Origin of the sequence: Paenibacillus terreus (genome assembly GCF_042138595.1) — a bacterium.
Lineage (GTDB): Bacteria > Bacillota > Bacilli > Paenibacillales > Paenibacillaceae > Paenibacillus > Paenibacillus terreus.
Map to the genome: position 1 here is coordinate 1 of NZ_JBHIRX010000015.1, position 57671 is coordinate 57671.

At 48.1% G+C, this 57671-nt stretch carries 46 protein-coding genes, 7 tRNA genes and 1 pseudogene (1 of these 54 running past the window's edge); 39 read left to right on the forward strand and 15 right to left on the reverse strand.

Annotated elements, in window-relative coordinates:
• Positions 1-123 precede the first annotated feature (123 nt).
• The 15 genes from ACE5KN_RS22380 (at position 124) to glmS (ending at position 11657) form a co-directional block, all read left to right on the forward strand.
• Positions 124-198 (forward strand) — tRNA-Gln (locus tag ACE5KN_RS22380).
• Between the two features lie 5 nt (positions 199-203).
• Positions 204-279, forward strand: a tRNA-Lys gene (locus ACE5KN_RS22385).
• Between the two features lie 12 nt (positions 280-291).
• A tRNA-Leu gene (locus ACE5KN_RS22390) sits at positions 292-372 on the forward strand.
• 6 nt (positions 373-378) lie between these two features.
• Positions 379-453, forward strand: a tRNA-Gly gene (locus ACE5KN_RS22395).
• Between the two features lie 6 nt (positions 454-459).
• Positions 460-536 (forward strand) — tRNA-Arg (locus ACE5KN_RS22400).
• A 35-nt stretch (positions 537-571) separates the two neighbouring features.
• Positions 572-645, forward strand: a tRNA-Pro gene (locus tag ACE5KN_RS22405).
• Between the two features lie 10 nt (positions 646-655).
• Positions 656-729, forward strand: a tRNA-Gly gene (locus tag ACE5KN_RS22410).
• A 387-nt stretch (positions 730-1116) separates the two neighbouring features.
• A complete protein-coding gene (gene ppc, locus ACE5KN_RS22415) occupies positions 1117-3909 on the forward strand; it encodes a phosphoenolpyruvate carboxylase (RefSeq protein WP_375527894.1) in 2793 nt (930 codons plus the stop codon).
• A gap of 130 nt (positions 3910-4039) precedes the next feature.
• Positions 4040-4606 carry an RNA polymerase sigma factor SigW gene (gene sigW / locus ACE5KN_RS22420; RefSeq protein WP_375527895.1) on the forward strand — a complete coding sequence of 189 codons (567 nt, stop codon included), beginning with the start codon at positions 4040-4042 and terminating at the stop codon, positions 4604-4606.
• A 142-nt stretch (positions 4607-4748) separates the two neighbouring features.
• A complete protein-coding gene (locus tag ACE5KN_RS22425; protein WP_375527943.1) occupies positions 4749-5363 on the forward strand; it encodes a zf-HC2 domain-containing protein in 615 nt (204 codons plus the stop codon).
• A gap of 226 nt (positions 5364-5589) precedes the next feature.
• A complete protein-coding gene (cdaA, locus tag ACE5KN_RS22430; RefSeq protein ID WP_375527896.1) occupies positions 5590-6423 on the forward strand; it encodes a diadenylate cyclase CdaA in 834 nt (277 codons plus the stop codon).
• The gene (locus ACE5KN_RS22435) at positions 6420-7868 is read left to right on the forward strand and encodes a CdaR family protein (RefSeq protein ID WP_375527897.1); all 1449 of its coding nucleotides are present in this window, start codon (positions 6420-6422) and stop codon (positions 7866-7868) included. Before cdaA ends, ACE5KN_RS22435 begins: the two co-directional genes overlap by 4 nt.
• A 39-nt stretch (positions 7869-7907) precedes the next feature.
• Positions 7908-9248, forward strand: coding sequence for a phosphoglucosamine mutase (gene glmM / locus ACE5KN_RS22440; protein WP_375527898.1), 1341 nt, complete (start codon positions 7908-7910; stop codon positions 9246-9248).
• A 263-nt stretch (positions 9249-9511) separates the two neighbouring features.
• On the forward strand, positions 9512-9724 hold the full coding sequence (locus tag ACE5KN_RS22445) for a hypothetical protein (RefSeq protein ID WP_375533156.1): 213 nt from the start codon (positions 9512-9514) through the stop codon (positions 9722-9724).
• 100 nt (positions 9725-9824) lie between these two features.
• Complete coding sequence (glmS, locus tag ACE5KN_RS22450; RefSeq protein WP_375527900.1) at positions 9825-11657, forward strand: glutamine--fructose-6-phosphate transaminase (isomerizing); 1833 nt, start codon at positions 9825-9827, stop codon at positions 11655-11657.
• 182 nt (positions 11658-11839) lie between these two features.
• Here the strand turns inward: glmS and ACE5KN_RS22455 are convergent.
• Together ACE5KN_RS22455 and ACE5KN_RS22460 are read right to left on the reverse strand one after the other, a co-directional pair.
• Positions 11840-12229 (reverse strand): annotated as a pseudogene (locus ACE5KN_RS22455) (IS110 family transposase); the annotation flags it as partial.
• A gap of 472 nt (positions 12230-12701) precedes the next feature.
• Positions 12702-14189: a carboxylesterase family protein gene (locus ACE5KN_RS22460; protein WP_375527901.1), complete on the reverse strand. Its 1488-nt coding sequence runs from the start codon at positions 14187-14189 to the stop codon at positions 12702-12704.
• 228 nt (positions 14190-14417) lie between these two features.
• On the opposite strand from ACE5KN_RS22460, the gene ACE5KN_RS22465 reads away from it, so the two are divergent.
• The gene (locus tag ACE5KN_RS22465; RefSeq protein WP_375527944.1) at positions 14418-14564 is read left to right on the forward strand and encodes an SIR2 family protein; all 147 of its coding nucleotides are present in this window, start codon (positions 14418-14420) and stop codon (positions 14562-14564) included.
• A 470-nt stretch (positions 14565-15034) separates the two neighbouring features.
• Here the strand turns inward: ACE5KN_RS22465 and ACE5KN_RS22470 are convergent, their stop codons facing one another.
• Together ACE5KN_RS22470 and ACE5KN_RS22475 are read right to left on the reverse strand one after the other, a co-directional pair.
• A complete protein-coding gene (locus ACE5KN_RS22470) occupies positions 15035-15631 on the reverse strand; it encodes a 3'-5' exonuclease (protein WP_375527902.1) in 597 nt (198 codons plus the stop codon).
• A gap of 51 nt (positions 15632-15682) precedes the next feature.
• A complete protein-coding gene (locus ACE5KN_RS22475; RefSeq protein ID WP_375527903.1) occupies positions 15683-16528 on the reverse strand; it encodes an SPL family radical SAM protein in 846 nt (281 codons plus the stop codon).
• Between the two features lie 293 nt (positions 16529-16821).
• Between ACE5KN_RS22475 and ACE5KN_RS22480 the strand changes: the two genes are divergently transcribed.
• The 6 genes from ACE5KN_RS22480 to ACE5KN_RS22505 all read left to right on the forward strand — a co-directional run bounded on the left by ACE5KN_RS22480 (position 16822) and on the right by ACE5KN_RS22505 (position 21810).
• Positions 16822-17583, forward strand: a complete 762-nt coding sequence (locus ACE5KN_RS22480; RefSeq protein WP_375527904.1) for an AraC family transcriptional regulator — start codon at positions 16822-16824, stop codon at positions 17581-17583.
• 43 nt (positions 17584-17626) lie between these two features.
• Positions 17627-18949, forward strand: a complete 1323-nt coding sequence (locus ACE5KN_RS22485) for a replication-associated recombination protein A (protein ID WP_375527905.1) — start codon at positions 17627-17629, stop codon at positions 18947-18949.
• Positions 18950-18976: 27 nt separating this feature from the next.
• Entirely contained in the window at positions 18977-19318 is a 342-nt protein-coding gene (locus ACE5KN_RS22490; RefSeq protein WP_375527906.1) for an MmcQ/YjbR family DNA-binding protein, read from the forward strand.
• 889 nt (positions 19319-20207) lie between these two features.
• Positions 20208-20963, forward strand: coding sequence for a carboxymuconolactone decarboxylase family protein (locus ACE5KN_RS22495; protein WP_375527907.1), 756 nt, complete (start codon positions 20208-20210; stop codon positions 20961-20963).
• 94 nt (positions 20964-21057) lie between these two features.
• Positions 21058-21369 carry an aldo/keto reductase gene (locus ACE5KN_RS22500; protein ID WP_375527945.1) on the forward strand — a complete coding sequence of 104 codons (312 nt, stop codon included), beginning with the start codon at positions 21058-21060 and terminating at the stop codon, positions 21367-21369.
• 33 nt (positions 21370-21402) lie between these two features.
• A complete protein-coding gene (locus ACE5KN_RS22505) occupies positions 21403-21810 on the forward strand; it encodes a cupin domain-containing protein (protein WP_375527908.1) in 408 nt (135 codons plus the stop codon).
• Between the two features lie 95 nt (positions 21811-21905).
• Here the strand turns inward: ACE5KN_RS22505 and ACE5KN_RS22510 are convergent, their stop codons facing one another.
• Positions 21906-24200, reverse strand: a complete 2295-nt coding sequence (locus ACE5KN_RS22510) for a glycosyl hydrolase (protein WP_375527909.1) — start codon at positions 24198-24200, stop codon at positions 21906-21908.
• Positions 24201-24569: 369 nt separating this feature from the next.
• Here ACE5KN_RS22510 and ACE5KN_RS22515 point away from each other — a divergent pair, with 369 nt between their 5' ends.
• Both ACE5KN_RS22515 and ACE5KN_RS22520 read left to right on the forward strand, forming a co-directional pair.
• Positions 24570-25559, forward strand: a complete 990-nt coding sequence (locus ACE5KN_RS22515) for a quinone oxidoreductase family protein (RefSeq protein WP_375527910.1) — start codon at positions 24570-24572, stop codon at positions 25557-25559.
• A gap of 175 nt (positions 25560-25734) precedes the next feature.
• Positions 25735-26568 carry a helix-turn-helix transcriptional regulator gene (locus ACE5KN_RS22520; protein ID WP_375527911.1) on the forward strand — a complete coding sequence of 278 codons (834 nt, stop codon included), beginning with the start codon at positions 25735-25737 and terminating at the stop codon, positions 26566-26568.
• Positions 26569-26598: 30 nt separating this feature from the next.
• Here ACE5KN_RS22520 and ACE5KN_RS22525 read toward each other — a convergent pair whose 3' ends face one another.
• The gene (locus ACE5KN_RS22525; RefSeq protein WP_375527912.1) at positions 26599-27363 is read right to left on the reverse strand and encodes a 3-hydroxybutyrate dehydrogenase; all 765 of its coding nucleotides are present in this window, start codon (positions 27361-27363) and stop codon (positions 26599-26601) included.
• A 489-nt stretch (positions 27364-27852) separates the two neighbouring features.
• On the opposite strand from ACE5KN_RS22525, the gene ACE5KN_RS22530 reads away from it, so the two are divergent.
• From ACE5KN_RS22530 to ACE5KN_RS22560, 7 genes are all read left to right on the forward strand, one after another.
• A complete protein-coding gene (locus ACE5KN_RS22530; protein WP_375527913.1) occupies positions 27853-28788 on the forward strand; it encodes a class I SAM-dependent methyltransferase in 936 nt (311 codons plus the stop codon).
• A 2-nt stretch (positions 28789-28790) separates the two neighbouring features.
• Positions 28791-31643: a type I polyketide synthase gene (locus ACE5KN_RS22535; protein WP_375527914.1), complete on the forward strand. Its 2853-nt coding sequence runs from the start codon at positions 28791-28793 to the stop codon at positions 31641-31643.
• Positions 31644-31733: 90 nt separating this feature from the next.
• Complete coding sequence (locus tag ACE5KN_RS22540) at positions 31734-32486, forward strand: phosphopantetheine-binding protein (RefSeq protein ID WP_375527915.1); 753 nt, start codon at positions 31734-31736, stop codon at positions 32484-32486.
• Between the two features lie 125 nt (positions 32487-32611).
• Positions 32612-34012, forward strand: a complete 1401-nt coding sequence (locus ACE5KN_RS22545) for an SDR family NAD(P)-dependent oxidoreductase (protein WP_375527916.1) — start codon at positions 32612-32614, stop codon at positions 34010-34012.
• Positions 34009-35394, forward strand: coding sequence for a hotdog family protein (locus ACE5KN_RS22550; RefSeq protein ID WP_375527917.1), 1386 nt, complete (start codon positions 34009-34011; stop codon positions 35392-35394). The genes ACE5KN_RS22545 and ACE5KN_RS22550 overlap by 4 nt, the downstream gene beginning before the upstream one ends.
• A 5-nt stretch (positions 35395-35399) precedes the next feature.
• A complete protein-coding gene (locus tag ACE5KN_RS22555; RefSeq protein WP_375527918.1) occupies positions 35400-37049 on the forward strand; it encodes a PfaD family polyunsaturated fatty acid/polyketide biosynthesis protein in 1650 nt (549 codons plus the stop codon).
• Positions 37050-37290: 241 nt separating this feature from the next.
• Positions 37291-38433, forward strand: coding sequence for a response regulator (locus ACE5KN_RS22560; RefSeq protein WP_375527919.1), 1143 nt, complete (start codon positions 37291-37293; stop codon positions 38431-38433).
• 124 nt (positions 38434-38557) lie between these two features.
• Here the strand turns inward: ACE5KN_RS22560 and ACE5KN_RS22565 are convergent, their stop codons facing one another.
• Positions 38558-39103, reverse strand: a complete 546-nt coding sequence (locus ACE5KN_RS22565) for a TetR/AcrR family transcriptional regulator C-terminal domain-containing protein (protein ID WP_375527920.1) — start codon at positions 39101-39103, stop codon at positions 38558-38560.
• Positions 39104-39289: 186 nt separating this feature from the next.
• Here ACE5KN_RS22565 and ACE5KN_RS22570 point away from each other — a divergent pair, with 186 nt between their 5' ends.
• Positions 39290-40330, forward strand: a complete 1041-nt coding sequence (locus ACE5KN_RS22570; protein WP_375527921.1) for an NAD(P)-dependent alcohol dehydrogenase — start codon at positions 39290-39292, stop codon at positions 40328-40330.
• Between the two features lie 33 nt (positions 40331-40363).
• Here the strand turns inward: ACE5KN_RS22570 and ACE5KN_RS22575 are convergent, their stop codons facing one another.
• The gene (locus tag ACE5KN_RS22575; RefSeq protein ID WP_375527922.1) at positions 40364-40561 is read right to left on the reverse strand and encodes a hypothetical protein; all 198 of its coding nucleotides are present in this window, start codon (positions 40559-40561) and stop codon (positions 40364-40366) included.
• Between the two features lie 147 nt (positions 40562-40708).
• Here ACE5KN_RS22575 and ACE5KN_RS22580 point away from each other — a divergent pair, with 147 nt between their 5' ends.
• Positions 40709-42322, forward strand: a complete 1614-nt coding sequence (locus ACE5KN_RS22580; protein ID WP_375527923.1) for an ABC transporter substrate-binding protein — start codon at positions 40709-40711, stop codon at positions 42320-42322.
• Between the two features lie 321 nt (positions 42323-42643).
• Here the strand turns inward: ACE5KN_RS22580 and ACE5KN_RS22585 are convergent, their stop codons facing one another.
• The 5 genes from ACE5KN_RS22585 to ACE5KN_RS22605 form a co-directional block, all read right to left on the reverse strand.
• Entirely contained in the window at positions 42644-44380 is a 1737-nt protein-coding gene (locus ACE5KN_RS22585; RefSeq protein ID WP_375533157.1) for a methyl-accepting chemotaxis protein, read from the reverse strand.
• Between the two features lie 288 nt (positions 44381-44668).
• Positions 44669-45586: a glycine betaine ABC transporter substrate-binding protein gene (locus tag ACE5KN_RS22590; protein ID WP_375527925.1), complete on the reverse strand. Its 918-nt coding sequence runs from the start codon at positions 45584-45586 to the stop codon at positions 44669-44671.
• A 32-nt stretch (positions 45587-45618) separates the two neighbouring features.
• Positions 45619-46275, reverse strand: a complete 657-nt coding sequence (locus ACE5KN_RS22595; RefSeq protein ID WP_375527926.1) for an ABC transporter permease — start codon at positions 46273-46275, stop codon at positions 45619-45621.
• Positions 46272-47405 (reverse strand): ABC transporter ATP-binding protein, encoded by a 1134-nt coding sequence (locus ACE5KN_RS22600; protein WP_375527927.1) that lies wholly within the window; start codon positions 47403-47405, stop codon positions 46272-46274. Before ACE5KN_RS22600 ends, ACE5KN_RS22595 begins: the two co-directional genes overlap by 4 nt.
• A 207-nt stretch (positions 47406-47612) precedes the next feature.
• Positions 47613-48230, reverse strand: a complete 618-nt coding sequence (locus ACE5KN_RS22605) for a GntR family transcriptional regulator (RefSeq protein ID WP_375533158.1) — start codon at positions 48228-48230, stop codon at positions 47613-47615.
• Positions 48231-48459: 229 nt separating this feature from the next.
• Between ACE5KN_RS22605 and ACE5KN_RS22610 the strand changes: the two genes are divergently transcribed.
• A complete protein-coding gene (locus tag ACE5KN_RS22610) occupies positions 48460-49440 on the forward strand; it encodes an aldo/keto reductase (protein ID WP_375527929.1) in 981 nt (326 codons plus the stop codon).
• Between the two features lie 59 nt (positions 49441-49499).
• Here the strand turns inward: ACE5KN_RS22610 and ACE5KN_RS22615 are convergent, their stop codons facing one another.
• Positions 49500-49832, reverse strand: a complete 333-nt coding sequence (locus ACE5KN_RS22615) for a winged helix-turn-helix transcriptional regulator (protein WP_375527930.1) — start codon at positions 49830-49832, stop codon at positions 49500-49502.
• Between the two features lie 151 nt (positions 49833-49983).
• Between ACE5KN_RS22615 and ACE5KN_RS22620 the strand changes: the two genes are divergently transcribed.
• Both ACE5KN_RS22620 and ACE5KN_RS22625 read left to right on the forward strand, forming a co-directional pair.
• Positions 49984-50868 carry an MBL fold metallo-hydrolase gene (locus tag ACE5KN_RS22620; protein WP_375527931.1) on the forward strand — a complete coding sequence of 295 codons (885 nt, stop codon included), beginning with the start codon at positions 49984-49986 and terminating at the stop codon, positions 50866-50868.
• A 41-nt stretch (positions 50869-50909) separates the two neighbouring features.
• Complete coding sequence (locus ACE5KN_RS22625) at positions 50910-52088, forward strand: MFS transporter (RefSeq protein ID WP_375527946.1); 1179 nt, start codon at positions 50910-50912, stop codon at positions 52086-52088.
• Positions 52089-52172: 84 nt separating this feature from the next.
• On the opposite strand, the gene ACE5KN_RS22630 is transcribed toward ACE5KN_RS22625, so the two are convergent.
• Positions 52173-53036 (reverse strand): helix-turn-helix domain-containing protein, encoded by an 864-nt coding sequence (locus ACE5KN_RS22630; protein WP_375527932.1) that lies wholly within the window; start codon positions 53034-53036, stop codon positions 52173-52175.
• 124 nt (positions 53037-53160) lie between these two features.
• On the opposite strand from ACE5KN_RS22630, the gene ACE5KN_RS22635 reads away from it, so the two are divergent.
• The 3 genes from ACE5KN_RS22635 to ACE5KN_RS22645 form a co-directional block, all read left to right on the forward strand.
• Positions 53161-55107 (forward strand): glycoside hydrolase family 127 protein, encoded by a 1947-nt coding sequence (locus ACE5KN_RS22635; protein WP_375527933.1) that lies wholly within the window; start codon positions 53161-53163, stop codon positions 55105-55107.
• A gap of 117 nt (positions 55108-55224) precedes the next feature.
• A complete protein-coding gene (locus ACE5KN_RS22640; RefSeq protein WP_375527934.1) occupies positions 55225-56964 on the forward strand; it encodes a sensor histidine kinase in 1740 nt (579 codons plus the stop codon).
• A 6-nt stretch (positions 56965-56970) separates the two neighbouring features.
• A protein-coding gene (locus tag ACE5KN_RS22645; RefSeq protein WP_375527935.1) for a response regulator transcription factor crosses the window boundary here: on the forward strand, positions 56971-57671 show its start. The gene runs 721 nt beyond the window's last position; 701 of the gene's 1422 nt are visible here — the first part of the coding sequence; it begins with the start codon at positions 56971-56973; the stop codon falls past the right edge of the window.

Below are 57671 nucleotides of genomic sequence, written 5' to 3' on the forward strand. Positions count from 1 at the left end.
AGGCTTAGCTCAGCTGGGAGAGCATCTGCCTTACAAGCAGAGGGTCGGGGGTTCGATCCCCTCAGCCTCCACCATATTTCTAATAAAATGACTGGTAATGGGGAATTTTATTCATATGCATAATGGGGATTAGCCAAGCGGTAAGGCAACGGACTTTGACTCCGTCATGCATAGGTTCGAATCCTATATCCCCAGCCATTTACGAGCCATTAGCTCAGTCGGTAGAGCACCTGACTTTTAATCAGGGTGTCGAAGGTTCGAGTCCTTCATGGCTCACCAGTTTTACAATATGCGCGTGTGGCGGAATTGGCAGACGCACTAGACTTAGGATCTAGCGTCTTTGACGTGGGGGTTCAAGTCCCTCCACGCGCATCACTTGCGGACGTGGCTCAGCGGTAGAGCATCGCCTTGCCAAGGCGAGGGTCGCGGGTTCGATTCCCGTCGTCCGCTCCATGATTTGTCCCCTTAGCTCAGCTGGATAGAGCGTTTGACTACGAATCAAAAGGTCGGGAGTTCGAATCTCTCAGGGGACGCCATAATGCTTTATGTAAATTGCATTATTTCGAATTATCGGGACGTAGCTCAGCTTGGTAGAGCACCTGGTTTGGGACCAGGGGGTCGCATGTTCAAATCGTGTCGTCCCGATACTTCATATGCGGGTGTAGTTCAATGGTAGAACTCCAGCCTTCCAAGCTGGTAGCGTGGGTTCGATTCCCATCACCCGCTCCATTGTGTACATACAAAGCCGCAAGGCTTTTTTTGCATTTTAATAAGATTATAGGCTGGAGAAAGCACTCGGTATGGTTTGGCTTTCTCCATTTTTCTATATACATTTATGCAGCCCCCAAACCCTAAAAAAGCAGAAGTATGAAGAATTCAAAAGTGCAAACTAAAGCGCTGATCTCAAGGTAAATCGTCCATATATATACGAAAGTCACCTGGAGTATAATAATTTACCTTTATGAATAAAAAAACATGCCTATTGGAAATAATAAAGTTCTTTTTCCTCGAATTTTTCCGTTTAAAATTAAAGCTTTTCACCGATTTTTATTGTATGATGTTAAGAAAGTGTCAATTTTTCGTGGTGTGAATATCGGATAAGATGGGAGGAAAAGCATGACTGAGCTTACGTTGACCGCAAATAAAAGCCAATCGAACAATCTACTGCGGCGTGACGTTCGTTTTTTGGGTACGATTCTCGGAGAGGTTCTTGTACACCAGGGAGGTAATGAGCTTCTTGACATCGTAGAGAGAATAAGAGAAACGAGCAAATCCTTACGGGCTGAATTTTTGCCTGAGCTTTTCGATGATTTCAAATCCATGATCGGGGGTCTGGAGCCGGAAATCCGGCATCAGGTTATCCGAGCCTTCGCCATATATTTTCAACTGGTGAACATTGCAGAGCAAAATCACCGTATTCGCAGAAAGCGTGATTACGAACGCTCTGCTGGTGAGGAAATCCAGCCTGGCTCTATCGAAAAATCCGTTCAGGAGCTGAAGGAGCAGGGATTCACAGCAGAGGATGTACACTCCATACTGGAGGAGCTCTCCCTGGAGCTCGTAATGACCGCTCACCCGACAGAAGCCGTGCGGCGTGCTATTCTGGATATTCATAAGCGCATATCCGATTATGTTATGCAATTGGATAATCCGACGCTGACCAACCGTGAGCGCGAACAGCTTCGTCAGAACCTGTTGAATGAGATCATTACGCTGTGGCAAACCGATGAGCTGCGGGACCGCAAGCCGACGGTACTGGACGAAGTCCGCAACGGCATGTATTTTTTCCATGAGACGCTGTTCCATGTACTCCCTGATGTGTATCAGGAGCTTGAACGGTGCCTGAATAAATATTATCCGGATACAAGATGGCATATCCCGACTTATCTCCGCTTCGGTTCCTGGATTGGCGGGGACAGAGACGGAAATCCTTCTGTAACCTCTGATATTACATTGGATACGCTGCGGATGCAGCGCAAGCTGGCTGTGCGGGAGTATCAGCGCATTCTGCATGACCTGATGGGTTCGTTGAGCTTCAGCACAAGCATCGTGAGCGTATCCGAGGAGCTATTGGCTTCCATAGAGCAGGACAAACTAAATGTTCCTCTGAAGAAGATGGAAATCTGGCATAATGAAAAAGAGCCGTACCGCATTAAATTGGCCTACATGATCGCCAAAGTGAACAACGTGCTTGATGATGCCAAAAGGGGCACCAAAGAGCAGTACACAAGCGCTGAAGAGCTTATTGCAGACCTTAATATCATCGACAGCAGCCTGCGTACTCACTTTGCTGATTATGTGGCGGACACTTACATTCAAAAGGTAATACGTCAGGTCGAGCTGTTTGGTTTCCATACGGCAACTCTGGATATCCGCCAGCACAGCCAGGAGCATGAAAATGCCATGGCGGAGATTTTGGCAAAAATGAACATTACGCCTGATTACAAAGCTCTGTCCGAGGAAGAGAAGATTGAGCTTCTGGAAACCTTGATGAATGATCCGCGTCCGATCACTTCGCGTTACCTGGATTACAGTGAAAGCACACGAGAGTGCCTGAACGTTTACCAGACCATTTACAAGGCTCAGCAGGAATATGGTAAACAATGCATCACAAGCTACCTGATCAGTATGACACAGGGTGCAAGCGATATGCTGGAAGTGATGGTTCTGGCCAAAGAATCCGGCTTGTTCCGCAAGGAAGTGGACGGCACAGTCGTCTGCAGCATTCAATCCGTTCCGCTCTTCGAGACAATCGATGACCTGCATGCCGCTCCGGAAATCATGAGAAGACTGCTGAAGCTTCCGGTTTACCGCCAGTCGGTAGCAGCGATGAATCAAATGCAGGAAATTATGCTCGGTTATTCGGACAGCAACAAGGATGGCGGGGTCGTAACGGCGAATTATGAGCTTCGTGTAGCCATGTACGAGTTGACCAAGGTGGCGGGCGAGTTCGATATCAAGCTGAAATTCTTCCATGGGCGTGGAGGAGCGCTTGGACGGGGAGGCATGCCGCTGAACCGCAGCATTCTGGCTCAGCCGCCGGGAACGGTAGGTGGAGGGATCAAGATTACAGAGCAGGGAGAAGTGCTTTCGTCCCGTTATTCTTTAAAAGGAATCGCTTATCGCAGTCTTGAACAGGCGACATCTGCTCTGCTGACCTCGGCCATGTATCGCCGATCCGGCAAGGAAGAAAAGCTGAATGAACAGTGGGAAACTATTATCTCACAGATTTCCGCAGTCTCGCTGGAAAAATATCAGGACCTGATTTTCCGTGATCCGGACTTTTTTTCCTTCTTTAAAGAATCTACGCCGCTTCCGGAAATTGGAGAGCTTAACATCGGCTCCAGGCCGTCGAAGCGCAAAAACAGCGACCGCTTCGAGGATTTGCGTGCTATTCCTTGGGTGTTTGCTTGGACACAGAGCCGTTACTTGCTGCCAGCCTGGTATGCAGCCGGCTCAGGACTGCAAAGCTTCTATCAGGACAAGGAAGAGAATTTGCAGGTGCTGCAGACGATGTACCGGGAGTTCCCGTTCTTCCGTTCCTTGATCGATACGCTGCAAATGGCCATTGCCAAAGCGGATCTGCTGATTGCCAAGGAATACTCGGGCATGACGGGGAATGATGAAGCACGCCAGCGTATACTCGGACTAATCACGCAGGAATATGAGCTGACTTCCAGCCTAATACTGAAAATTACAGGGCAGAATGAAATTCTGGATAATGTCCCTGTTATTCAGGAGTCCATCCGGTTGCGGAACCCTTATGTCGATCCGCTAAGCTACCTGCAGGTGCAGCTGTTAAGCGAGCTGCGTGCAACGAGAGAGCAAAGCGGCGAAGACGCAGAGCTGCTGCGGGAAGTATTGCTTACCATCAACGGTATTGCGGCAGGGCTAAGGAATACCGGCTGATGCGTTTGCAGAGAGTGCAGAGGATGTTTTAAAATATGCAGTCGGGTGCTCTAATGAGGACCCGGCTGCTCTGTTATTGTTAGCAGGAACAAAATCATTTCAGCCCATCAGCAAGTCTGGGGGAATAACGGTGGAAAACATGGACAGCCGCTTGGTCAGGCTGATTCTAAAAGGGGATCAGCGGGCCTTTGCGGAGCTAGTGGAGCTTTACAAAGATAAAATATTTCATCTGACGTACCGCATGCTGGGGAACCGGCATGAAGCTGAAGATATGGTACAGGAGACGTTTTTACGCGTTTACCGCAACCTGGATAAGTACGATCCCAATCAAAAGTTCTCCACATGGATATACCGGATTGCTACCAATTTATGCATTGACCGGTTGCGAAGAAGAAAGCCTACATATTCTCTGGATGCGGAAATCAATGAGCAGGAGGGCAGCGATGGGTACGCCATGCTTCCAAGTGATGAACGTACACCTGAAGGTGAGACCCTGCTGCTGGAGACGCAGACTCAAATCCGGGAAGCTATAGACAGCTTGCCGGCTAAGTACAAGTCCATTATGGTGCTCCGCTATTTACAGGATATGTCCCTCCAGGAGATCAGCGATGTGCTTAATTTGCCGGTCACGACAATTAAGACGCGGGTACACCGGGGGCGTGAGTTTTTGCGGAAAAAGCTTGAACACAAATTGTAGCTTATATTTTTGTGAAACATATCTGCTGCGGCAGCGTATGTAATGTTGTATGAACGGATCTTGCGCCAACGGGATGCGCCGACCCTGTGTGTCCGCGTCTGCTGGCTGCAAGTCGGAAGACTACAAGAAAGGATTGGCTCATATGGAATGCAAAGAGGCCGTCTCTTTGATGCACCTATACCTGGATGGCGATCTGTCCATGCTGGAAAAGGAAGAGCTGCAGGATCATCTGCTGGAATGCCAGGATTGCCGGATGCGGTTTAAAGAGCTGGAGCGGACCGAAATGATGCTGTTCGGAATCCAGCACCCCCTGCCTTCTGTAACGGATGAGTTGACCGATCGGATTTTGGGTGTTATGCCAACACCGAAACGGCAACAGCCATGGGTCAAATGGATCAGAAGACATCCGGCTGCAACGGCTGCGGCTTTCTTCCTTGTTGTTATCCTATCCAGCCTTTTGAGCAATTGGGGCCAAAACAGCCAGCTTGTGGTCCGTGGGGACAATCTGGATCAGGTGGTCATCCATGGCAACACGGTAATTGTGCCTGAAGGCAAGGCCATCAATGGAGATTTGACGGTGGAAAATGGAACTGCTCAAGTCTACGGGGATGTAGAAGGAAATTTGACGGTGATTGACGGATCCTATTATCAGGCGTCAACCGCACATATATCGGGACAGGTAAAGAGCATTGACCGGGCACTGGATTGGGTATGGTATAAAATTTCGGATTTATTCACAGAAGTGGCATACCGCTAGGGCTTGGCTGGCAGTACCTATGAAAAGCGCCTTTTTCCAAGAAAAGGGCGCTTTTTCGAGTTAGAATGTTCCAGAATTTTGTGAAAATAACCGGAATGCACCATTAAATTCGGAGTTCGGCTTGCAACCTGACGGCGATCGTTATAACCTAGATAAAGAGACCATACTATATACATACTGATGCTTTAAACGACCCACTTATTACTGACATTGCGGGGGCATGCGCATGCTGGAGTACTTTACGGATATGACCTGGAAAGAGTCCATTAAGGACTTGATCGATATTTTAATTGTAACGTACATTATATATCAGATTATATTGCTGGTACGGGGGACCCGGGCAGTTCAGCTGCTCAAAGGAATCCTCGTGCTGGTTGTGATATGGGCTCTAAGCACCTGGTTTGATTTGTATACGCTGAAGTGGTTGATGAACCAGATGTTCACCTTTGGGGTGCTGGCGGTCTTTATTATCTTTCAGCCTGAGCTCAGACGGGGGCTTGAGCAGCTCGGAAGGGGGAAGCTGTTTGGCCGTTCGTCTGCCGAGGATGAAGAACTGAATAAGCTGATCGGCGAGATTATCAAAGCGCTGAACTATCTTTCCCGAAGGAAGATCGGTGCCCTGATTGTCTTTGAGCGCGAGACCGGTTTGAACGAATATACGGAGTCCGGGATAAGAACCCAGGCCGTAGTGAGTTCGGAGCTGCTTATCAATATCTTTATTCCGAATACGCCTCTGCATGATGGGGCGGTTATTATTCAGAACAACCAGATTGCAGCCGCAGCATGTTATCTACCTCTATCGGAGAATCCCTTTATCAGCAAGGAGCTTGGTACAAGACACCGGGCTGCGATCGGCGTTAGTGAGATGGCTGATGCGGTTTCCATTGTCGTGTCTGAGGAGACAGGCCAAATTTCGCTTGCTATTAACGGGCAGGTAGTCAGGGACATTAAAGAAGAATCGCTGATCTCCAAATTATATGAGGAACTGCGCCCGGCCACATCGACTAAGGAAAAGCGCAAGCCGTTCTGGAAGCGGGGGGGAGGCGCCACCAATTCATGATGGACAGATGGTTTAATAATGCAACTTTTTCCAAAATACTGGCTTTGTTGATCAGCATCCTGCTTTGGGCTATGGTCCATCTGGACAGCGGCACGACTTCGCCGGGAATTACAACGGCTTATGACAATAAAACAATAAAAGATGTAGCTGTTCAGGCGGTGGGACTGAATGACAATTATGTGCTTTCTGCCATGAGTACGGACAGGGTGAATCTTGAGGTTAGGGGACAGCGTTCCCTGTTGACTTCTTTTTTTACGGACGACTATAAAGTAACTGTGGATTTATCCAATGTGAAGGCCGGGACGGAAACGCTGCCGCTGAGAGCTGATCTGCCTTCCGGAGTTGAGGTTATCTCCATTAATCCGTCCATGGTTACGGTAACGGTGGAAGAGAAGAAAACAAAGTCATTCAATGTAACGATTTCGACGGCTGGTGAGCCGGCGGCTGGTATGAGGCTTGGCACTCCTTCCTCGGACCCTGCCGCCGTGAATGTCACTTTGGCGGAGAGCCGGCTTGAAGCGGTGGCTTCTGTGCGCGGTATCGTGGACGTAAGCGGAGCAAAGGAAAATGTGTCCGAACGCAAAGTACGTCTAAAAGCATACGATAAAAACGGCCAGGAAATTGAGGAGGCTGTGATTGAGCCTGCTACGGTGTCCGCTGAAGTGCCGATTGTTCAGGGCTACAAAACAATGCCCATACGGGTGAGCTACACAGGCGACCTGCCGGACGGCCTGGTTGTGGCCAGTGTGAAGTCCAGCGTAACAGAGGCGAGTGTATATGCTCCAACCTCCGTATTGTCGGGATTAACGGGAAATGTTACTGCGACTCTGGATCTTAGCACGTTGACGGAGGCAGGGACCAAGCAGGTTGAGGCCAAGCTGACCGTGCCTGCCGGGGCGGAAAGAGTAGATCCGTCAGCAATTACGCTGGATGTTACGGTAGCTCCGGGTGGAGCGGTGCCCACAACACAGAGGACGATAGAGAACGTTCCGATCCAAATCAGCGGAGCCGGCGATTCCGGAAGTGTTACGATAGTGACCCCGGAAAGCCAGACCATGAATGTCAGTATCAATGGACCGGAAGATCTAGTGAAGGAGCTGACGGATAACGATATTATATTGGTGGCGGATGTTGCGGGCCTGGAGCCCGGGCAGCATGATGTGCCCCTCAAGGTAACGCTGCCGAAGTATATTTCACTTGCAGATGAAGGAGCTTCGTTATCGATTACCGTACAAGTGCAAGGTGGTTCGGAGCCAACTGTCACGGGTTCGGAGGGGGATACGGGAGCGAATTCGTCGGGACAGAGCGGCGACGCCGCGAATGTCGGAGGTGCTCCCGACGCTCAGCCTGCGGATGGCGCTGCGGCAGGGGGAACGGCGGAGGGCGGACAGGATGCCCCCCAGCAGGGCAGTCAGGACAACACAGGGGATACAGGTCAGCCTTAAGATAAACCAAACATATATATTAAAGAGGGAGTCATTATAATGGGAAAATATTTTGGCACAGACGGCGTAAGAGGCGTAGCAAATAAAGAGCTGACGGCGGAATTGGCCTACAGCATCGGACGTTGCGGCGGTTACGTGCTGGCTGGAAATGTGGAGAAACCGACGGTTGTGATTGGCATGGATACCCGGATTTCGGGGGTTATGCTGGAATCGGCCCTGGTGGCCGGATTACTGTCCATTGGAGCGAATGTCATTCGTCTGGGAGTGGTCTCCACACCAGGTGTTGCATATATAACACGCATGCTCAAAGCGGATGCGGGGGTCATGATTTCCGCTTCTCATAATCCGGTTGAGGATAACGGGATCAAGTTTTTTGGAGGGGACGGATTCAAGCTGTCGGATGAGACGGAGCTGAAGATCGAAGCATTAATGGATGCGGAGGAGGATCAGCTGCCTCGCCCTGTGGGAAGCGGGCTGGGTGCAGTAACCGTGGATGACAAATCCCGTTACCTGTACCTGGATTACTTGAAGACGACGGTTTCCAACTCTTTTAAAGGGCTTAAAATTGTTCTGGACTGCGCCAACGGTGCGGCTTACGAGCTGGCTCCCAAGCTTTTCGCAGAGCTGGGCGCGGAAGTGATCGCAATCGGGGCGGATCCAAACGGCTTGAATATTAACGATCATTGCGGGTCTACGCATCCGGAGAAGCTGAAGGAGGAGGTTCTCCGTCTGAAAGCGGATATCGGTCTTGCTTTTGACGGGGATGCGGACCGTCTGATCGCCATTGATGAAAATGGGGAAGAGGTAGACGGGGATTTCATTCTCTGCATTTGCGGGGATGCCATGAACCGTGCCGGCAAGCTGAAAGACAGCACAATTGTGTCTACGGTTATGAGCAATATCGGTTTCTATAAAGCGGCTGAGAAACTTTCCCTGAAAACAGCGAAAACGGCTGTTGGCGATCGTTATGTCATGGAGGAAATGCGCCGTGGCGGCTACAATCTGGGCGGGGAGCAGTCAGGGCACGTAATTTTCCTGGATTATAATACAACTGGCGACGGTATGCTGACTGCCATTCAGTTGGTCGATACCCTTGTGGCGTCCGGCAAGAAGTTCAGTGAACTGAAGTCCTTAATGAAGCAGTATCCTCAGGTGCTGGTGAACGTTCGTGTACAGGATAAGACCAATTATCCTGGCAATGCGGCCATTGCTGAAGCCATTCAAAAGGTCGAGCAGAAGCTCGGCGACAACGGACGTGTGCTTGTTCGCCCTTCCGGTACGGAATCGTTGATCCGGGTAATGGCGGAGGGCCCTGACAAGGCTGAGCTTGAGCGTTATGTCGAAGAAATTGTCGAAGTTGTGAAAAAAGAGCTCGTGTAAAGGTACGGTTGAGCCTGTGCCCGAGCGCTGCAGGACATCCTTTGGATTCAGACGGTATCGGGCACGGGAAACTATATGAAAGAAAAATTGGTACAAGCATGGAACAAAAACCATTGCCAAATCGACATAGACATGCATATAATGTATGAAGTATTTTGATTCAGGAATAGAAAGTGAGGACAGTGAGGTTTACAACCACTAAGCGCCAGAGCTTGTATATATGCGCGGGGGAACTGAGGTTCACGGCATATCAAGCTGACGAGGTGGAGGTGTTCGAAATGTTCGGCGGGGACCTCCCGGTGATGCATCTCAACCGTAAACCGGTTTTCGGAAAAGAAATGGGTGACCATTTTCACAACGACCCGGTAGATGCCACTAAATATAAAATTGTGAATTCATTTCATGAATGTGCGGCCATCAGCAGCTGTGCGGTACGGGAAAACGTGACATTCGTGAAGTTTTTAATTGTCGATTAGGTTATCTTTGACAACTTCATAATGAACTCTTTCCCGCATATACCGCATGCTTTTTTTCTTGGTCCCATTCTGTTGAAATGATGATCGGAGGAAATCGAACATGTGTGGTATTGTAGGGTATATTGGGGATAAGAATACACAGGAAATTTTGCTGGATGGCTTGAGCAAGTTGGAATACCGCGGGTACGATTCGGCGGGAATCGCCGTATTTACGAACGATGGTCTTAAAGTTGCAAAGTCCAAAGGCCGCCTTGCCAACCTGGAAGCGAAGCTGGAAGGAGCTCCACTGATCGGCAGCGCCGGTATCGGACATACGCGCTGGGCTACACACGGTAAGCCATCTGACGTAAACTCTCATCCGCATATGGATGAAAGCCGGAAATTCTCAGTTGTTCATAACGGCATTATCGAGAATTACCTGGAGCTGAAAGAGGAGCTGTTGAAGGAAGGGCATACGTTCCTGTCCGAAACGGATACGGAAATCGTGTCCCACTTGATCGCGCGTGAGTACGAGGGTGACATCGTCAAAGCGGTGCAAAAAGCTATTACCCATATCCGCGGAGCGTTTGCGCTGGGGGTATTGACCGAATATGAGCCAGACAGATTGGTTGCTGTTCGTCAGGCAAGCCCGCTGGTCATCGGTGTAGGGGAAGGCGAAAATTTCATTGGTTCTGATATTCCTGCTATCTTAAAATATACACGTAAAGTATACATTCTCGAAGACGGTGAGATGGCAGTGCTGACGAAGGACGCTGTCGAACTGTTGACGATTGAAGGGAACTTTATTGCTCGGGAAATGATCCATGTCGATTGGGATGCCGTGACTGCTGAAAAAGGCGGTTATGAGCATTTCATGCTGAAAGAAATTCATGAGCAGCCACGAGCTTACCGGGATACGATGCTTGGACGTATCGATCATGACAATCATCAGGTCGTTCTGCCGGAGCTGAAGCTGTCTGTCGAGCAGATTAAAAATATCCGCAATGTCCAGATTGTTGCCTGCGGTACGGCATATAATGCCGGTCTGATCGGTCGCACGGTAATTGAGCAGTTTGCCCGCATTCCGGTTGAGAATGATGTGGCATCCGAATACCGTTACCGTTCGCCAATCATCACTCCGGAGACGCTCGTGATCGTAGTCAGTCAATCCGGCGAAACGGCCGATACGTTGGCGGCGCTGCGTGAAGCGAAAGCTAACGGCGCACATGTGCTGGCAATTACCAACGTAGTTGGCAGCTCCATCGCCCGCGATGCGGACGATGTGCTCGTCACGCTGGCCGGTCCTGAGATTGCCGTAGCTTCGACTAAAGCATACACTTCGCAGCTGATTGCTTTTTATCTGTTCGGTCTGTATCTTGCACAAGTGCGCGGTACGATGACCAAGGACGAAATTGCCCATGTATTGGCGGCAATGGAATCACTGCCTGAGCAAGTGGAAGCGATGCTAAACAATGCGGATACGATCAAATCTTACGCCGAGCATATTGCGAAGCACAAGCATCTGTTCTTCATTGGCCGCGGCCAGGACTACGCTGTAGTGCAAGAGGGCTCTCTGAAGCTGAAGGAGATCTCCTACATTCATTCCGAAGCTTATGCTGCGGGCGAGCTGAAGCATGGCACGCTGGCTCTGATTGAAGATGGCGTTCCTGTCATCTCCTTAATCACCCAAGAATCCGTGATGGAGAAAACATTGAGCAATATCAAGGAAGTGAAAGCACGCGGCGCCGAGGTTCTCGCGATCTCCTATGAAGAGCACGCTGCCGAGCTGCTGAAATCCGTAGACCATGTGATTACGATTCCGAAAACTCTGCCGGTTCTGACAGCTGCGCTTTCGGTCGTAACGCTTCAACTGCTGGCATACTACGCTTCTCTCGCGTTGGGTCATGATGTCGATAAGCCCCGTAACCTGGCGAAGAGCGTGACGGTGGAGTAATTATTTTTAAAACGTAATCTTTTTTGTGTTCAGTTACATTAAAGTTGGTGTACGAGTATTAAAACCGGTTGTCCATATTTAGGATGACCGGTTTTTTAAGTTGCTGGAAACAGACTAAATTTACAATAAAAAGTTATTAATTTGATTTTCATATCTTTATAATAAAAATAGGAATTAATGCTCATATTTCCACGCAAAGCAAGCTCAAGTTCATTTTTCTTTTTCTTCATGGTTCTATGTGCGAAACCAGCAAGTTTCTCGGGATCCGTTTCGCCATTGACCATGGCCTCAAGCATATCGCGGCTAGAAACGCCCATAATGTCAGAGACAACGGAAGCCAGCTTGATGTTGGCACCTTCAAGAACTTTCTGTATACGGTTATGTTCACGATCTCGTTCCTGAATGAAGCTGCGGCGGTAACGGACTAATTCCCGCAACTCACGCTGATTCCGGTCCGAAATGTAACTTGCCTTTGATAGTCCGTGACGCAGCAAGTCTACAATCCATTCGGCGTCTTTCACATCTGTCTTGCGTCCAGGAACAGCCTTCATGTGCTGAGCATTGACTACAAGAAATTTCTATAACGATCACCTTTCTGACGGCAAACTCAATTGAGGACTGTTGAAACAACCAGAAAAGGGTTAACCTACTCTGCGTGCTTCCCGAAGGAGCGACAATTCGTGGTGCACCGAGGTCGTTGAAGTCAGACTAACGGTAGGGCTCGTGGCACCATAGTTCACCGACCTTCCTCGCCAGCCGTAAGGTTGCCTACGTGTTATCCACCCGTTCACCACTATCCCTCCAAAGGGACCGCTCGACTTGCATGTATTAGGCACGCCGCCAGCGTTCGTCCTGAGCCTCTAGGCGACAGTAGACTTCTTCAATTCCTTGCTGCCTCAACTGGCCAACTTTTTCCTTATCTCGGTGCTGGGGGTCATAGTCAATTTCCTGGTCATGAAGCTGTTCTCACGTGCTGCCGGCGGGGCCGCCGACGCTGCTAAGTGAGTTGGATCGGTGCGCGACCCCGTGCGCGTTGGGGGCAGTTCAGGGCCGTTCAATGCCCGCGAAGATGCGCAGGACTTCGGCCGCATGGGCGGTGGGGTCGAACGGTGGGTTGCCAATCCCATGTGTGATAGGTTCCGTGGTCACGGAGTTCCAAAGCCGATCGTGCTTGCCTGCGGCAAAGTCGAGGAGGGCGTCGCGAACGAAGGTGTCCCTGATGGCTTGCTCGTCGCTATGTTGGGGGCGTTGCTGGCCGACGATGCCGTACATCTCTGTGCCGTGTACGGCTGGCGCACCCTCGACAGGGCCAACGGCGAGCAGGTGGGCGTTGCCGCCTGCAGCGGCGTGGGCGAGTGCCGCACGGGCGGCGGGTAGGGTATAGAGGTAGTCGGTCAAGAGCGCCCCGCGTACTTCGACCGGAGTGCGTCCGTTGACGTCGTAGGCGGCGACGATGCGCCGAGCACGGCTTCGAGGGATCCGAGACTTCGTTACCAATTCGTCAACGAGGTTGTCGATGCTGCCCGGGTCGAACTGCTCGGTCGCGTTGATAACCCACCAGTCCCCCTCGTTCGTCGCCGTGCTAAAGAGAATGTCGACGTCGCGGTGACGCCCGGATTCGAGGACACGCAGCGGTGTGTCGGCGAGAACGCCACCGGTCTGAGAGTGATCGTTCACGATGCCAATAGTCGTGTTGTCGATGCCGTTTCGGTCGCCGATGTCACGTGGGTTAACCTTAACGAGCGTCTCGGCGAGGAGCTTCCCATCCAGGGTGAGCAGTTGTTCGGGATCGTCCGTGATGCCGAGTTCGGTGAGAAACGTGTTCGCTAGTTCTTCGGCCCACCAGGCGGGAACGATCCGGGATGCACCACCGGAGAATGCAGCGAGGCGCTGGTAGAGGCCGTCAGCCGCCGGTGCTGCGAGGAGCGCTATCGAGGAGAACGCGCCGGCGCTGTGGCCGGTGACGGTGACGTTCTGAGGGTCGCCACCGAAGCGAGCGATGTTCTCCTGCACCCATCTGAGCGCGGTGATGATGTCCTGCAGGCCGAGGTTAGTGGCGTCCGTGAACGCGCCACCGTATTGGGAGAGCGAGAGCCAACCGAACGGGCCGAGCCGGTAGTTCAGGGACACCCCAATGGCGCGGCCGGTCGCGGCGAGACCTGAGGCGTTTGAGGTGGTCTGGGTGTTCGCGCCGCGTTCGAAGCCGCCACCGTAGATGTAGACGATCACGGGGAGCGGTTCGTCGCCAGCGTCTTCGGGTGCCCAGACGTTGAGGTTCAGGCAGTCCTCGCTGAATCCGTTGTCGGCCTCCAACCAGCTATTATCGCCGGGTTGCAGCGGTGCGGGTCCCTTCTGGTCGTATGGCAGGACCGGGTTGAACGGCAGCAAAATAGGGCGGCGAAAGCGTTCTGCACTGGCGTAGGGGATGCCCAGCCAGGAGCGGATCGCTCGGGCAGCGGTATCGGTATTGTTCATGTGTTCGGTCCTTCCGTTGAGGGTGTGGTCAGGTTTCATTTGTATTGGTCCTTTCATAAGTAAGATGATATGATCATTTTAGGTCATTATTTATAATAACAAAAGGTAAAATCAAGACTATGACTGACATATTTCGGACATTTCAGTCAACCCCATCGGCCTTGGATTGATTGAGGATGCCGTGATGGTGTGCACGTCCAACAAGAGGGAAGATACGGAATGCCGTAGCTACCGACCGTTGAACAGCAAGATTACGAAAATTTTTTTGAGAAGCAAATCTATTTAATTGCTAAACTATTTGCCTATTTCATGGAACATCCAATTATTTTCATAGGTTACAGTTTAAGTGATAAAAATATAAAATCCATTCTATACAATGTTAAACAGAGTATTGATACAAAATCAGAGCCAATGATTGATAAGGTCCGTTGACTGGAGCTTGGAGGTAATAAACCCAGAGACTACACCACCTAGGGAAAACTCGTAATGGGGAATCAATAAGAGTCTACAAGAAACTGCAAACATACGATAAGCTATACGAGGCTTTGTATCAAGATTCAGTTGATATAGAGTTCCTAAAGCAAATTGAAGAAACAGTTTATAACGTACTAAAAAGCGACACTATTACCAATATTGAAGTTGATAGAGTGGACGCCAATACTGGTCTTATGCTTACGATCTAATTAATTGTGTCTCTAGACAAATGGGGATTAATTTGAGAGGTGTATAATGAAAAAAATAGTAATTCATGGGGCGGAGAAATGCAAAAGATTTGTTGTGTTCGATAAAATGAATTACTGAACAATAAAAAAACTAGACCGAAATAATGAAGTTGTAGAATAAACGCTAGCGTGAACCTAACGGGAAACGTTCATTTAAATCTATTCCGCTTTGTTTTTTACCTATTTTTGATTGATTTTATGTTTCCTGAAGGGCGTATACCCACCTGAATACAGGGATCCCGCCTGAAATCCCAGGGATTTCGCAAAAAGCAGCGGATCACATTCCTTTTGCTGTTCCATTAAATTTAACATAATTTGGGCACATGCCCGGGCGTCATCGAGCGCATTATGGTGATTTAAACGAATTCCGAAATGGTTAGAGATGATGTTTAATTTATGGGAGGATAGCTCTTGTAGCAGCTTTTTCCCAATTCTGTACGTACATAAATATTGTATCTCTGGATAGCTTTTTTCAGCGGCATCTAAACAACACCTTAGCACGCTTATATCAAAAACAGCATTATGTGCAATAATAATTTCTCCGGATACTAGTGGTTCAATGGTTGTCCATAGTTCTCCAAATATTGGTTGCTCGTCAACCATGAAAGGTGTAATACCATGGATGGCAATATTCATTCGATTAAAAGGCTGTTGTGGATCAATTAGCCATTCATATTCACCTGTTACAATCCCATCTCTAACTTGAACTAAACCCAGGGAGCACGCACTCGATCGGTTTAAGTTTGCGGTTTCAAAATCAATTGCTGTAAAATTCAAAAGTTCATTCTCCTTTATCTTCCTATACCTTAAAAGAAGGATAGGCCCCGCCTATTCAAGCACTTTTCCTTTTAAGGGATAAACCTTATCGGAAGAAATGAATATCATTTCCTCCGGAAAAAACTTTTTAAAATACTTTTCCACTCTAAGATGAATATCCATTTGATACCATTCGGACAACTCGTTCTCTTTAAACAAAAATGGCATGCCTAAGCGCTCGGAACGTTTCCCTCTTGCTCCATCTCCAATGTTAAGTGTGTCGATGTAGATCCGATCAACGATGGACTCCAGTATTTTAGGAAAATCGGGTGTGAATGGAAGTACCGGCGAAATGGAAGCTTGGGTAGCGATTCCTACGTTATTCACTTCTTTTAATGCCTTCAAGCGTAACTTAATACCTGGAGCATGGGGAGCGAACAATCGTTTCATATCTTCCCGATCTGTTTCTATAGTCATAGAGACAAGGACCTCACATTTTTGATTTAGTTCAATTAATAGATTAAGATCCCTTACGACAAGAGGACTTCGTGTTTGTATCTGAAGGAAATCTGGAGGGTGTTTGACCATTTCCTCTAAAATAGAGCGTGTTAGCTCTGTCTTCCGTTCCAGTGGTTGATAGGGATCTGTTGCAGTAGACATAAAAAGATTAATGGGTTTATTTCTTCGGCGGAGATTGACCATCTCATTCCGATAGTTACCGACGGCATTTGTTTTGATGCTTACCCATTCTCCCCAGGGAGTATCACTGTACCTTTGAATAGGCATTTCTCTAACGTAGCAATACCTACATCCAAAAGCACAACCACTATAAGGATTTAATGAATGTGTGAAACCAACACTTGAATCTCCTTTCATTTCAGTTAAGATTTTTTTTGCTGTTATGCTATTAACCTGCATGTTAGCCTCCCATATTTCGGATGCTGATACCTGTTTTGTTTCGTCTCAATATTATGGTATGATCATTTTAGGTCACTTGTCAGATTTGATGAAGGCGAAAACGGGAAATTTAATGATATTTTACGGACATTTCGGTTCATCAAATACTCTTAAAGGAGGTTTGTGTAATCGTTCATTCATTCAAACAGGAAAAAAATATAAGGCCTCTTAAATATAATCCAGTGTTTTCTTACCCCTACGATCTGGAGATTTTTAGTGTATCTTCTCTCAAAGAGCGAACACCAGAGGATCGTATGAAAATTACTTATCGTTATGAATTTTATATGATCATTTGTGTCACGGAAGGAATGTGTACTCAATGGATCGATTTTGAACCCATCCCTTGTAAGGAAGGAACATTGATAGCAGTAACACCAGGACAAGTCCATAATTTTGGACACGATGATAACTGGGACGGATGGGTTATTCTATTCCGTGAAGAATTCCTTCTTCCTGCTTCACTTACGTTGAGTGAACTGAATTTAACGTTTGATATCGGAAGAACGCCTAATAGTTTGACTTTAAATAATACAGAGCTGCATCGGGCAAACACTTTAATAGAGCAAATGGTTCAAGACTCTTTAATTCAAGTAGCCAAAGAGGATGTTCATATGTTGTTACGCTATCAGCTTTATGCATTTGTAGCATGGCTCAACATTATTCATAAACAAAAAAATATCCCTACTACTTCTCAGGTCTCACAAAAGTTTTTAAAATTTCAAGAATTAGTGGAGAAAAATTATGCCAAGTTAAATCATGTTAGTGACTATGCTGCCCTTTTAAATTGCACAGAAAAAACATTAACACGGGTTACGGTCGCAGCTGTTGGAATAAGTGCTAAAGCTTTCATATCAGCTCGAATTAGTCTCGAAGCTAAGCGTTTATTAATGCATACAGATTACTTGATTAGCGACATTGCAGAAATGCTTAACTTTCAAGAAACTACTCACTTTAGTAAATTTTTCAAACGGGAAACTGGCTATACGCCTGTAGAATTCCGAAAGCAGAACCTTTAATTATATCAGGAAACACATTTGTTCTACAAAAGGGAGTGATACTGTGATACAAGGAACATTATTTGATAATGAACATGATCGACCGTTGGCTAATCGTGTGCGTCCTCAATCGTTGGAAGACTTTATAGGTCAAAAACATTTACTTGGCCCTGGAAAAGTTCTGCAAGATATGATCAAAAATGATCAAGTGTCTTCTATGATATTTTGGGGTCCTCCAGGTGTTGGCAAAACAACACTAGCTAAAATCATTGCCAATCAAACCAAGTCTAAGTTTATTGATTTTAGTGCAGTAACTAGCGGTATTAAAGAAATCCGAAATATAATGAAAGAAGCTGAAGAAAACAGGAAATTAGGAGAGAAAACCCTCTTATTCATTGATGAAATTCATAGATTTAATAAGGCACAACAGGATGCCTTTCTTCCGTATGTGGAAAAAGGGAGCATTATTCTCATCGGCGCGACAACCGAGAATCCATCGTTTGAAGTTAACTCTGCCTTGTTATCTCGTAGCAAAGTTTTTGTACTTCACCAACTAAGCAGTGAAGATATTGTTGAATTATTAAAAAAAGCGATTTTGAATCCTAAAGGATACGGAGATCAAAAGATAGGTTTAGAAGAGGGCGTACTTTCTGCTATCGCGGAATATTCAAATGGAGATGCCAGGGTGGCATTAAACACCTTAGAAATCGCTGTGCTAAACGGAGAGAAACAAGGTGAAACTATTGAAATTAGCAAAGAAGGGCTGCTACAAATTATTCATCGAAAATCACTTTTGTATGATAAAGATGGAGAAGAACACTATAATATCATTTCCGCATTGCATAAATCCATGCGAAATAGTGATGTAAATGCATCTATTTATTGGTTGTCTCGAATGTTGGAATCAGGTGAAGATCCTTTATTTATTGCTCGTAGGCTAGTTAGGTTTGCAAGTGAGGACGTGGGTTTGGCGGACAATAGGGCTTTGGAAATCGCTGTTTCGGTGTTTCAAGCATGTCAATTCATAGGGATGCCAGAGTGCGATGTACATCTAACACAAGCCGTTATATATCTGACCCTAGCTCCCAAATCGAATTCTGCTTACTTGGCTTACCGCTATGCGAAAAAAGATGCCCTACATTCCATGAGCGAACCTGTTCCTTTGCAACTTCGGAACGCTCCAACGAAGCTTATGAAAGAGCTGAACTATGGTAAAGGGTATCAGTACGCCCATGACACAGAAGAAAAGCTAACAATGATGCAGACTATGCCAGATTCCCTGATCGGACGCGAATATTACCATCCGACAACACAGGGGTCTGAATTTAAAATTAAACAAAGGATGGAAGAAATTGCAGCATGGCACAAGAAAAACAGCAATCAGTAATAGCTTTACAAATAGGAGAATACCAAAATGAAATTAGAAGAAATCGTAGAGTACTGTTTATCTTATCCAGCCTCATATGAGGACCATCCTTTTGGAGAAGGTTGGACAGCCATACGTCACAAAGGAAATAAGAAAATCTTTGCGTTAATATTTGAAAAAGATGATCATCTTTGCGTTAACCTGAAATGTGTTCCTGATCGATCTGATTTCCTTCGAAACGCATTTAAAGAAGTTAAGCCGGGATATCATATGAGTAAAGAGCATTGGAATACGATTATCTTAGATGGAAACCTTCCGGAGGATGATCTTCACGATATGGTAAAACATAGTTTTGACCTTACAAAACCCAAACGTAAAGTGAAAAAATAACTTAATATAGATACGTAATTCAATGTAGGAACAATGAAATGTGTAAGGTACCAACTTTAATGTCATTAAACAACCGACACACCCGATTTTTCTACAAACATCATGGGCCGTCCTACGAGGTGAGGACGGCCCATTTTCATTGTGGATGGGGGATGATTATGAGGGTTATAGGCGACTACAAACTCCTATCTAACAATACTCATGTCTGTTCGGCCATCAGACGAGGTGGTAAGGGCATATCATTCCCGAACCACCATTCCACAGCCCCCGCGACCGCTGTCCCAAAAAAATTGAAGGATAACCTCTTCACTTAACCCTTGATTTTTTCCTTTAGTTACATCCATTTCAACCTTGTACTCTTCAACCACTAGATCAAGGAACCGACTACGAAAATAAGTTGCACTTTTCGTGTTTAGCATTGTTGAAAAGAATATATGATGTCGAAAGCAATGGATAACTAGGACGAGTTTAGAGGAGGATACATTCATGGTTAATTGTGGGGAGCCCTTATCTTAACTCAATGATAAGCACACGCGCTCGGTCCGCAACTATCAAGGTTACGCCGCGCGAAAGCAGCTCCTAGTAGAACATAAAATCGGATGAAACCCTGACGCTCCCGATTTTCGATCCATCAATCAACACCTTATAACGATTTGTTCATTAATTAACAAATCGTTTAATATTGACGATTGCAATCATTTTGTTTTTCTTTAAAATATAGACATATGTTGATAAATAGTTTTTCGTTCATTAAATGCACTTTATAACAACGCATGAGTTATGCCGACGGCTTCACTTTCGGGAACACGCTTTGAAGAATGGCTACCAATGTTAGACAACATTCTCTCGGCAGTCTTATTCATTCGCCAAAGAAGCAGGAGGGCTATTTATGAATCGAATTGAAAAGAGCCAAGAAAAGTATAAACAACTATTTGGTGATGGAATCCCTGCCGCGTATGCTACCGATCCGGATTTACAGGACATCCTGAGCCGTTTTATTTTTGGGGAAGTTTTTTATCAAGGTCACCTGGATAATAAACAGCGGGAGCTTATCACTCTGGTTGTGCTTACAGCGAACCAAACATTGCCTCAGCTGCAGGCTCACGTTCACGCCGCACTGAACGTCGGGCTCACACCGGTGGAAATCAAAGAGGCGATTTACCAGTGTGCGCCTTACCTGGGATTTCCCAAAACGCTGAACGCGAGTAATGAAGTCAACGAGGTTTTCAAAGCGAGGAATATTGTACTGCCGCTTGAAAGCCAGACGCAGGTTGAAGAAGATACCCGTTTTGACAATGGACTTGCCGTGCAAACAAAGATTTTTGGCGATGTCATTCCCAGAATGCGCGAAAGTGCTCCGGCCAACCAAAAACACATACAGGATTATCTTTCTTCTTTCTGTTTTGGGGACTTCTATACCCGCGGCGGGCTTGATTTGAAAACACGGGAGTTGTTGACACTTTGCATCATATGTGCACTGGGTGGTGCTGAAGGTCAAGTGAAGGCACATGTGCAGGGCAACGTAAATGTGGGCAATGACAAGGAAACATTGATTACGGCCATTACCCACAGCCTCCCATATATAGGCTTTCCGAGAACACTGAATGCATTAGCATGTATTAATGAAATTATTCCGGAGATTTAAGTTAAAAGCCGAAGAGCTAAACATCTCTCTCTGTTTCATTTAAAGAAATTATTAATGGGAAATGGGGAAAACAAGGATTTAGGACAAGCAGTTAATTGAATTCTGCCAGAAGAATGACATCCTTGTAGAGGCATATTCACCAATTGCACACGGTGCGATCCTTGAGAATACTGAGGTTAAGGCAATAGCTGATAAGTATGGAGTATCTGTTGCTCAGCTTTGCCTGTGTTATGATATCCAGCTGGGTCTTGTCGTAATCCCTAAGACGGCAAATCCAGATCACATGAGAATCAATGCAGAGCTTGATTTTGTGATTAGCGATGCAGATATGGAAACTTTGAAGAATGTAGAGCACATCCAGGATTATGGTGAGCATAGCTTCTTCCCGGTATTTGGCGGGAAATAAAAGTAAATCGGTAATGAATGGGGGTTTTTTACAATGGCAAAACATGAAGAAGTGCAAAATGGCGTGATTTTCCCCGTGGGAGAGAAGAATGAAGCATTTGCAAAGTATTTTGTGGGACAAAGCTACCTGAAAACATTGGTTGCCGATCCTAAAGTTAATGTTGGAGTTGGGAATGTGACCTTTGAGCCGGGTTGCCGGAATAACTGGCACATCCATCGAAATGGGTATCAAATTTTATTAGTAACTGGCGGTGAAGGGTGGTACCAAGAAGAGGGACAACCTGCCCAATTCTTGAAAGCCGGTGATGTTATTGTTACCCATGATGGTGTAAAACACTGGCATGGTGCAACAAAAGACAGCTGGTTTGAACATATTGCAATCACTGCAGGTACCCCGGAATGGCTGGAGCCAGTGTCAGATGAAGAATATACCAAACTTTAAATGATAAAAACGTTACTATTGGAGTCCTCATATAAAGTCAGGAAAAGAGTAGGAGAAGGGGATAACACCTGCTCCTACTCAATTTTTTTACCTGCTTACGGCTCAATCCCCCATACAAGCTTATCGTTCATATACCCGGTAACCTGTTCATTGTTTACGAACTGACTGCTGGCAGCGTTAAACGAGTAATCGTTAGCCTGGTTGTAATTGGACCAGTTGGTTTTGGAGAACCGAGCTTGGATTTCTGCGCTCTCGCCGGGATTCAGCGTTCCAGCCGGACCCGTAAAGCCAATTTCCAGAGCATAATCGGCTTCGGCAACCGGAGTCGCCAATTTAACGAATTTGCCGGTTACATTCGCACTCCCGATGCTGGCCCAGTCGCACCAGAAACTCTGTGCTTCTTCACCGTCAATCGTATAATAATACCGGAGCTTTACGTCACTAAGCTGAATTGCCGAATCACCGGTGTTGACTACTTTGAATTTGGGTGAAATTCCGTTGGTGGAGGCACTCGTGCTGCCGTTAAAGGCTTGGATCGTCAATTCTCCCACGGGTACAGGAGTACTGCTGTCCACTACATTTACTGTAAGAACAGCGTTATTTCCTCCGCTAAAATGAAAGGTTATTGTATTCTGGCCCAGCGGCAGCGTGGAAAGGTAGGATTTGCTCAGAACGACAGCAGTGCTTGATTGCGTATAATCCTGGCCGGATTTAAGAGTATAATTTCCATTGGTTAGGCTTGCAAGCTGATGTCCGTTTAAAGTAAGGGTTACGGAAATATCCTGCCCTGGATTCTCCGCTGTATCATATGTCGCATTCACGGGCGTAATCGCAGCGCTTGGGGCAGGATGATCACCCTTTAAATCGGGCAGCTCATCCAACGTAATGACATAGTTGCTTTGATATAACGTTTTCAGCGTGTCCGGATCATTAAAGGCGGAGCTCATGAGATGCTCTCCATACCAGGGGCAGAAGTAGAGCCATCCCGCTTTTTCCTCTGTCAGATTCTGCACGCTTGGGACGGTGTCATTCTCCGTCATGGCCACCATTTTCGTGCCGTCGGTTAAATCAACAAGCTGATAAAAGATCGAGGTAATGGCATCCTCATTGGGTACACCGGACAAACCGTCATGACGGTTGTAGATCGTATTGTATTTATCATAGCCGACAATATCCACCTGATCGTCGCCGGGATACCATGCGGGAGAAGTGTTATACACATAGCTGTTGTAGGTCCAGATCAAGTTATGCAAGCCGTACTTCTCTGTAAGTTCGGTATAGAGTTGATCCCACAGCTGCTTGTACACCTCCGCGCCAGCCGAGGCCCACCAGAACCAGGCTCCTTCCCCATTTACCCCGCCATTGCCCTCTGCCTCATGATAGGGACGGAAAATGACCGGCACATTGTTATTTTGCAGAATCTGCAGCTGTTCCGCCAAATCCTCAATGGTCATCATGACGTATTGATATTCTTTAGTACCGGGAACCACCGCATTGGCTGTATTAAAATTGGTTTCCGTCGGCTTGTAGGTGGCTTCCTTCCAATCCACAAACTCCCCGAGCTGATAGGAGGTAAAATCTCGGGGCACATTGATATGCCAGCTAGCTGTCGCGATCCCGCCGCGGTTATTCACCCAATCGATCATCCGCTCGGTTGTGCCGTCCTCCCAACCGTAGAGCGGATTATAGTTCATTAAATCAAAGCCGCGGATGGCCGGATACTTTCCGGTCAAATTGTAGATCCAATCAAACTCCAGCTCATAATCGCCGTTATTTCCGCCCCCGTAGATCTCCTGCTGGCCGGAGATAATGTGGTTGCCGTAAACCTCTGTTAAATAATTCATCAAAGTCTGCGTTTCCGGTGTGGCTTCAGGATCGGTAAGAACAGGCTGCACATCCAGGGGATCAAGATCGGCATAGTCCACAGTGAAAGTATCAAAATAAGCAAATCCCCAACCGGCCTTCAGTTGAATGGTGTTGCTTCCTTGTTTCAGCTTATGAAAACCAAAGTCGTAATTCGACCACTCGGTCGTATAGGGCAGCATATACGAACCCTTGGTAACACCGTTCACTGCTAAATATTGAAGCCTGCCATCTGGACTGAGCTCCTGCATATAGCGGGTGGAGATCGCATACATGCCGGTTTCCGGGACGGTCACAGTAAAAGTGATTGTACCGGAATTCTGCATCCAGACAAACCCGCTCCCGGAGTAGCCGGGCTTGGGTTGTCCGTAAATTTCAGTCACCACTTGAAGGTCGGAGGAGAGCTGAGCGCTTTCGCTTTCAATCGTGAAAAGTGCGGTGTCTGCATGAACAGGCGCTGCCATCAATCCAAACAGCAGAGTACATGCCACCATCATTGCGCTTGCCTTTTTGAGCCAATGTTTCATTGCCATCTTTCCTTTCCATCTGAAATAGGATGAACAATAACATAATGTATCAACTCATGGTAGCGCTTACAAACCAAACATAGCACACTAACCAAATTTTGTAAATATTTCGACAAAGAAAATATTCAGTCCTCCCTTGTACCTTGAAAACGATGTACATATAGATCCGAATGAATAGGGAGTGTCTTTACTAATTAATAAAAACCACCTCTAAATTCATAAGTTTCCATATGAATTACGGGTGGTTTTGTTTGTAACAGCCGGGGGTGCAGCCTGTTACCTTTTATACCCGTATAACCCAAACCTGTCTGACTCCGTACCCCCTTGGTAAGATAACCCCATAGATAATCTATCGAGGAGGTTCTCAAGATGAAATCGATTGTTATTGAAAGAGCAGGCGGAGCCGAGGTACTGCAGATAAAGGAAATGCCGGATCTTGCGCCAAGATACGGGGAAATGATTGTAGATGTGGCGTATGCAGGCGTCGGGCTTGTGGATATATTGATCCGCAAAGGCGAGTTTACGGAGTTGTTTCCATTTCCGGTGATCCCGGGACTTGAGGTGTCCGGATATGTCCGTTCAATAGGAGAGGGTGTTCAGGGATTTAGGATTGGCCAGCCGGTCGCTTCCATGAAGCTGCTTGAGCTTGGTGGTTACGCCACTCAGGCTAGGGTTACACCACAGCTTACGGTACCGCTTGATGAGCTTGGAGGTGATGTGAAGATGCCCGAGGCTGCTGCCTCCATTGTCAACCTGACTACGGCCTATATGGCAGTCAAGCATGTGAACCGGATGAAGGAAGGAGACACCGTTCTGGTTCATGCTGCTGCAGGCGGATTGGGCAGCTTTCTTGGGCAAATCGCCAAGCGGTTTGGTGCAGGTACAGTGCTGGGAACGGTTGGCTCATCGGATAAGATCAGGCTGGCCGCCTCGCTTGGATATGACGAACTGCTGCTGCGTACGGATTTTGTGGATGTAACCAAACAGATTGTGGGGATGCAGGGAGTTGACGCCGTTTTTGACCCGGTCGGCGGGGAGACAAGGGCCCACAGCCTGGAGCTCCTGAAGCCGCTGGGGCAAATGATCGCCTTGGGCAATGCCAGCGGCGGCGAGCTGATGCATGCCACGAATGATATTTGGCTGGGCAACATGAACATCGCCGGATTTAACCTGGGGGCATATGCCGTATATAATCCGGATTCGGTGGGGCAGGCGGCAAGGGAAGCGCTGCAGCTGCTCGCCAGCGGGGATGTCCGCTCGGAGGTGTACGGGATATATCCAATGGAGTACGCATCTGATGCGCACCGCCTGCTTGAGAGCCGACAGACGTCGGGCAAGTTGGTGCTGCAGATGGGATAACGAATAACGGATTGCAGCATGAACAACAGATAACATCAGAACCCATCAAAGTGTATATTTGCCATGATCTAAAGCCTCTCGCCCGCCAACAGGCGGACGGGAGGCTTTCTTTTGAGCGATATGGATGGTAACATTTAAATATTTGATGAAGCCATCTCGGAGGTGCTCCTTTTTTATGACGCAAACCCAGAATTTGCTCGGGGAATTTTTGAAATCGCGCAGGGAAAGGCTTCAGCCGGCGGATGTCGGCATCAGCGGGGGATATGGCAGAAGGAGAACGCCCGGACTTCGCAGGGAGGAAGTGGCGGAAATCGCGAATGTCAGCACAACGTGGTACACGTGGCTGGAGCAGGGAAGAGACGTAACTGCTTCCAGGGAAGTGATGGAGAATATCGCCAGAGCGCTGCTCTTGTCCCCCGACGAGAAGCTGCATGTCATGCGCCTATCGGGATTTGGCGATCTGCCGGACTGGCCCGAACAAGCGCTTTCCTCACCGATTGAACCTGGACTGCAGAAGATCATTGACCAGCTGCTGTATCCCGCCATCATTGTCAATCGCCGTACCGAAATCATCGCCTGGAATCGCCAGGCGCCCCGCCTTCTGTATGACTTTCTGGAAGACCCTGTGATGGGCCGCAACATGACCTGGTCTCTCTTCATGAACCCGTATTTGCGGGACCGCGTCTTGAACTGGGAAGAGTTTGCCGGATACAGTGCTGCCATCCTCCGCTCGTATTATGGGCAATCGAAGGGGGACGCGTGGTATGAGGAGTTTGCCCAAAGGCTTTCCGCAAAAAGTCCAGAATTTGCGGCACTTTGGGATCGTCACGATGTCAAAGAGAAGAAGTCGCAGCCTTTTCTCCTGAATCACCCGGACTTTGGTGCATTATCCTTTGAAATCAACACCTTTGGCCATATCAACGGCAACGAGGACTTTCACTGCTGTGTCTATACGCCGATGGCCGGTACCGGAACTGAGGAGAAGCTGGTAAAAGGTGCGGCGACATAAGCATAGGTAATTTGAAAAACTCCACAAATATTACACACCCGCGGATACGCTCAGCGTTTGACCGGTTATGGCGGCGGCTGCATCGGAAGCAAGATAGATGGCAGCAGCAGCAACCTCAGACGTCTCCACAAAACGCTTCAGAGGCTGCCTGCCCAAAAGATGTTTATGGAGAGCTTCCTCCTCTGTGATCCCGTCTTCTTTGGCTAAATTGGCCAGCTGCTGTAAGACCAATTCGGTTCTGACAGCAGCCGGTAAAATAGCGTTGACTGTAATACCCTCGTTCACAGTTTCAAGCGCTACTGTACGCGTTAGACCCACAACGCCGTGTTTTGCAGACACATAGGCTGATTTATAAGGGGAAGCCATTTTCCCATGAACAGAAGAGATATTGATGATTCTTCCATATTGTTGTTTTTTCATTAAAGGAACCACGTACTTCGTTAACAGGAAGGGACCTGTGAGCATGACATTAATCAGTTGGTTCCATTTTTCAATTGGGAAATCTTCTACTTTGTCAATATGCTGCAAGCCTGCATTGTTGACCAGCACATGGACGCCTCCCCGATCTGCTGCCACCTGTTGGACAAAAAGCTGTACGGATTCCGGATCGCCCACGTTTACTTCGTAACCCTTTGCCCGGTCTCCGAGATCGTTGATGCGGCCAGCCGCATCTTCCAGGTTCAAATCGCCGATCGCGACGAAGTCACCATTTTTGACAAATGCTTCGGCAATAGCATAACCAATGCCACGAGCGCCACCTGTGACGATAACCGTTCTTTCCCCTTGAAATGACATTTCGCATTTCCTCCAATTCTTGTGAAATAGCCTATTGTGAAATGATATCGGCTCCGGTTTATATATCGTTTTCTTCTTATGCAGGCATAGCAACATCGTAAATGGACCATCTATACAATATCTGAACAGAGTTTAGTTATAGTTGGATTGTTTTGGATATGTTTGCAGCATGCCTCCCGGTTCAGCTGACTCTATCACTTCAGAGGTTCGCCGGATGTTGAGCATGGGCAGGATTGAAAAGAAATTCCTGTTCAGAAAATGTATAGATATTGTATAGATGTTGTACAGATGGAAGATTTATCATTTTGCTAAGCCTGAGTTAGGTGCGCAGTTGTATTGTCGAAAGAGTAGGTAATAAAGTGAAAATTGTTATTTTATCGTTGTTATGTAATGCGAAGCAGATCTGAATTGTTAAAGGGGGGACTGGGAGTGGTTGCATGGACATAATCGAGGTCCGTTAAAAGTTTTCTGCGGAGGTTTAACCACACTATGGATCGACCGAATAAAGACAATTTACTGGATCAGGTAGAAACCAAAATCAATCAAGGCCAGTTCTCTGATGCATTAAGCACCCTTTATGATGGATTAAACCGCGTACGCACACATTCTTCTGCAGAAGAATGGAAGCAATTTGTCATCCAATATCGTGAGCATGCAGTAAGCCATTTTTTCCTGCAAGAGCCGCTAACCCGTCGGGCATTTGAAAAACCACTCGGCTATGCGGGTGATCCTGTAATGATTGACTTTGTATATGACCACGATAGAGCAGTACCACCTAACGCCAGATCAACAGAGATTTCCGAAATTCTAAACTGCGAGCTTAACCGCATAGGTCATGCAAGTTATGCTATTCGTGAAAGAAAGCACATTCTTTCCAGGAAGATTAATCAAACTGCAGAACGGGTTGTCAATCCATATATTCTCTCGGTCGCTTGCGGCTATTTGCGGGAAGCATTGGATAGCTCGGCTGTTAAAAACAAAAAAATCGGAAAATTTGTCGCTATCGATCACGATAAGGAATCTCTATCTGTCGTTGCCGAACAAATAAAGGATTTTGGGGAAACGATCCACGCCTCTTTAATGGACCTTATTTTTAATACCGTACCTCTCTCTACGTTCGATTTTATTTATACCGCCGGTTTATATGATTATCTGCCAGACAGCCTTGCGAAAAAAATGACCAGTAAATTATTTGAATTACTCAATCCAGGAGGCCGATTGCTCATAGCCAACTATCTTCCGGATACGCCCACTCTCGGTTATTTAGAAGCTGTGATGGATTGGTGGCTCATTTATCGTGATAAGGACCAAATGCAAGAGTTAATAGAACTAATACCGCAAGAAAGCATTCATGATGTGGATATGTTCGTGGAAAAAAACCAGGTTATGATTTTTATGGAAATTGAGAAAGTGGGTGGTGGTTAGCCATGTCAGATCAGTACAATCCTTGCAATATCGCAATTGTTGGAGTTAGTGCCCTGTTTCCAGGATCGACGGATGTTAGTGGTTTTTGGAACGATATACTCGCTGGAACGGACTTGATTCAGGAGGTTCCCCCTACACACTGGCTGGTCGAGGATTATTATGATCCGGATCCTGCTGCTATGGATAAAACCTATTGCAAAAGGGGGGCATTTTTGGGGGATGTTGACTTTGATACATTGGAGTATGCGCTGCCTCCCCTTAATCTTCCAGCCACCGATCCGAGTCAGTTATTAGCCTTAATTGTGGCCAATCAGGTGCTGCACGATGCTGCACGCGGACAGTTCCAACATATGGACCGCGAGCGCATCAGCGTCATTCTCGGTTCATGGACGGCCTCATTGGCTTCCGACATGGCTTCCAGGCTGCAGCGTCCGGTATGGGCCAAGGCACTGCGTGAGAGCGGATTGCCGGAATCACAGATCAATGCGATCTGTGATCGCATTGCGGCTTCTTATACGCCGTGGCAGGAAAATACATTCCCTGGATTGCTCGGCAACGTTGTTGCCGGCCGCATCGCGAATCGGCTCAATTTGGGCGGAACCAACTGTATCGTCGATGCTGCCTGCGCGAGTTCCTTATCAGCGCTTTCCATGTCCATTATGGAGCTGGCAGCAGGAAAATCGGATATGGTGATTACAGGCGGCGTTGATGCCATGAACAACATTTTTGCATATATGTGCTTCAGCAAGACTCCCGCACTATCGCCTACCGGGGATTGCCGTCCTTTTTCGGAGGCTGCGGATGGCACCATCCTTGGAGAGGGAATCGGGATGGTTGCACTCAAACGGTTGGCTGATGCGGAGCGTGATGGGGACAGGATTTATGCCGTTATCAAAGGGGTGGGCACATCTTCCGACGGGAATTCCAAAAGTGTGTATGCTCCTGTAGCAGATGGCCAGGTGAAGGCATTGCGGCGAGCTTATAAAGAGGCTGGATATTCCCCGCAAACCGTCGAATTAATGGAAGCGCACGGAACGGGAACGAAAGCCGGTGATGTTACGGAATTCGAGGGCTTGAAGCTTGCTTTTATGCAGCAGGAGGCAGCTTCGGCGCCATGGTGCGCAATCGGATCGGTCAAGTCCCAGATTGGCCACACTAAGGCTGCTGCGGGTGCTGCAGGTTTGATCAAGGCGGTTATGGCTTTGCATCATAAAGTTCTGCCGCCCACGATTAAAATCGACCGTCCCAATCCCAAGCTGGGCATTGAAACAAGCCCATTTTATTTAAATACGATGACCCGGCCCTGGATTCGGGACGGCTTGCATCCACGGCGGGCATCTGTGAGTTCCTTTGGGTTTGGCGGGACTAATTTTCATGTGACGCTCGAGGAATATTCCGGTCCTGGAAAGAGGGCTGAGAAGGTGAGGTCTTTTCCGACAGAGTTATTCCTGTTTAGTGCTGATCTGCTGGAGGAGCTTCTTTCAGAATGCCGCAAGGTGGCCGAGCTTTCTCCTGACGGCAAAACCTGGGTGGCCGCGGCCCGTCAATCACAGAAGAATTTTGATCCTGGCAAGCGATTAAGGTTAGCTGTAATCTCCGCAGGCGGCAGCGATTTAAGCGCCAAGCTTCACAAGGCAATTGCACTCATGGAGACGAACAGCAGTTTTTCAATCGCAGGTATGCACTTTGCAAATGGGAGCCCATCACACGGCCGTATCGCATTCCTGTTCCCTGGCCAAGGCAGCCAATATGTCAACATGGGGGCTGATCTGGCTATGGGATTTGACCAGGCAAGATCGGTTTGGGACCGTTCGGCTGATATCTCTTTTGCCGAAACTGACACCAGACTGCACCAGGTCGTGTATCCGACTCCAAGGTTTACGGATGATGAGCGTAAAGCGCAAACGGATGTATTGCTGCAAACGGAGTGGGCGCAGCCTGCCCTAGGCACAGCATCCTTAGCAGCACTTGGCGTGCTGCGGGCTGTGGGACTCAAAGCCGATGTTATGGGTGGTCATAGCTTTGGCGAGCTGACTGCTTTATGTGCAGCCGGTGTTATAGACGAAACTGCTCTCATTGAAATTGCACGCACGCGGGGAGAATTAATGGCGCAAGCCGCAACCATTCCGGGTGCCATGAGCGCTGTATTCGGTGATAAAGCATCCGTGGCAGAGCTGATCCGCATCAACCATTTAAATGTAGTCATCGCCAATTATAATAGCCCGGCACAGCTCGTAGTGTCTGGCCGGACAAATGAGGTCGAGCGGCTTGAAATGTACTTGGCGCAGAAGAACATTCCGTTTAGACGCTTACATGTAGCAACTGCATTCCATTCTTCTGTGGTGGAACCGTCCGTCGTTCCCTTCCGGGAAAGTTTGCGAAAGTATCCGTTTAATAAACCTGATACCAAAGTATATTCGAACATGACAGGAGAACCATTCTCTTCAGATTCAGAGGTGATCCGTGAAACGATCGCGCGGCAAATTGCCGAACCGGTATTATTTGAGCAGCAGCTGCAGTCCATGTATGAAGATGGAGTGCGTACTTTCATCGAAGTAGGGCCGGGCGGTGTTCTAACGGGTTTAGTCGAACAAACCTTCAAGGGCGGGCAGATCACGGCAGTGTGTATGGACCGAAAAGGCCAGCATGGGGTGACCATGCTGTGGAACGCACTGGGGAAATTAGCTGTCGCCGGATTGACATTGGACTATGAAGCACTCTGGGAAAAGGCTGTGCTCGAAGAAGCTGAACAGGAAACAAAGAAGAAGCCGCGTATGGTTGTGAAAATTAACGGTGCAGGCTACAAAAAACCATATCCTCCTCTTGGGGGCGCAACGAACGTTACTAAAGCCTGATCCGGAGAAAGTGGAGAAATACCCGCAGTGACCAGAGCTTTTTACCGAAAACGGCAATATAAAATGTAATTAAACCTAGGAGGAGTAACTATGACAAACCCATCGGGAAATCACATGTTTGCCCAAGTTAATTCTGAGTACACAGCCTTGCTTCATACCTTTCAGGAGCTGCAAAAGCAAACCGCGGATGCCCATATTGCACACCAGCAATTCATGGCGACCGGACATGCTGCGTTTCTGCGCGCAGCAGAGGCAACCTTTACAAATCTCACTAGATTAATTTCAGGAGAATCAACCGCAAGTAATCAGCACTCGGCTGCGCGGGAAGCAGCTATTGATGAACAGCCCAAGTCCCTGCAAAGCCCTGAAATTATTGAGGCTCCTCATCATCATGCGCCAAATGAGCCGGATCAGGTCCATCCTATTGCAGCTGCTCCTGAACTGGGTCAGATTGCTGCGGCGCAGCCTGTTAATCAGCTTTCGGTACAGCCCGCCACACCTTCTGCGGTTATGCCATCCGACACGCAAACTGATGAATCGATCATCAGTACACCACCACAAATTGATCTTCAGCAGCACCCAAATGCAGCCACGCAAAGCGCAGCACAAATATTGCTTGAAATCGTCTCCGACAAAACCGGATACCCCATTGAAATGCTTGATCTATCGATGGAACTGGAATCTGAGCTCGGCATTGATTCTATTAAACGTGTGGAGATTCTTTCCGCCCTTGAGGATCAACTTCCAAGCGGCATCAAAATGAATGCAAATGAATTGGCTGTTCGCCGGACCCTGGGAGAGATTGCAGACTATGTGGAGCACAGCTCTGGAAAAAAGTCGTAACGGTTGAATCGTCAGTTTCGGATTCGCCGGTTCAGCCGCTTGCACGTTTTTGTTTAAGCCTGAAAATGGCACCAGCTCCACCATTAACGATAAGGGCCCCGGGGTCTTCTAAGGTGGAAGGTGTCTTGGCCATCACGGATGATGAAACAGGCATCGCTCCATTACTCGCTCACAAGCTTAAGGCTCAGGGTATTCAGGCGGAGGTTGTTGGCAAAGTGCCAAAACATGCTTCCGGAGTTGTGTTCCTCGGAGGTTTGCGAAGTCTGACAGCGGAGTCGGAGGCGTTAGCTGTCAATTATGAAGCTTTTGCCGCAGCGAAGTCAGTAGCTCAACAGCTTACTGCTCGCGGCGGACTTTTCGTAACCGTGCAAAGTACAGACGGAGCCTTTGGCCTGCGCGGAATGGAGCTGCAGCAGGCTTGGACAAGCGGATTGTCGGGTCTGGTCAAGACAGCTGCTTTGGAATGGCCGAAAGCTTCCGTTAAAGCTATTGATATGGAAATGGGCGGTTTCACTAAAGAACAGGCAGCTGATGCGATTATGGCTGAGCTGATTTGGGGAGGACCGGAAGTCGAGGTGGGCTTGCAGGGGAATGGACCACGTGTGACCGTTCATGCCGAGCCTGCTTCGCTCCCCCAATCCGCATCTATGCGGGTTTTGAATAATAAGGGTGTAATCATTGTCACGGGCGGAGCCCGCGGGGTTACGGCTGCCGCATTGAAAGCGCTCGCTGAAACTGTATCTCTGCGATTTGTGTTGCTAGGCCGCACAGCTTTGACCGAGGAACCGGCAATCTTTACACATGCCAGTACGGAAGCCGAGCTTAGACAGATCCTGTTTGATTCGTACAAGGCTAAAGGGCAGAAAATTACACCAGGAGAACTGTCAACACGTGTTCAGGCGCTCCTTGCCAATAGGGAAATCAAAGAGACTTTGCATACTCTAAACCAATTGGGTTCTCATGCAAGCTACTATGCAGTTGATATTCAGGATCAGCAAGCGCTGGCACATACTTTATCAGAAGTGCGCCGGGAGTGGGGGCAGATTACTGGCATTATCCACGGTGCGGGCGTTTTGGCTGATAAAAAAATTGCCGACAAAACACCCGAAAATTTTGATCTCGTATTTCGCACCAAGGTAGAAGGACTGCGTAATTTATTGGCTGCAACCCAAAAGGACCCCTTGGATATGATTGTCCTATTTTCATCTATTGTTGCGAGAACAGGGAATATCGGGCAATGTGATTATGCGATGGCGAACGAGATTTTGAATAAAGTCGCGGCAGCCCAGGCATCACAACGCGGAGCAGGCTGCTTAGTTAAATCTTTCAACTGGGGAGCCTGGGATGGGGGGATGGTGACCCCGAGTCTGCGGACTCATTTTACAGAACGGGGAGTCAACCTCATTCCGATTGAACAGGGGGCTCGTGCCTTTGTTGAGGAGCTGTTATTCGGCGATCGGGAGCAAATTGAAGTGGTTATTACCGGAGATAGAGCCGGCCAAGGCCTGATGGGAGGACAGACATGAACTTTCAGCGAACCGTTATGAATTATCACAGTCAGCTTGTTCAAGCGCATAGGGATTATCAAATCCAACAGGGGGAGCTTCACCTGCAGTTTTTACAGCAGAGGGAACTCGCTCTCAAGGAGATGACCGCCGCTTTGTCTACATCCGCAGGAACAAGTGAGCGTTTGCATCCATTTCAGCCTGTGGGGCCTTCATTTTCCCGGGCTGAGCTTGAGGTGTTGGCGTCCGGCAAGGTTTCCGGCATATTAGGAAGCCGATTCGAAGCACAGGACAAGAATGCTCATCAAGTGCGAATGCCCAAACCCCCGCTGTTATTCGCTGATCGGGTACTCGGTATGGAAGGTGAGCCGGGCTCTCTTGGTTTAGGCAAGATCTGGTCTGAAACAAATGTTTCGGAGAGCTCATGGTATTTGCATGATGGTTGTATGCCAGCAAGCCTAATGATTGAGGGGATGGCCAATCCCGTTGCCCTTCTTATGTCCTGGCTGGGGATCGAGTCACATAATAAAGGGGAACGTAATTTACGGCTTTTAGGCTGTGAGTTCATGTTTCATGAATCGCTTGTTAAATATAATACGACTCTTACATCTGAACTTACTGTAGATGGCCACGCCCATCATGGCGATACCTGGATTACCACTTTCCACACCGACTGTTATGCCGCAGGACAGAAACGGTTCACAATGAGAAAAGGACAGGTAGGTTTCTTCACTGCAGCTGAATTGATTGGATCCCGTGGAGTGAACTGGGATGCTGAAACTGCTCGGTTTCATGCAGATGCCAGAAGGGATGCTCCTGCTGTGGTTTGCGAACATCGCTCATTCACCAAGGAACAAGTAAGTCTATTCTCCAAAGGACGTACTGCCGAATGCTTCGGAACCGGATATGAAGCAGCTTTTACGCACACAAGATCACCGCGTATTCAAGCAGGAAAAATGCTCATGATTGATGAGATAGAATGCTTTGATCCGCAAGGGGGACCTTGGGAGAGAGGCTACTTAAAAGCGAAAAAAGCAATTCAGCCTAATGAATGGTTTTTCTTATGTCATTTCCATAATGATCCAGTGATGCCGGGGTTGCTGCAATTTGAAGGCTGTCTCCAGGCGATGGCATTCTATCTCGCTGGACTTGGGTTCACGCTGGATAAGGATGGGTATCGCTTTGATCCCATTCCTGAGGTGCTGTATGATCTGCAGTTGCGGGGACAAGCCCCTCCAACCGCTAAAGAAATTATCTATGAGGTATTTGTCGAAGAGGTTCATGGTGGAGATGAACCCAAGTTATATGCGGATTTGTTGGTCACTGTGGATGGATTAAAAGCTTGTTATTGCAGAAGGATGGGATTGCGCCTCGTCAAGATGGAAGACGGAAGAGAGGGATGAGCGGTATGAAGCAGCAATCTGAAGGAGTCTGGGATGCAGACAGTGTAATTGGAGGCTGGCAAAGCCATGGTGAATCTCCATACTTTGATACGGAAGGCATAAAAACCTCAATCTCCAGAATTCGCGAACCGATCCATATCGTGGTTGGCGGCCCAAACGGATTACGTGGGGTAGCCTTCGGAGGAAGTATACACCATAGTTCACATGTTGGGCAGGAGGGAATCTATCCGCTGATTGCCTCCCTGCCGGCCATTTATCCGGAATGGCTGGGGGATCGTTCTTTCCTGCAGATCCATGGTTTGCGCTTTCCATATATAATCGGTGAAATGGCTAACGGGCTTGCAACCACTGCCATGGTTATAGCCGCTGCCAAAGCAGGGATGCTCGGATTTTTCGGATCTGCCGGGTTATCTGCACAGCGTGTCGGACAAGCCGTTGACGAATTGAAAGCCGGGCTTGAGCCGCTTGGACTGCCCTGGGGTGTGAATTTGATTCACAGCCCAAGCGAGACAGATACGGAAGAAACGAATGTTGACTTATATCTTAAGCGTGGTGTTACCCGTATGTCGGCATCGGCATTTATGAGTCTGACACCGAGTATCGTTCGATATGCGTGCAGCGGATTGCGATTGAATGAAAACGGACATATTGTGCGTCTGAATCATGTGTTTGCGAAAATTTCCCGTCCCGAAATTGCAAGGCTGTTCATGTCACCGGCACCTGAGCATATTCTGCAGAATCTTGTTGGGAGTGGAAAACTCACAGCTGAGGAAGCCCGGCTGGCAAGCCGTATCCCGGTATCAGAAGATATAACGGTCGAAGCAGATTCAGGCGGACATACCGATAACAGACCCCTGGGCTCATTATTTTCGGCCATTGCCGCTTTACGCGATGAATTAACGGCTCTTTATGGATATGATCAGCCCATTCGGGTGGGAGCGGCAGGAGGGATCGGCACACCTGTGGCCGCTGCGGCCGCTTTTGCTTTAGGTGCAGCGTATATAGTAACAGGCTCGATTAATCAGGCGGCGCTGGAATCGGGTTTGTCCGATGCGGGCAAGCAAATGCTGGCCAAGGCGGATTTGGCCGATGTGACTATGGCTCCGTCGGCGGATATGTTTGAAATGGGAGTCAAGGTGCAGGTGCTTAAGCGAGGGAGCATGTTCAGTATGCGGGCGCATCGTTTATACGAAGTGTACCGGCAATGTGATTCCCTTGAATCCATACCCATGGACCAACGGGCGAAGCTGGAGAAGGAAATTTTTCAAAACTCTCTGGAACAGATCTGGGAGGAAACGGAACGCTTTTTTCAGAATAGGGACCCCCAACAGTTAATAAGAGCCCAAAAAGATGCCAAGCATCGGATGGCGCTTGTTTTTCGTTGGTATTTGGGCAATGCGAGCCGGTGGGCCATTCAGGGAACAGCAGAGCGCAGACTGGACTATCAAATCTGGTGCGGTCCGGCGATCGGGGCCTTTAATGCCTGGACAGCAGGCTCGTTTTTGGAAGATCCAGCGAACCGCGGTGTCGTGCAAATCGCATTAAATATGATGGAGGGAGCTGCTGTCATCACCCGAGCCCATCAATTGCGTACATATGGCGTTACCGTAGTTCCGGGAGCATTTGCATTTTATCCAAGGCCAATGTCAGTATGACCTTGTTCCCGCTAGTTCATTTTATTGGTTATGTTGAACGGAACCGATATCTAATCTTAGACAAATTTATTGTGATTTTTAAATATATTCTATATTATTACAATAACGGAGGAAGATTTTGGGTACGCCTTCGCATCTTGAAAAATCCTGGCGACATTTGCAGTGCATTGAATGGGTGAGCAGCAGAGGTTGGCAACTATGTTTCTGTCGTATTACAAAAGCTTACAGGGGAGAACTGCTGATGAACGTAATACTTCTGGATAATGATCGCTTCGCGTTGGATTACCTTGAGGAGCAACTGTTGAGAACAGCAAATGTTACAATTGTTGGTAAGTACCTGAACCCTCTGCTGGGAAAGGCCAGAACTCTAAGCGATGAGGTAGATGTTGTTTTTCTGGATGTAAATTTGGGAACAGTCAATGGAGTGCAGCTAGCGGAGCAAATTTTAGAGGTTAAGCCTGGTCTGAAATTTGTTTTTGTCACCACTTATTATGAATATGCAATAAAAGCATTTGAACTTAACGCAGTCGATTACATCCTTAAACCGGCTTGTTCGATACGTTTGGCGAAAACATTACAACGGATCGAAGGGAAGGAGCGTTCGGGTGTTCATGTCCGTCGTATAGACGAGCCCATGACGCTCCATGTATTTCAACAGGTCACCATTGCATCCAAAAACGAAGGCACCATGTTGCATTGGCGGACAACGAAAGCACAGGAAATGTTTTTATACTTGCTGCAGCACCGGGGACAATTGGTGCGCAAATCCGTCCTGCTTGATTTGCTGTGGCCGGAATATGACTCGTACAAGGTTTCTTCACAGTTATACTCCACCGTGTATCAGGTGAGGAGAACGTTAGAGCCTTACAGGGAACGATTGCAAATTGAGAGACATACAGATGGCTATATCCTGAGACTGCATAACGTTATCGTGGACGCAAAGGATTGGGAGCGTAAGATAAACGCAGCCCCCCCGATCAGCGGCGAAACCATTGAATACTATGAACAGACCATGAGGCTGTACACAGGGGATTACCTTCAGGAGTATGATTTTTGGTGGGCGGAAGGTGAGCGTCACCGGCTTAAGATGTTATGGATGAACACGGCGTTATTAATGGCAAAATGGTATCAGGATGCCCATTATTTAGAGAAGGCGATCGGATGGTACCATGAGATATGCAGTCGGGAACCACAGGCGGAAGAAGCACACTTTGCTTTAATAAGCATTTATGCATCTATTGGCAATCATATCGCGGTAGATCGGCAATACCGGCTTCTGGTCAAGGTGCTGCAGGAAGAATTAAGCGAGCTCCCCAGTCCGTATATTGATGATTGGTATCGCAGCTGGAAGCAGCAAAGAGTGAAATTTTCTATACAGGGTTAAGTGAGACTTGGATTGAAAGCGGCGATTTGTTCCCGGTAATCTACTGAGGATAGATCGCCCAATTTGTTTTGGAAAACGCCGGCTCGTTCCTTTACCATTTGCGTTAAAATGGAAAACCCCTATATTATAAGTTTCTTTCTAAAAGTTCCCCTACTTTTTGTGCTATTTCCTGCGGTGGATAAGGCATCCCATTTTTTAGCCACCATTCTACTACACCAACATAAGCATTTGCTACAAATTCAACAACGATATCTTCGTTTTGACCTGAGTTTTTGCCTTGGGTTACATCCACTTCTTTTTTGAACTCTTCGATATTATGCTGAACAAACCGGCTGCGAAAATATGGAGCTCCTCCACTCGCCAGCATCGTAGAAAAAAACAAATAGTTATTTGCCAAATATTCCATACAGTGCACAGTCGATTCGATCCAATCCATATCGGCTTCTGCCTCGCAAAAATCACTCATATTCTTGATATGTTCTTCCATGATCTTATCCAACAGATCAAATTTGTCTAAGTAATGAAGATAAACCGTTGCACGGTTAATATTGGCTCTATCGGAAATTTCCTGAATAGTAATGCTGTCAAAGCTTTTTTCTGACATCAATTCAAGAAATGCTTTTTTAATGGCTTCCTGAGTTCTAACTATTCTTCGATCCACTTTAGCCATGTTGTTAGCACCATACCTTTCCTGAGATAGTCGACAATTTTTCTTGATTTGTTGTTTAATCAATAAAATTGATTAAATTAACGATTTGTATGCCTTGTTTTGCTCATCTTTATATTATAAATTATAGACAGATGTCGAGAATACATCAATCGTAGCTTTTATTCTAACATGTAGGAGGATTTATAAATGATAACTGCCAAAGCAAGAGCTGTTGATGGTCCAGACAAACCGTTTCGAGCTGCAGAAATTAATAGACGTGATCTTGATACCCATGATGTTCTGATTGAAATTAAATATGCCGGCATATGCCATTCTGACATCCATACTGCGCACGGCGAATGGGGACCTGTGAACTATCCGCTCGTACCTGGACATGAGATTGCGGGAATTGTAACGGATGTAGGAGCAGAAGTCACAAAGTACAAGGTGGGTGACCGGGTAGGGGTCGGATGTATGGTTGATTCCTGTGGCGAATGTGAGAACTGCCGTAAAGGAGAAGAACAATACTGTCTTAACGGAATGATCCCAACTTACGCTGGCGTTGATAAATACGGAGAGCCTACTCAAGGTGGCTATTCCACTCACATTGTCGTAACCGAGGACTTTGTAGTCAGAATTCCTGACAGCATTGAACTTGATGTGGCTGCTCCATTACTTTGCGCAGGTATTACGACTTATTCGCCACTAAACCATTGGGGAGCCGGTCCAGGCAAGAAAGTGGCGGTTGTTGGTATGGGCGGTCTTGGCCATATGGCTGTCCAAATTGCACATGCCATGGGTGCGGAGGTCACTGTTCTGTCACAATCATTATCGAAAAAAGACGATGGCTTGCAATTGGGAGCAGACAGCTACTATGCTACAAGCGATCCGGAAACATTTGAGAAACTTGCCGGAAACTTTGACTTAATTATTAACACGGTAAGTGCAAAAATTGACATGGATGCGTATTTCTCACTGCTCACTCTTGACGGCACTTTGGTTAATGTTGGTGCACCAGGGGAGCCGCTGTCACTAAACGTAATGTCTCTCATTGGGCATCGCCGTTCGTTCGCGGGTTCAATGATCGGGGGGATTCGTGAGACTCAGGAGATGTTGGAGTTCTGTGCAAAACATAACATTTCCCCTAAAATCGAAGTGATTTCAGCCGACCAAATTGACGAAGCCTACGAACGCGTATTAGCTTCAGATGTGAAATATCGATTCGTAATTGACACTAGCACAATCTGAGATATTAGCACGATGTGAGAGAAAACCGTCTCCTCAGAGGGACGGTTTTCCGCTTTTCCGTTTCCCCAGGCTTGCCCATACTGATAGAAACCATAAAGTTCGTTTGGGGGGGAGAAACTTATTTGTCTCAGCTATGCCCGGCGCCGCTTCCCCGGTTAAACCGTATTTCCGCGCCTGCCGGGCTTGCCTGTATTCCATCAACTTTTCGTTTATATAATCTTGTTCCAGCATGCTGATCCTCCTCAAACACCAGTTCTCATGATGGTTTTTTTTGTTTTTTATCTAACCCCATTATGCTCTATTCAAAAGGGGATAAAAAGCGTATACTTGCGCCAAGGTATTTCCTCTTTTATTGTCATGGGATCGGGAGGGGAGGAAATGATGCTGCTGGATGAGAGATACCTGCTGCTGTTTGAGCGTTTTGGAAGTGATACGGAACTGGGGGAGCCCGTAGAAGTGAAGCTGGAGCAGCTGGCCGAAGCGCTTTATTGCACCCCGCGTAATGCCAAACTTATTCTTGCAAAACTCCGGAGTGAGCAGCTTATTGATTGGTTTCCTGGTCGGGGGAGGGGGAACCGGTCCAGAATTGCCTTTAATATGGATAAAGAGGCCTACTTAATGCAGCTCTCACAAAGTCTGGTTGAAGAGGGGAATTATAAGCGGGCATTTGATCTGATTGGAATACATGCCACCGGAACGTTTGCCAAGCCAAAGTTTCTGGAATGGCTGGATAAGCAATTCGGTTATAAAAAAGGGGAAGCGGGAGAAGGGCAGCATCCCCGGGATGCACTCGTATTCCCGGTATTGAAGCCGCCGCTGACGCTTGATCCTGCCGAGCTTTTATATTCGTTTGATTCGCATTTGATCCGCCAGATTTTTGACCGGTTACTCAGGTTTGATATGCAGCAGGGCTCGATTGTGCCCATGTTAGCCCATGCATGGAGTTCCAATAGCAGTGCGACGGAATGGACGTTTCATTTGCGCAAAGGTGTGCGTTTCCATAATGGCCAGGAAATGACTTCCCGAGATGTAAAGTTTACGCTTGAACGGCTCCAGGAAGGACCGGCGAACAGCTGGCTGATGCGGGGAGTCGAAAGTATTGAGACGATGGGTCCCCGGACGGTCTGTGTGAAGCTTAGCCGGCCTAACCGGATCTTTGACCGCTTCATGTGTTCTGCGGCAGCTTCCATACTGCCCTATGGATTTGCCGGTATGGAGGAGGGTTACTGGAGCCTCCCGCTGGGAACGGGAGCCTTCAGGCTGATCTCCTGGACAACAGGGCGAATTGAGCTTGCCGCTTTTGATGCTTATTTTCAGGGCCGGCCTTATCTGGATAGTGTAGATATCGTGATTTTACCGAGTGACTGCGCTCTGGAAATGGAGGAAAATGCAAAGGTTCATCACAGTATGGATACGATGCGGATGTACTCCTATGCTAAGGGGGAGGCCTGGCAGGAAATCGAGAAGCTGTGTCAGGGCTGCACCATGTTGATCTGGAACGTTTCCCGCGAGGGTCCTCAGCAGTCTGAAGCCTTGCGAAGAGTGGTGAAAATGATACTTCATCCCGGCGAAATGGTCGCGGAGCTCGGCGGCGAACGGGCGCTTCCCGCTTTCGGGTTCCGTCCCGAAACCAGCAGTTCCCATACAGTTGAACCCATGAGGCCCGAACGTATTCGCAGGGCATTGGAAGAGTCGGGCTACGCCGGAGAGGTTCTTCGTTTTGCCTGCCACCCCAAATATGGCGAAGACGGCTTATGGATCATGAACCGGCTCTCCGGATGGGGGATTTCTGCCGAAATGGTGGATTATGAATCGTGGTCCGATGCAGACCTCTGTATTTCCGGACTCGTGTTCCCGGAAGACGAAGTATGCGAAATCGAGGCTTACGAGCACAGGGATTACATTATGCACTCTTATTTCGACGAAGAACGAAAGAAATGGATCACCGGCCGAATCAACGGATCAAAGACGCATGTATTTGAAGGAAATTGAAGACCTCGTTCGGGATGAGGCAACCGTGATTTTCCTGCACCATCGTCGGATAAGTACCTTTATGCATCCTTCCGTCCGCGGCGTTAGCCTGAACTCGCTCGGCTGGGTTGACTTTCAGAATGTTTGGTTGGAGTAAGTCGCAATGTTCCACATTGACCTATATTGTTCTACGAGGTACAATAGTGATGTATAAATTTGAAAGACTCCTTACCAATTTCCGTAACGAGTGTTCAAATGATTTTTTCGGAAGAAAAGGGACCCTAACCGCCAAATTAAGGGTCTCTTTTCGTTTATTTCTTAGAATAATGAGCTGTTCTACCGTTAGTATTTAAATTTGACCGTCAGATCCTGCAGCTTCTGTGACATATCCGACAAGGTTGAAGCCAGGCTGGTGATCTGCTGCATGGAAGCCAGCTGCTCTTCCGCGGATGCCGCAATATTCTGCGAGTTGTCCGCCGCTTGAACGGCCAGGCTTGAGACGTTTTCTCCGCTCGCCGATATTTCCTGGGCACTTGCGGTGATTTGCTGCGCGATGCTTGCCAGCTCCTCCGTTTGCTGAGCAATGTGACTTGTAGAAGTCACAATTTTGTTGAACTGCTGCTCTGTCTCATTGGCGATTTGAATACCGGAGTCGACATCCAGCTTTACGCGTTCCATGGTCTTAAGCGAATGTTCCATATCTATGCGCATGTCCTGAATCAACCGGGCAATCTGCTCGGAAGACTGGTTCGATTGTTCCGCAAGCTTGCGCACTTCTTCAGCAACTACGGAGAAACCGCGGCCCTCTTCGCCTGCACGGGCAGCCTCAATCGAAGCGTTGAGTGCAAGGAGGTTGGTCTGCTTTGCAATATCCGTAATGGCATGCAGCATCGTATCGATCTGTTGGGTACGATCGTCCAGCTGCCTCATCACCGCATCGGTTTCATTTACGGAATGGTTGATCAAGCCCATTTGCTTTACAGTATGCTGCACGGCAGTTCCGCCAATGCTTGCCATTTCCATCGCCTCTGCAGAAGATTCAGCAATGGTCATGGAGCTCTCCGTGATTCGCTGCATTCCAATTGAAATTTCCTCCAGCGAGCTGGTTGTTCTCTGAAGCATCGCTTGCTGTTCCTTTGCCCCGGCCGCTGATTCCTGGATCGCGACGGTGATATGTTCCGTTGCCTGTCCGGTGTGCTCTGCCCCAAGGGTCAATTCTTTTGAGGATGAGGCTACCTGTTTTGTGGACAGATTTACTTCACGGATCAGATGTCGCATATTTTTAATCATATGATTGAAGTCCTGCGCAAGCTCGCCAATCTCATCCTTTGACTTCAGTTTGACTTCTTCGACCGTTAAATCACCGTCTGCAACGGCGTTAAGCCGCTTTGCGATCAGGAGAATAGGTTTCGTAAAACGCCCGGATATCAAGCTTACGATAATTGCTCCCAGAACAACCGCCACAGCCGCAATAACCAGAACAAGATAGAGGACTTGGGTGGCGCCACTGTTAAACTCGCTTAGATATGCGCCGGAACCGATAATCCATCCCCAATGAGGATCCATTTCAACATACGATACTTTCGTTTCCACTTGATTTGTACCAGGCAAAGCCCACTTATAAGTGACAAACCCGCCGCCGCTTGTACCGACTTCAACGAGTTTTTTTCCCAGATGCACACCATCCTCCGTTACAACATCCGTTAAATTCTGGCCTTCATTTGAAGGGTTCATCACCGAAACGGCATCCTTGCTGACTGCCCATGGATAACCCGTTTCTCCTACCGTATATTCGCTCTTGATCGGTCGTTTGTTATCAGCATTTTGGGCACCGAGCAGCTCGCCGCGCAGCTTTTCCTGTGCCTGCTCCAGTGTTAAATCCCCGTTCTCGACTTGCTCATTGAGCAGATTAATCATGCCAATGACCATATGCACGCTATGTTCAAGCGCGGCCTTGCCTGATTCATTCAATTCTTTTTTGGAGCCTAAATAAGAGCTGGCCCCAATCACGAAAGTAGGTACAATTAAAATAATCAAGCACAATATGATTAGCTTCGTTCTTAATGATCTCAACTTCATGATGGATCCTATCTTTGTTTTCACTGTATTTCCCCCTCAGATATTGACTTACAGACTCAACCACGGCTATCGTAGTTAATCAAATAAAAAGGCTGTATATCATATATCGTAATAACGTGGCGGGAAATGAAGTCCCCATCAGCGGCACTTTCATGTTATCCGCCGGATTCGCCCGTATGCTTGAGGCGGGGGAGATGAAAATGCGACAGTATCGTAACATTGCAAGCCGAATATAAAAACGGGCGTCCCTCGTGAGAGGCGCCCGTTATTCATTGTTTTACTATTTTTTTACCCGCTGATCAACCCTTTTTCAATCAGGAAGTCACGTGCTACATCTTCTTCCTTCAGCCCCTCAATATCAACCTGCCCATTCAGCTTCTGCATATCTTCTTCTGAAATCGTGCCGCCGAGCTGGTTAATAACTTCTTTCAGCTCCGGATATTGGTCCAGCGTATCCTTGCGAATGACCGTTCCCGCATCATAAGGGGGGAAGAACTGCTTGTCATCATCCAAAATGGCCAGGTTGTGGGCTTCGATTTGGGCATCTGTGGAATAGGCGTTGGTTACGTCCGTTTCCCCTTCGCTGATCGACCGATACATGATGCCGTGGTCCATACCTTTGGCATCTTTAAAGTTCATGCCATACAGCTTCTTAATGCCGGGATACCCGTCTTCACGATCCAAAAATTCAAATTCAACCCCCAGCACGAGGCCCTGCGACACCTTTGCCAGATCACTGAAGGTTTTGAGATGATATTTCTCGGCCGTTTCCTTCGTTACAGCCAGTGTATACGTGTTGTTGAACCCGAACGGTGCCAAAAATTCCAGTCCGTCCTTCTCCACAAGCTCTTTCGTCTTCGTAAGTGTCTCTTCGGAAGTTCCCGTCTCCTGTTGATAGTAGTTGGCGACAATTGTGCCGGTATAGTCCGGATACAGCTGGATTTCATTGTTTTTAAGCGCGCCCCAGGCAACGTTCGAACCGCCCAGGTTGACTTTGCGTACTACCGACAGATCTGTTTTATCTTCAATTAAGTCGGCTATCATATGCGCAAGCAGTATGTTTTCCGTAAAGTTTTTGGAGCCGATGGTGATGGTGCCGCCGCTTGCGGTATTGTCGCCGGCGGCGCTTGAACCACCACAGGCCGCGAGCAGAAGCAGGAGAGATGCCAAAATCATGGTCAACAGCGTTCTTATTTTCGTATTCATCGTTGTCCTCCCTTTTGTAAGAGCTTATGAAATCAGACCTTAAGGCCTTTCGGTGTTGTTGCTTTTTCCAGCAGTCCGAGCAAATAATCCATGAGCAGCGCAAGCAGCGCCGCAGGTATGGCACCGAGCAGTGTGAGTGCCTCGATATTTCTCTGGATACCGAGGAATATAAATTCACCCAGTCCTCCTGCCCCGATAAAGGCAGCCAGCGTTGCCGTCCCCACATTGATCACGGCCGCCGTTCGAATTCCCGCCATAATCACGCTAAAAGACAGGGGCAGCTGCACCTTGAATAAGATTTGCCAGCTTTTCATGCCCATCCCCCGTGCGGCTTCCACAATCGACTTATCGACATCGGTGATGCCCGCATATGTGTTGCGGATGATGGGAAGCAGCGAATAGAGGAAGAGGGCGGCAATGGCCGTCTTCATGCCGATTCCGAATAAAGGGATCATGAAGCCGAGCATGGCCAGGCTGGGAATGGTCTGCAGGATGCCGGCCACCCCGAGTACAGTGCCTTTCAACGGTTTCATACGTGTGATCAGGATACCTAGCGCAATACCGATGACGACCGCCAGCAGCATGGACAACAGCACCAGCTGGATGTGTACGCCAAGCGACTGAAGCAGGTCTTCCTTACGACTGTCGAATTGTTTCAGCATCTGTTCCCATAACGTCAAATCTCTCATTTTTCCATCTCCCCCTCGCCGACCCATTTGGAGGCAAAAGCGGTAAGAAGACTGCTTCTGGTCACAATGCCTGCAATTTTGTCCTCATCGGTGACAACCGGAATAATTCCAAATGGCGCATCGGTAATGAGTGCCAGAGCGTCTCTTGCCGTTGCCGTATCCTTCAGCACCGCCTGCAGCGGTGTCATGATCTCATCAATGGTACGGATTTCTTCTATTTTGGAGGAAATATCATAAGCCGAAACAATACCGAGCAGATTGCCCGCATCATTGACAACCAGCAGAGTATCGGTTCTGCGCTGGCGCATAAAGGTAAGTGCCTTGCCTGGCGCACGTCCCGGATAGGTTATGGATGGATTGGTACGCATGACGTCCGTGACCGGAATAAATTCGGGGTTTTGAAAAAGGCGGTTTTTACCGATGAAACTTTCTACGAAATCGTTGGCAGGCTGGCTCAGGATTTGATCTGGTGTATCCAATTGGACCAGTTCACCATCTTTCAGAATGGCAATCTTGTCACCGAGCTTTAGAGCTTCCTCCATATCATGGGTGACAAAAACAATCGTTTTATGGAGCTCCTGCTGCAGTCTCAGCAGCTCATCCTGCAGCTGCTCGCGCGTGATCGGATCAAGTGCTCCGAAAGGTTCATCCATCAGAACGATTTCGGGATCGGCCGCCAGTGCCCTGGCAACGCCGACGCGCTGCTGCTGGCCCCCGGACAGCTGCTTGGGATAACGCTTGGCGAACACGGCGGGATCAAGCCCGACCAGACGAAGCATTTCATTGACTCGTTCCTTTTTTCTGGCCGCGTCCCAGCCTTTGAGCTGTGGAATCAGTCCCACATTGTCTTCAATCGTGTAATGGGGGAATAAACCGATTTGCTGAATGACATAACCAATATTTCTGCGGAGTAGATCGGGGTTCTCTTTCGTAATGTCCTTGCCCTTCAAAAAAATTGTTCCTGACGTATGCGGCACGAGACGATTGATCATTTTCATTGTAGTCGTTTTACCGCAGCCGCTTGGTCCGATGAGCACCAGAATTTCACCAGCAGAGATTTCAAAATTCATGTTCTTGACAGCCTGATACCCGTTGGAATACTGCTTGCTGACTTGTTCGAATTTAAGCATGAATACCCCTTTCATTAAATAATCTTTGTGTAAAATTGATTTTTTGTAATTATAACAAGCAGCATCCATACTGACAACCCAAATTAATAATATAAGTTGTTTGTATATTATTGTAAATTCAAGTGAACGCAAAAAAAGACGGCCCTGTTCAATCACTTCAAGGGTCGTCATTTCGCTTTTTTCAAAGATTATGAATGTAAGACTTTGTTAAATATAGAATTCAGTCTGATTAATAAATTGTGCTGTTCGCTCATACATCTTCTCGTCCCCTACGACGACCAATGTATCATTTTCCCGCAAAATAACATGTGGACCCGGAGAGATCGACACTTCCGTCCCTCTGCGCAATGCGATGATGGTGGCGCCTGTATGCTGCCAGAACTGCAGCATGCCGATCGTTTTCCCTATAACATGTGACTTGTCGGAAATCCTGATCTCTACCGGGTTATACGGTTTGAGATTCTGAAGTCTGTCCGAAGTCTCTATAATTTCAGTAAGCAGGATGTCAAAGTGGCGATCCAACTTTTTCTTCTCGGATAAAAGCAACTGCAGGTCCTGCTTCAAAGAGTAGGCGGATTTTAGATAATGGTTCCTTGTTATATATTCATTTGCTTTTTCGTCCGAAATCACAATGATTTCCTTGCCTTGTGAAACCGATACGATTCCTTCCTCCTTCAGCAATCCTATGGACTTGCGGATGGTTTCCGGAGATACATGGTATTGACCTGCGAGTAAAGATCTCCCTGAGATTTTGGATCGAACGGGAAATTCTCCGCTAACGATTCTTTGTGCAATATCCAGTGCGATCGATTTATAACCTGCCATTTCCTGCATTGCCGACGTCTACCCCTTGCTCATGAAAATAAAAACTCACACACAGTATACCTCTTTTCATTATACAAATAAACGAAGTAAGATAATGAACGAATATTGCTGCTTTGTTCACTAATTAACAAATCAGGCTAATCTAACAATTGCATGTTACATATGCTTTTTTATAATAGTAGGCGTTAGTTCAATATTTCCCCATTAAAGCAAAGGAGCGGATCGGAGAATGGAATATGTAAAGCTCGGCAATACAGGTTTGGACGTATCACGGCTTTGTCTTGGCTGTATGGGCTTCGGTGTAGCAGAGCGGTGGGTGCATCCGTGGGTGCTGAATGAAGAGAACAGCCGGCCGATCATCAAAAAAGCGCTGGAGCTTGGCATCAACTTTTTTGATACGGCGAATGTATATTCCGACGGAACGAGCGAGGAGATCGTGGGACGGGCGTTAAAGGATTTTGCCAATCGGGATGAAATTGTGCTCGCGACAAAGGTTCATTTTCGCATGCATGAAGGTCCAAATGGAGCAGGGCTTTCCCGCAAGGCCATCATGAGTGAAATCGACAAGAGCTTGAAGAGACTGGGGACCGATTATGTGGATCTGTATCAGATTCACCGCTGGGACTATAACACGCCCATCGAAGAGACGATCGAAGCCTTGCATGATGTGGTGAAGGCAGGCAAAGCGAGATATATCGGGGCATCCGCCATGTATGCATGGCAGTTCCTGAAGGCGCTTCATGTCGCGGAGAAAAATGGATGGACCCGGTTCGTATCGATGCAGAATCATTACAACCTCATCTACCGTGAAGAAGAGCGCGAGATGCTGCCGCTGTGTAAGGCCGAAAAAATCGGCGTGATTCCGTACAGCCCGCTCGCATCCGGAAGATTGACACGGGATTGGTCGGAAAAAACGCATCGTTCCGAAACCGACCAGGTTCAGAAATCGAAATACGATGCTACAGCAGATGCTGACCGATCGATTGTGGAGAAGCTCGCGGAAATCGCAGACAAACGCGGCGTTCCGCGTGCCCACATTGCCATTGCCTGGCTGCTGCAGAAAGAGCCGGTGACGGCTCCTATTATCGGTGCCACGAAAATATCCCATCTCGAAGACGCGGCAGCTGCCCTGTCGGTGAAGTTAACTGCGGAAGAAATCGCTTCGCTGGAGGAGCCATATATTCCTCACCCCGTAGTTGGCGCTCTGTAAGCTGGAACGTTGAGCTGGTAAAATATAAGCCGCCAATCCTAAGTTTGGGATCGGCGGCTTTAGTTATTGTTTAATGTATTTTTTTTATACTCATCTCCCCATATTTCAAGTTCTCTTAGAACAGGTAAAAGTTTCAATCCCATTTCGGCTAATGAATATTCTACGCGTGGCGGGACTTCCGGGTACACTTTTCTATTTATGAGCTGAAAGCTCTCTAATCTACGGAGTTCTTTTGTTAAAGTAGCTTGTGTTAATTCTGGCATTTGACGATTCAATTCTCCAAAGCGAAGTATTCCTGTACTTAAATTGTATAGTATCCGAAGAGCCCATTTCCCTCCGAGTATTTTCTGCGCTAATGCAATTGGGCAGTCATCAAGATCGATTTTATTCATACTTCTCCACCTCCATACTATCATTTTAGATAGTACCTATTAAATTTAATCCTACTTGAGATATTTATTGTAACATTATAGTATGTACGTGTAAATGAGTCCCATGGGATAAGAAAAACGAAATGTAATTTTTCGAAGAAAGGTGATTATCATGATTACATCAACGGATTTCTGTAAGGTGCAAAAGCTGGACGATGATTTATATATCATTACTGAAGCTGGACTGGTGCATTTTTATCTTATCCTGGGGGAGAAGAAGGCGGTCTTAATTGACGCCGGCTTTGGCTTCGAGGACATAAGGCCTATCATCAGAAGTATAACCGATCTGCCGGTGATGCTGGTATTGACCCATGGCGATCCTGACCACAGCTACGGAAGCGAATATTTTGGAGATGTATGGCTGTACCAGCCGGACTACGGTCAGATTATGGGTTTTGACACAAAGCAAGAAAGGCAGTTCGCGGCTGAGTTGGGAGTACAATTTCTGAAAGAAAATAACCCTGAAGCCATTGAACGTTTCGATAGCAAAGCATTTGCTGAAAAGAGCCTGCTCCGAGTCCTGACTCCGCATTTTGTAAAGGATGGAGAATTGTTTGACTTGGGCGGAAAGACTTTGGAGGTAGTATTTACACCAGGGCATTCTTATGGACATATCATGCTGCTGGATAGGGCAAAAAAGAGACTTTTTTCAGGAGATATGATTTGTGATTACGTCATCATGTACTTTTTCGAATCAGATAGAAATGCACCGTTTTCCATGGCACTGGACAGCTGGAAAAAGATAAAACGATTAGAAAAGGACATCAAAGATATTTATAGCAGCCATGGACAGAACCCAATTACAATGGAATGGGTCGACGCATACATCGAATGTTTTTCGGGAGAATTTCAGCAGAATTATTTAAAGGATAAACCGTTTTCCAGGGGACATTTAGGCAGCGGGTACCAGCATATCTATAAAACCGTCAATATCCAATACTCCGATAAGAGACTGGAGGAATTTTTAGGACACAAAGTGGAACGAATTGATCTGTAGTGTCTCAGCCCGGTTTTCTTTTATGGAGGGAGGTATGCAAGCTGGAACGCCTATGGACCAAGTCGTTTGTGCTCATGACCATCGGGATGCTTTTTTTGTTCATCGCATTTTACTCGCTGCTTCCGACATTCCCCCAATTTATCAAACAGATTGGCGGAAAAGAGTCGCAGGTTGGGCTGGCGACGGGGGTGTTTATGCTGTCCGCGGTTATTTTTCGGCCGGTCGTTGGCGGGCTGCTGGATAGAGTCGGCAGGCGTCCGTTTATGATTTGGGGACTGCTTATTTTCGCTGTGGCGATGTATATGTATGACTGGGTCGGCGGAATCATCGTTCTGTTGGGGCTCCGGATCTTGCATGGGATGAGCTGGGCCTTTTCTACAACCGCGATGATTACAGCGGCTACGGACATGATCCCGGCCGCCCGCCGCGGAGAAGGGATGGGGTGGTTCGGCATGGCCATGACCCTGGCGATGGCCATCGGACCGATGTACGGACTCTGGGTTGCGGAGAATCTGTCATACCACACTCTTTTTCTCCTCGCCGTCGGACTCACCGCTGTATCGCTGCTTTTGACACTGGGAGCAAAAATGCCTTTTCAGCCTCAAACGGGCACACGAAAAATCGAGCTTTTCGAAAGGTCGGTTTTATCGATCACCATAGCGGTCTTTTTTCTGTCTATCGCTTACGGAGGCATTACCGCCTTTGTCGCGCTGTTCGCTAACTCCATCGGGGTGAATTCGGGCGTATTCTTTCTGGTTTATGCCGCCACGCTTGTCCTGATTCGCCCACTGGCAGGAAAACTGGCGGACCGGCACGGCGAGAGCTATGTCATTGTGCCGTCCCTTGTCATTGCGGTTGCGGCGTTGCTTGTCTTGAGCGTTGCAACCGGATTGGCCGGTGTTCTGGTTTCAGCGGTGCTCTACGGCATCGGCTTCGGTTCGGCTCAACCCGCCCTGCAAGCGGCGACGATTAACCTTGCCCGCCCGGACCGCAAAGGGGTTGCCAACGCTTCTTTGCTGACGGCTACCGATCTCGGCATCGGGCTGGGGGCGATTATACTGGGCTGGGTCTCGGAGCTTGCGGGCTACCAGGCCATGTTTATCGCTTGCGCCTTGTCATCAGGTATTTGCTTGCTGCTGTTTGTGATCTTTGTGAAACGTCTGTTGAAAAACAAAGCCGAACAGAACCGGGAGCAGCTCGCCCAGGGCAGCAGCTCCTAGAATGACGGGTTAGGTCATGCAAACAGAAGCCTCCATCCCCCTTAAAGGTGGTGTGGAGGCTCTTTTTCACATGAAAAACAGTCGTCAATTCATATATTGCTTGCGAAATTGCAGGGGGGACAAGCCAACGCCATGTTTGAAGCTGGATGAGAAGTAAGGCGCATTGCGGTAGCCGATCTCTTCCGATATGCGCTCCACTGACCAATCCGTGGTAATGAGCAGACGTTTTGCCCGTTCAAGCCGGAACTCGTGCAAATAGTCGGTGGGGGTGCGGCCATACTTCATTTTCATACAACGAATAATGTAATTGGGATGAAAGTGAAAAACATCGGCTAAAGTGTCGTTGGTGATTTTGTCCCTGTAGTTTTGCTGAATATAAGCTGCGACCCGTTCTGCCAATCGGGCGGGCCCTGATCTTATGTTGTTCGGGCCCCCTTCTTCTTCCAGCATCGCAAGCAGCCCGGCCAGTAAACGCTGCTCTTCCCAGAAAGAGTGATCCATCGACAGCGCCAATAACTGTTGGGCAAGGCTGAAGGCCGCCTGCGGGTTGGATAGCTTTGAATGCTTGGGGAGGCGCAGCGTATAAGGGTTGCCAAATGGCCGGGATGAATAGGACACCCCCTTGTTATAGGTATTTGTCGTCGACGAACTTTCATTTCTGCCTGTATGCTCAAAATGAACCCAGTAAAACACCGTATCCTGCTCGCAGGGCTTGACCGAATAATGTTCGCCATCCGGCAGCAGGAGCAATGTATTTCCAGCCGCCAGTGTCCACTGCTGGCCATTCTCTCCGATATGCAATTCCCCTTTGATCATGATCAGTAAATCGTAAATGCCCAGGTTTCTTCGATTCGGGTGATGATCACCAGTCCGGAACTCGGTCAGACCTGATCCCAAATAATAGGGAAGCGGCGGGGTTTTCAGCTCAATAACCGTCTCTCCGCTCAAGCAGCTCACTCTTTCTTTTGTGTTGTTTTTTATAAAAAAAGGTTCAATCCATTTCTATTCTGCCCATTGATCAAAGCATATAATTGAAAACGGAAAGGGTCAAATTCTATAGGAGGAATTCCATATGCAGAAAACTCAAGTTTACATTCAGGATGATTTCTGGGAAGATTATTCCGAGCTGATACGGCACACCGTCATTCCTTATCAATGGGAAGCTCTGAACGATAGAATAGAAGGAGCAGAGCCGAGCTACGCCATCCGGAATTTTCGGATCGCAGCGGGTCTGGAGGAAGGGGAATTTGGCGGTTGGATCTTTCAGGACAGCGATCTTTACAAATGGTTGGAAGCGGTTTCTTATTCGCTTCGTCATCATCCGGATCCGGAGCTGGAGCGGATTGCTGATGAAGCCATTGACCTGATTGGTCAGGCGCAGCACGACAACGGTTATCTGAACACCTATTTCACGATTAAGGAGCCCGGAAAGCAGTGGACGAATTTGTACGAAGCCCATGAGCTTTATTGTGCCGGCCATTTGATCGAAGCTGCGGTTGCTTATTACCAGGCTACAGGCAAGCGCAAACTGCTGGATATCTCCTGCCGTTTTGCTGATCTGATTGATAGATTGTTTGGCACGGAACCTGGTCAAATGCGGGCTTATTGCGGGCATCAGGAGATTGAACTGGCACTGGTCAAACTGCACGGGGTTACGGGAGAAGAGCGTTATTTGAACCTGAGCCTCTACTTTATTGACGAACGGGGAAGCAAGCCGAACTATTTTATTGAAGAATGGGAACGCCGCGGCAGGACGAGCATTTGGAATCATGGCACACCTAATCTTGAAGTGTATCAAAGCCATCTTCCTGTACGTGAGCAAACGGTTGCTGTTGGTCATTCTGTCCGTGCTGTCTATATGTATACCGCGATGGCTGATCTGGCGCGCCTGACGGGAGACGACAGTTTGCGCGAGGCCTGCGAGCGGTTATGGGCAAATGTGACCCGCAAGCAGATGTATATCACCGGCGGCGTCGGTGCGACTCATCTTGGCGAGGCCTTTACTTTCGATTATGATCTGCCCAACGATACGGTGTATGCGGAGACCTGTGCATCCATCGGCTTGATCTTCTGGGCGCGCCGGATGCTGCAATTGGAGGCAAAAAGCGAGTACGCCGATGTGATGGAGAGGGCGCTCTACAACAATGTGCTTGGCAGCATGTCCAGGGACGGAAAGCACTTCTTCTATGTGAATCCGCTCGAAGTATGGCCGGAGGCAAGCAGAAAAAATCCCGACAGGCACCATGTGAAACCTGTGCGCCAGAAATGGTTTGGCTGCTCCTGCTGTCCGCCGAACGTGGCTCGTCTGCTGAGTTCGCTTGGCGATTATATTTACGATGTCTCCGACGACGGGTCGACGGTATACGCTCATTTGTTTATCGGCAGCGAGATCAGCTTTGCAGCCCCTGACGGCTGTCAGGTAACCTTGCATCAACAGTCCCAATTACCTTGGGAGGGACGGACCGAATTCTCGGTTTCGCTTGCGAACGGTGCTGGTGCTGTCGGCACTGCATTTGAACTCGCACTTCGAGTCCCCGACTGGTTCCAGAACGGACGTCCTGTATTGAAAGTAAACAGGGAAATTCAAGATTATCGCGTGGAAAATGGTTATGCGAAAGTTGAACGAACCTGGTCAGAAGGAGATACTTTGGAATGGCTGCTCCCCATGGAGGCAAAGCTGATCGCTGCCCATCCGCAAATCCGTGCAAACGCCGGCAAAGCCGCCATTCAACGCGGTCCGCTCGTCTACTGCGTCGAAGAAGCGGATAACGGGGCACCGCTGGCCTCGCTGTCATTGGCAGAGGAGCCGAAACTGTCAGAACGCCGGATACCGGAACTGCTCGGAGGCTGTGTCGTTGTCGAAGCTGACGGGCTGGCTGCCGATCATTCCGTGTGGCCGGAAGATGAGCCATATCAGCCTTTCAGGAAGCAGACGGCGCCCGTCCGTTTCAAGGCGATTCCTTATTATTTATGGGGCAACCGTCAGCCAGGGGAAATGAGCGTCTGGCTGCGCTGCTGATGTAATATTTTCTGGAATAGCCTGAAGGTTCCCGGGTGAAATACCCGCGGCCTTCAGGTTTTTGGCCCTTACAAGCTCTGCATGGATGGATAGGAAAAACCGTCTGGAGATGAATGCATGAACCCGGAGAATGGATGGAAGCCCCGCATCGAACGAATGACGTTGAAAAACCGGATTCTTCTGCTTTTTGTGGCATCGACACTGATCCCTTTTATCTGCACCTGCTATCTATCCTACAAAACCATCAATTCCATTCTGAACACAAAGCTGCAGTCCGGCATTCAAAGCAATCTGAAGCAGGTGACGCTGTCGCTTGAGAACACATTGAACAACCTGAATCATGTTTCGCAGCAGCTCGCCTTCGAAGGCAATATCGGCAAGCAGCTGGAGCGGTTCATGATCGCAGATCAGCCCTATGACCGCAGCTATCTGACGGATCAGATCAAGTACCAGCTTAATCTGGTTACATTCACCAATCCCAATATCGGTCTGACGATGTATTACTTTCATAATGACCGTTCGTTTCTCTTTGAGACTACGGGTGTAAAGGAATCCTTTAATATTGACCGTCTTCCCGTTATCGCTTCCTATTACGGCATCACTTATTATGGGCCGCATCTCAGCAACGACCAGTTCAATAATCAATATGTGCTCTCCGCATTGCGCAAGGTCGAGCTGCCGGAGCGGGGGGATGCATATGTCTACATCGAATCCGGATTTAAGCTGACACAGAGCATTCTCGACCTTGACGGAGTCAGCAAAAACGCGAATCATCTGATCCTCGACAACAATGGAAGGATCTCGTATAGCGAGTTGAAAGACGTTTTTCCTGAAAACACCATGTTCCCGGGTTTGCGATCTCCGCCCCTGGGTTCCGGCGAGACTGCCGAATATTATTGGTACCGCCAAATCAGCAATCAGGGCTGGAGCGTGGTGTCCCTGATCTCCAAGGCCGATTACAATAAGGAGAAAAATCGCTGGATTGTACAGATGCTGGCGTTGTTCCTGCTGTTCACCACCGTCAGTCTCGTGTTTGGCTGGCTCTTGTGGAAAATGGTGTACCGGCCTCTGTCCAAATTTAACAAGGAAATCAAACGGATGGCCAACAGTAATTTCGATGCCGTAACTACGCAATCACGGATACCGGAATTTGAAATGCTGTTAACCCAGTTCCAGCATATGAAGCTGCAGATTGCACAGCTGTACTCAGAGGTGCAGATGAAGGAGAAACGCAGGGCGGATCTGGAGATTGAGAAGCTGCTCTACCAGATTAACCCGCATTTTCTGATGAATACGCTGGATACGGCCCACTGGCTTGCCGTAATGAATGGACAGGAGGAAATTGACCGTCTTGTCACCTCATTGAACAAACTCCTTTATTACAATCTTCGTAAAGGCAATCAGATTTCGACGATTCGGGAAGAGATTGATTCGCTCAAGCATTATCTTACATTGCAGCAAATCCGTTACAACTTTCAGTTCGATGTCCGTATACACGTAAATGATGAACTGCTCGATGTAAACGTTCCTAGATTCATTTTACAGCCCTTGGTTGAAAATGCGCTGTATCACGGGCTGGATGATGAGGGCAGGATTGAAGTTGAAGTCAGCAGGAATGAGCGGCTTGAGATTGCCATTCAGGACAACGGCGCAGGCATTTCTGAGGAGACGATCTCCGCATTGCTCGAGCAGGAACAAACGGAACGCCAGCGGGCGGGAATGGGAATCGGATTGAATTATGTGAAGCGTATGCTGGAATCTTACTATGAAGGGAATGCCAGTCTTACGGTATCCAGTGAAATGGGCAAAGGCACCCGGATCGTCATCCGGCTGCCAATCAACAGAGAAGGAGAATAATGCAGCATGATTGATGTGCTCATCGTTGATGATGATAAGCTGGTACGCAAAGGGCTCATGTCTGCCATGCCATGGGATTCCTTCGGCATGAGAGTGATCGGTGAGGCGGCGAATGGCGAGAAGGCGCTTGAATTTCTGAAGGAAAACCACGTAGATCTGTTAATGACCGATGTGGCGATGCCGGTCATGTCAGGCATCGAATTGATCCGCATCGTTCGCAAACGTTATCCGGATATGGCCATCGCCGTGTTGACCCTGCACCAGGATTTTGAATACATTCAGGAAGCGCTGCGTTTGGGGGCCGTCGACTATATCGCCAAGGTTCAGCTTGAAAAGGAGCGGTTCGAGGAGGTGCTTGGCCGCATTCATGGGCTCATCCTTAATCAAAGGAGGAAGCCGCCCAATGAACCGGCATCCGTTGATCAAGACGTTTATCCGCTCGATACGGCATACGCCGTTCTGGGGCTGGGGGATCATCCTCTTGTAAATGGGCCCAGACAGCATTCGCAGGGCTGGAGAGTGGAGGCGGACGGACATATTTTGCTGTGGACGCCAGACCTTCGGGAAGAGCTATGGACAGAAGTGAACTCAGATCGAGAATGGCTTCCGCCGCTGCCGGATCAAGCTCTTGATGCTGACTGGAGACTGGTGCGGCTGAGGCATATCGCCGGGCTAACACAGTTTGACCTGCTGCAGATGGTTCGCAA

What these genes read in the sequence shown, in the direction of transcription:
- ppc (WP_375527894.1), top strand. Translation starts at nt 1,117, where the DNA reads ATGACTGAGCTTACGTTGACCGCAAATAAAAGCCAATCGAACAATCTA.
- ACE5KN_RS22425 (WP_375527943.1), top strand. Translation starts at nt 4,749, where the DNA reads ATGGAATGCAAAGAGGCCGTCTCTTTGATGCACCTATACCTGGATGGC.
- cdaA (WP_375527896.1), top strand. Translation starts at nt 5,590, where the DNA reads ATGCTGGAGTACTTTACGGATATGACCTGGAAAGAGTCCATTAAGGAC.
- ACE5KN_RS22435 (WP_375527897.1), top strand. Translation starts at nt 6,420, where the DNA reads ATGATGGACAGATGGTTTAATAATGCAACTTTTTCCAAAATACTGGCT.
- glmM (WP_375527898.1), top strand. Translation starts at nt 7,908, where the DNA reads ATGGGAAAATATTTTGGCACAGACGGCGTAAGAGGCGTAGCAAATAAA.
- glmS (WP_375527900.1), top strand. Translation starts at nt 9,825, where the DNA reads ATGTGTGGTATTGTAGGGTATATTGGGGATAAGAATACACAGGAAATT.
- ACE5KN_RS22460 (WP_375527901.1), bottom strand. Translation starts at nt 14,189, where the DNA reads ATGAAAGGACCAATACAAATGAAACCTGACCACACCCTCAACGGAAGG.
- ACE5KN_RS22475 (WP_375527903.1), bottom strand. Translation starts at nt 16,528, where the DNA reads ATGCAGGTTAATAGCATAACAGCAAAAAAAATCTTAACTGAAATGAAA.
- ACE5KN_RS22480 (WP_375527904.1), top strand. Translation starts at nt 16,822, where the DNA reads ATGAAAATTACTTATCGTTATGAATTTTATATGATCATTTGTGTCACG.
- ACE5KN_RS22490 (WP_375527906.1), top strand. Translation starts at nt 18,977, where the DNA reads ATGAAATTAGAAGAAATCGTAGAGTACTGTTTATCTTATCCAGCCTCA.
- ACE5KN_RS22495 (WP_375527907.1), top strand. Translation starts at nt 20,208, where the DNA reads ATGAATCGAATTGAAAAGAGCCAAGAAAAGTATAAACAACTATTTGGT.
- ACE5KN_RS22505 (WP_375527908.1), top strand. Translation starts at nt 21,403, where the DNA reads ATGGCAAAACATGAAGAAGTGCAAAATGGCGTGATTTTCCCCGTGGGA.
- ACE5KN_RS22510 (WP_375527909.1), bottom strand. Translation starts at nt 24,200, where the DNA reads ATGAAACATTGGCTCAAAAAGGCAAGCGCAATGATGGTGGCATGTACT.
- ACE5KN_RS22515 (WP_375527910.1), top strand. Translation starts at nt 24,570, where the DNA reads ATGAAATCGATTGTTATTGAAAGAGCAGGCGGAGCCGAGGTACTGCAG.
- ACE5KN_RS22520 (WP_375527911.1), top strand. Translation starts at nt 25,735, where the DNA reads ATGACGCAAACCCAGAATTTGCTCGGGGAATTTTTGAAATCGCGCAGG.
- ACE5KN_RS22525 (WP_375527912.1), bottom strand. Translation starts at nt 27,363, where the DNA reads ATGTCATTTCAAGGGGAAAGAACGGTTATCGTCACAGGTGGCGCTCGT.
- ACE5KN_RS22530 (WP_375527913.1), top strand. Translation starts at nt 27,853, where the DNA reads ATGGATCGACCGAATAAAGACAATTTACTGGATCAGGTAGAAACCAAA.
- ACE5KN_RS22535 (WP_375527914.1), top strand. Translation starts at nt 28,791, where the DNA reads ATGTCAGATCAGTACAATCCTTGCAATATCGCAATTGTTGGAGTTAGT.
- ACE5KN_RS22540 (WP_375527915.1), top strand. Translation starts at nt 31,734, where the DNA reads ATGACAAACCCATCGGGAAATCACATGTTTGCCCAAGTTAATTCTGAG.
- ACE5KN_RS22550 (WP_375527917.1), top strand. Translation starts at nt 34,009, where the DNA reads ATGAACTTTCAGCGAACCGTTATGAATTATCACAGTCAGCTTGTTCAA.
- ACE5KN_RS22555 (WP_375527918.1), top strand. Translation starts at nt 35,400, where the DNA reads ATGAAGCAGCAATCTGAAGGAGTCTGGGATGCAGACAGTGTAATTGGA.
- ACE5KN_RS22560 (WP_375527919.1), top strand. Translation starts at nt 37,291, where the DNA reads ATGAACGTAATACTTCTGGATAATGATCGCTTCGCGTTGGATTACCTT.
- ACE5KN_RS22565 (WP_375527920.1), bottom strand. Translation starts at nt 39,103, where the DNA reads ATGGCTAAAGTGGATCGAAGAATAGTTAGAACTCAGGAAGCCATTAAA.
- ACE5KN_RS22570 (WP_375527921.1), top strand. Translation starts at nt 39,290, where the DNA reads ATGATAACTGCCAAAGCAAGAGCTGTTGATGGTCCAGACAAACCGTTT.
- ACE5KN_RS22575 (WP_375527922.1), bottom strand. Translation starts at nt 40,561, where the DNA reads ATGCTGGAACAAGATTATATAAACGAAAAGTTGATGGAATACAGGCAA.
- ACE5KN_RS22580 (WP_375527923.1), top strand. Translation starts at nt 40,709, where the DNA reads ATGATGCTGCTGGATGAGAGATACCTGCTGCTGTTTGAGCGTTTTGGA.
- ACE5KN_RS22585 (WP_375533157.1), bottom strand. Translation starts at nt 44,380, where the DNA reads ATGAAGTTGAGATCATTAAGAACGAAGCTAATCATATTGTGCTTGATT.
- ACE5KN_RS22590 (WP_375527925.1), bottom strand. Translation starts at nt 45,586, where the DNA reads ATGAATACGAAAATAAGAACGCTGTTGACCATGATTTTGGCATCTCTC.
- ACE5KN_RS22595 (WP_375527926.1), bottom strand. Translation starts at nt 46,275, where the DNA reads ATGAGAGATTTGACGTTATGGGAACAGATGCTGAAACAATTCGACAGT.
- ACE5KN_RS22600 (WP_375527927.1), bottom strand. Translation starts at nt 47,405, where the DNA reads ATGCTTAAATTCGAACAAGTCAGCAAGCAGTATTCCAACGGGTATCAG.
- ACE5KN_RS22605 (WP_375533158.1), bottom strand. Translation starts at nt 48,230, where the DNA reads ATGGCAGGTTATAAATCGATCGCACTGGATATTGCACAAAGAATCGTT.
- ACE5KN_RS22610 (WP_375527929.1), top strand. Translation starts at nt 48,460, where the DNA reads ATGGAATATGTAAAGCTCGGCAATACAGGTTTGGACGTATCACGGCTT.
- ACE5KN_RS22615 (WP_375527930.1), bottom strand. Translation starts at nt 49,832, where the DNA reads ATGAATAAAATCGATCTTGATGACTGCCCAATTGCATTAGCGCAGAAA.
- ACE5KN_RS22620 (WP_375527931.1), top strand. Translation starts at nt 49,984, where the DNA reads ATGATTACATCAACGGATTTCTGTAAGGTGCAAAAGCTGGACGATGAT.
- ACE5KN_RS22635 (WP_375527933.1), top strand. Translation starts at nt 53,161, where the DNA reads ATGCAGAAAACTCAAGTTTACATTCAGGATGATTTCTGGGAAGATTAT.
- ACE5KN_RS22640 (WP_375527934.1), top strand. Translation starts at nt 55,225, where the DNA reads ATGAACCCGGAGAATGGATGGAAGCCCCGCATCGAACGAATGACGTTG.